This window comes from Lysobacter sp., from assembly GCF_035655815.1.
GTDB lineage: Bacteria > Pseudomonadota > Gammaproteobacteria > Xanthomonadales > Xanthomonadaceae > Lysobacter_J.
Map to the genome: position 1 here is coordinate 1 of NZ_DASRTS010000056.1, position 43,109 is coordinate 43,109.

A 43,109-nucleotide genomic window follows, 5' to 3' on the forward strand; every position below is an offset into this window, starting at 1 on the left:
CCACCGGTCGCGCCGCCGCCTGCGCCCACCGCGGCAACGCCTTCCGAAGCGCCGGCGCCGGCGATGGCGGAAGCGCCGCAACGGCGCCGCGCGATCGCGCTGTCGGCGCGTCAGGACTGGCTCGACAGCGGTTACGACGACTGGAGCAACCTGCGCCTGGACCTGTCCAGCACGCAGCGTGGCGCGTTCGGCGCATATGGTGCGCTCACCGCGGACAGGCGCTTCGAGCTCGACGACTTCGGCCTGGAAGCGGGCCTGCTGGTGCCGCTGGGCGCGAACTGGCTGCTGCAGCCGGAAGTCGGCGTGGTGCCGGACGCGGACTTCCTGCCGCGCTATTACGCCGACCTGCGCGTGCAGCGCGCGTTCGCGCACGGCTGGATCGGCGGCGCCAGCCTGCGGACCAGCGACTATCCCGACACGCGCGTGGACCGGCTCGCGGTGGGCGTGGAGCGTTACTGGAGCGCGTGGCGCGCGGCGTACACGTTCAACCTCACGCGCCTGCGCGACACGCACTCGCCGGGGCACGACGTGCGCATCGCGCGTGCGTATGGCCAGGGCAGCGAAGTCGGTATCCAGTTCGCCTTCGGCCGCGAGGCCGCCCTGGTCGGCACCGGTGTGGTCGCCAGCGACGTCACCGCGGCGATCCTGTTCGGCCGGCACGTGTTCACGCCGCAGTGGTCGTGGCTGTGGAACGTGGGCGTGATCGACCAGGGCGACCTGTACACGCGGCGCGGCATCGGCGTCGGCCTGGAGCGGCGCTTCTGATGGAGTGGTTCGCCTGGCTGCCGACCGATCCGGCGCTGCGGCTTGCCAGTCTCACCGCTTCCGCGCTCGCGGTGGTCACCGTGATCGTGCTGGTGTACGTGCTGGTGGTGTCGGCGCTGGCCTCGCGCAAGCATCGCCTGCGCGAGGACTTCAACCGTCGCTGGCGGCCCGCACTGGCCCGCGCCAGCCTGGAAGGTGCGACGACCACGGACCTGCCGCCGCCGCGCGGCGAACACCGCCTGTGGTGGCTGATGTTGTGGAACCGCATGCAGCGCCAGTTGCGCGGCGAATCCACCGCACGGCTCAACGCGTTCCTGCAGGCCAGCGGACTGGACCGGCATGCGTTGCGACTGCTGCGCCGGCCTGGCGTGCGCAACCGGCTGGTCGCGCTGGAAACGTTGCGGCACCTGGGCGACGCGACGTACTGGGACGCGGTGGAGCCGCTCTCGCGCGGGCGCAACCCGTTCGTCGCCTTCGCCGCGGCGCAGGCGCTCATCGCGATGGATGCGCAACGGGCCACGCATGCGTTGCTGCCGATCACGCTGGAGCGGGAAAGCTGGGGCGGGCAACGCATGTCCGCGCTATGCCGGCAGGCCGGGCGCGAAGCGGTGACGCCGGCCCTGCTCGATGCCCTGCGGCACGCCGACGCGCGCACGCAGTCGCGGCTGGCGCCATTGCTCGCCTTCGCCGATCCCATGCGCACCGCGCCATGGGCACGCGAGCGCGTGCTGGCCGATGCCGATCCGCAGAACCGCCAGGCCGCGCTCAAGGCGCTGGGTGAGCTGGGCGATCCGCGCGACAAGGCGCTGATCGTGCAATCGCTGCGCGACGACGATCCTGCGGTGCGGCTGGCGGCCGCGCAGGCGCTGCGTGGCTGTGCCGACATCGGCGACGTGGACACGCTGCTGTCCGCGCTGGCCGACCGCAGTTGGTGGGTGCGGCGCCAGGTGGCCGACACGTTGGCCGCATTGCCGCGCATGGGCGAGGACGCGCTGCAGGCGATGCTGCCACGCGTGCAGGACCGCTACGGCCGCGAGGCGCTGGAGCGCGCGCTGGCCGAACGCCATTCGCGGAGCGGCACGCCGTGACCGTCGAGCAGGTGCTGACCGCGGCGCAGGTGTTCTTCATCGCGTACTTCGTGCTGCTCAACGGCGGCTACCTGATGCTCAACCTGCTGTCGATGTTCAGCCTGCGCAGCTACATGCGCCAGCGCGCCGAGTACGGCACCGACGCGCCGTACCTGGGCATGGAACCGCCGATCTCGCTGCTGGTGCCCGGCTACAACGAGGAAGCCACCATCCGCACCTCGGTGCGCTCGATGCTGCAGCTGCAGTACCCGGATTTCGAAGTGGTGGTCATCAACGACGGTTCGAAGGACCGCACGCTGGAAGTGCTGATCGAGGAATTCGAGCTGGTGCCGCACCCGGAGGTCGTGCGCCGCGCGGTGCCGCACAAGCCGATCCGAGGCGTGTACCGCTCGCTGCGCTACGGCAACCTGCGCGTGGTCGACAAGGAAAACGGCGGCAAGGCCGATGCGCTGAACGTCGGCATCAACTTGGCGCGCAACGGCCTGTTCTGCGCGGTGGATGCCGATTCGATCCTGCAGCGCGACAGCCTGCTGCGCGTGGTGCAGCCCTTCATCGAGGATGAGCGCACGGTCGCCGCAGGCGGCACGGTGCGCATCGCCAACGGATCGGAAGTGCGCGGCGGCTTCCTGGTGAAATCCGGGCTGCCCGGCAATCTGATCGCGCGCATGCAGATCATCGAATACCTGCGCGCGTTCCTGTTCGGCCGGCTGGGCTGGTCGCCGGTAAACGGCGTGCTGATCATCTCCGGCGCGTTCGGCCTGTTCGACCGCGCACGCGTGGAGGCGGTCGGCGGTTACCGCACCGACACCGTCGGCGAGGACATGGAACTGGTGGTGCGGTTGCACCGATGGCATCGCCGCCAGCGAATTCCGTACCGCATCCGCTATCTGCCCGATCCGATCTGCTGGACCGAGGCGCCCGAGGACCTGGGCACGCTGGGCCGGCAGCGCTCGCGTTGGCAACGCGGCCTGGCCGAAAGCCTGATGTTCCATCCGCCGTGGCGATACGGCTGGCGTGCCGGCGCGGCGGGTTATCTGGCGTGGCCGTTCATGGCGCTGTTCGAATGGTTCGGCCCGCTGATCGAACTGGGTGGCTACGTCTTCATGGCGGTCGGCTTCGCGCTGGGCTGGGTGTCGCCGGTGGCGTTCACGGTGTTCATCGCCGTCGCCATCGGCATGGGCATCCTGCTGTCGGTCAACGGCCTGCTGCTGGAGACGCTGTCGTTCCGCATCTACGGGCGCAAGCGCGACATGCTGTCGCTGTTCGCGATGGCGGTGATCGAGAACTTCGGCTACCGCCAGCTCAACACCCTGTGGCGCTGCCGCGGCATGTGGCAATGGCTGTCGCGGCGCAAGCACCAGTGGGGCGTGATGAAGCGCAGCGGCCAGTGGGGGCGGATGTAGCGGCACGCGGTTTACGCCGAATTTACGCCGCAGCGCCGCCAGCGAATGGAGGCTTTATGCCCGCGCTGCCGAGAATTTCGCCGTGGCCGGATGGCCTCGTCGAAACCGAGCAGGTTCATGAAACACACGATCTTCCGCGCACGCGAGTTGCGTGCGTATCTGCCCGCCGCGGTGCTGGGCATCGTCGGGCTGATGTCGCTGGGCGCCAACGCCCGCGCCGCGGCGCTGACGGGCAACGCTGCGCTGACCAGCGATTACGTCTGGCGCGGTAGCTCGCAGACGCAGGGCGACGCGGCCGTGCAGGCGGGCTTCCGGCTGGCCGGCGACTCTGGCTTCTACGGTTCGGTCTGGGGATCGAACGTGGAGTTCGCGCCGGACACGCACGCCAGCAGCGAGTTCGATTTCGCGGTCGGCTGGGCGGGCAACGTGGGCGAGGACTGGACGCTGGACGTCAACGTGCTGCGCTACCAGTACCCGTCGACCACCGTGGATCTCGACTGGACTGAACTCAACGCCACCGCGACCTATGCCGGAAACTACTGGCTGGCGCTGGCGTGGTCGCCCGAAGCGCTGGGCAGCGACGAGGCCGGCGCGTACGGCCAGCTGGGCGCGCGGTTCCCGATCAACGATGCGCTGCGCATCGAGGCGGCGGCGGGCTACTACTGGCTCGACGACGTGTACGGCGACAACTACGCGCACGCCCAGCTCAGCGCCATCTGGGCAGTCAAGGTGCCGCTCGAACTGCGGCTGACCGCGCACGCCACCGATTCCAGCGCCGAGCGGATCTTCGGCGACGACCTGGCCGGCGACCGCATCGAAGCGGCCGTGCAGGCCTCCTTCTGAGGAGCGCGACATGCCCGGCTGGCTTGCCCTGGTGTGCGGCGTCGCGGTGATCGTGGCCGCGGCCTACCTGCTGTACGTGGTGCTGCGTCCTGAGGATTTCTGATGCCTGGTGATGCGTCGACGCGCCGCACGTGCTCCTTCTTCTCCCTCCCCTGCGTGCAGGGGGGGCCAAACAGCGGCGCGCTTCTTCTCCCTACTGCAGGCAGAGAACTGCTCCCTCCCCTGCGTGCAGGGGAGGGTTGGGGAGGGGTACGAGCCGCACCGCGGCGAGGTCGCCACTGCAGCGCCTCACACACACCAAAACACATGAGCACCAAACGGACGCCTGAGAAAACATCATGACCCCTGTCCTCATCCTTTTCCTGGCAGTCGTCCTCGGATGGCCGCTCGGACACTATCTGGCGCGTGTGATGCGCGGCGACCGCATGTGCCTGGACCGCGTGTTCGGCCCGGTCGAACGCGTGATCTATCGCGCCATCGGCACCGCCCCGCAGCGCGGCATGACCTGGCGCGGCTATGCGAAGGCGTTCGCACTGAGCAACCTCGTGGTGGGCCTGGTGGTGTGGGTGCAGTTCATGACCCAGGCCTGGCTGCCGCTCAACCCGGACGGCATACCGAACCTGCGCTGGGACACCGCGCTGCACACGGTGGTGTCGTTCCTCACCAACACCAACCAGCAGCATTACTCCGGGCAGGCGCAGCTGAGTTACCTGTCGCAGATGGTCGGCATCGTCGGCCTGCAGATCGTGACGCCGATGATGGGACTGGCCGTCGTCGTCGCCACACTGCGCGGGCTGACCGCCGCGCGACTGGACGATGCGCCAGCATCGGCTGCGGCGGGATCTCATGCCGAAGAACGGCGCGACGCATTCGTGCGCGATCGCGACCTCGGCAACTACTGGGTCGACGTCACCCGCGCGACGCTGCGCTTCATGCTGCCGCTGTGCCTGGTGTTGTCGGTGCTGCTGACCTGGCAGGGCGTGCCGTCCACGTTGCAGGCCGGCCCCACCGTCGCGCCGGTCGATGCTTCGGTGGAGATGAAGGAGCAGAAGATCCCGCTGGGCCCGGTCGCGCCGATGGTGGCGGCCAAGCAGCTGGGCTCCAACGGCGGCGGCTGGTACGGACCCAACAGCGCCGTCGCGCTGGAGAACCCGACGCCGCTGTCGAACCTGCTGGAGATGCTCGCCATCGTGCTGATTCCGGTGGCCATCACCTTCATGGTCGGGCCGTTCGTGCGTCGTCCGAAACTGTCGGCCATGGTGTTCGGCACGATGCTGCTGATGTCGGTGGCAACCACCGGCCTGTCGATGTGGTCGGAAGTGCATTCGGCCACCGCCGCCGATCCCGCATTGATGGAGGGCAAGGAAGTACGCCTGGGCGCATCCGCGTCCGCGCTGTGGTCCAACCTGACCACGCAGGTCAACAACGGCTCGGTCAACGCGATGCATGACTCCATGGCGCCGCTGACCGGCGGCATGGCCATGGTCAACATGCTGATCAACTCCATCTGGGGCGGCATCGGCTGCGGCCTGCAGCAGTTCCTGGTGTATCTGCTGCTCAGCGTGTTCCTGGCCGGGCTGATGACCGGCCGCACGCCGGAACTGTTCGGTCGCAAGATCGAAGCGCCGGAAGTGCGGCTGCTCGCGCTGTTGATCCTGCTGCAACCGCTGGTCGTGCTGGGTTTCAGTGCGGTGACGCTGGCGATCCCGTCGATCACCGGCAACTCCAATCCCGGCTTCCACGGCATCAGCCAGGTGTTCTACGAGTACACCTCGGCGTTCGCCAACAACGGCTCGGGCTTCGAAGGGCTGGGCGACGCGACGTACTGGTGGAATCTGAGCTGCGCGCTGGTGCTCGCACTGGGCCGCTTCCCCGCGCTGATCGTTCCGCTCGCCGTGGCCGGACTGCTCGCCCGCAAACGCGTGGCGCCGGAGAGCAGCGGCACGCTGCACGTGGAGACACCGACGTTCGCGCTGACGCTGGTTGCGGTGATCGTGATCCTCACGGTGCTGCAATTCATGCCGGCGCTGGTGATGGGACCGATCGCCGACCACCTCGCCCTTGTCCAACCCTGACTCTTGCCCGTCATCTCCGCGAACGCGGGGATCCAGCGACTTTCGCGGGAAAGCCAAAGCCACTGGATTCCGGCTTTCTCTGGAATGACAAAGAAAGCATCGGACACCGAAATGAATGAAATGACCCATACCCACCTCGGCGCCGCACGCCGGCAGGCGGCGATGTTCGACGGCGCCTCGTTGCGCGGCGCCGCGCTCGACGCCTTCCGCAAGCTCGCACCGCGCCAGGCGTTGAAGAGCCCGGTCATCGCGATCGTGCTGCTCGGCACGCTGCTGTCGCTGCTGATCACGCTTGCCGTGCCGGGCGACCGCGCCTTCGGCATCGTGGTGACGCTGATCCTGTTCGTGACCGTTCTGTTCGCCAACTTCGCCGAGGCCGTCGCGGAAGCGCGTGGCCGCGGGCAGGCCGCTTCGCTGCGCGCGGCGCGCCGCGACCTGGTCGCTCGCCGGCTGGGAGGACGCACGCGTGTGTCCGGAGAGACGCGCGTGGCCGCCTCCACGCTGCGGCCAGGCGACTACGTCATCGTGTCCGAAGGCGAGTTCGTGCCCGCCGACGGCGAGATCATCGAAGGCGTGGCGACGATCAACGAGGCGGCCGTCACGGGCGAATCCGCGCCGGTGCTGCGCGAGGCGGGCACCGATCGCTCCGGCGTGATCGGCGGTACCAAGGTGCTGTCCGACGAGATCATCGTGCAGGTCAGCGCAGAGCCGGGACAGAGCTTCCTCGACCGCATGATCGCGCTGGTCGAAGGCGCCAACCGGCAGAAGACGCCCAATGAGATCGCGCTGACCATGTTGCTGGCCGCGATGACGCTGACCTTCCTCATCGTGGTGGCGACGGTGCCGGCGTTCGCGGCCTTCGTCGGTGCGAGGCTCGATCCGCTGCTGCTGATCGCGCTGCTGGTGTGCCTGATCCCCACCACCATCGGCGGGCTGCTGCCGGCCATCGGCATCGCTGGCATGAACCGCGCGCTGGCCGCCAACGTGCTGGCCAAGTCGGGCAAGGCGGTGGAGATAGCGGGCGACGTGGACGTGCTGCTGCTCGACAAGACCGGCACCATCACCCACGGCGACCGCCAGGCCACCGCGTTCCATCCACTGGCGGGCATCGACCTGCCGCGGCTGCGCGAGGCCGCGCTGCTGTCGTCGCTGGCCGATCCGACGCCGGAGGGCAAGTCGATCGTGAAGCTCGCGCGCGAGCAGGGCACGGCTCTGCAGGATCCGGCCGATGCGCACTACGTGCAGTTCAGCGCGCAGACGCGCATGTCGGGCGTGGATCTGCGCGATGCCGGCGTCGACGGCGGCATGCGCGTGATCCGCAAGGGCGCGGGCGATGCGATCGAACGCCACGTGCTCGCCGCGGGCGGACTGGTGCCGGCTGAGCTGAAGGCCCGCATCGGGCAGGTCGCGCGCGGCGGCGCCACGCCGCTGGTGGTGAGCGAAGGCCGGCACGTGCTTGGCGTGATCGAACTGAGCGACGTGGTGAAGCACGGCGTCAAGGAGCGCTTCGCGCGGTTGCGCGCGATGGGCATCCGCACCGTGATGATCACCGGCGACAACCCGCTCACCGCCGCCGCAATCGCCGCGGAAGCGGGCGTGGACGACTACATCGCCGAGGCGAAGCCCGAGGACAAGCTGGCGCGCATCCGCGCCGAACAGGCCGGCGGGCGGCTGATCGCGATGGTCGGCGACGGCACCAACGACGCGCCTGCGCTGGCGCAGGCCGACGTCGGGCTGGCGATGAACTCCGGCACGCAGGCCGCCAAGGAGGCCGGCAACATGGTCGACCTGGACAGCGATCCGGCCAAGCTGCTGGCGGTAGTCGAGGTGGGCAAGCAGCAGCTGATCACGCGCGGCGCGCTGACCACGTTCTCGCTGGCCAACGACGTGTCCAAGTACTTCGCGATCCTGCCGGCGCTGTTCGCCGCGGCCATTCCGCAGATGGCCGCGCTCAACGTCATGCAGCTGTCGAGCCCGGCCAATGCGGTGCTGGCAGCGCTGGTGTTCAACGCGCTGATCATCCCGGCGCTGATTCCGCTGGCGCTGAAGGGCGTGCGCTTCAAACCCGCCAGTGCAGTCGCCCTGCTGCGGCGGAACATGCTCGTGTACGGCCTGGGCGGCGTGCTGCTGCCGTTCGCGGGCATCAAGCTGATCGATCTTGTCCTCGTCGCAATGCGGTTCTGACATGACGTCCCTGACTTCACTTCACGACACTCCCGCAGCCGCGCATGCGGCCGTGCCGGAGGACCGCACCTCGCTGCGCGGCGCGCTGGTGTTCACCGTGCTCGTGCTGCTGGGCTTTGGCCTGCTGTACTCGCTGGTCGGCGCGTTGCTCGGCCGAGCGCTGTTTCCGTACCAGGCGACGGGCAGCCTCGTCACCGTCGATGGACGGGTGCGCGGGTCGGAGCTGGTCGCGCAGCCGTTCGCGGATGCACGCTATTTCCAGCCGCGTCCCTCCGCTGCCGGCTACGACCCGATGGCCGCGGCGGGCAGCAATCTTGCGCGCAGCAATCCGGAGCTGCGCAAGCGCATCGACGGACTCATCCACGAGGTGGCACGGCGCGAAGGCATCGCACCGGGGCAGGTGCCCGCCGAGCTGGTCACGCAATCGGGCAGTGGATTGGACCCGCATCTGTCGCCCGCCGCCGTGCAGGTGCAGGTCGCGCGCGTCGCGAAGGCGCGCGGACTCGATCCGTCCGAGGTCGAAGTGCTTGTGCGCGAACACACGCAAGGCGCGACGTTCGGCGTGCCCGGTGCGCCGCGCGTGAACGTGCTGCAGCTGAACCTGGCGCTGGATCGCCTGCACGCGCGCTGACGGTCGCCGTTCAGGAGTGCAGCCTCGTGCATCACCGCGCTTGTCCTCTACTGGGCCCTGAGTCCATGGGAACGCGAAGCGATGGATACCGCCGCATGCCCGCGCGCCGGCAACGCACCGGCCGCAACGGCCGCACCGCTGCCCGGCGTGGTACTGGCCGCGCTGGGCATGGTATTCGGCGACCTGGCCACCAGCCCGCTGTACTCGCTGCAGGAGGCGTTCGGCGTGCACGGCGTGCGGCCTACGCCGGGCAACGTGATCGGCGTGATCTCGCTGGCGTTCTGGGCGCTGGTGGGCGTGGTGTCGCTGAAGTACGTGCTGCTGATCATGCGCGCCGACAACAACGGCGAGGGCGGGATCATGGCGCTGCTCGCGCTGGCGCGTGCGAGCCTGCTGGACCGGCCGCGCCTGCGCTGGTGGGTGGTGATGGCCGGGCTGACCGGTGCCGCGCTGTTCTTCGGCGACAGCGTGATCACGCCCGCGGTTTCGGTGCTGTCGGCGGTGGAAGGACTGGAACTGGCCGCGCCCGCGATGACGCCGTGGGTGCTGCCGATCAGCGTGGCGATCCTGGTGGCGCTGTTCGCGCTGCAGCGTTACGGCTCCGCGCGCATCGGCACGCTGTTCGGGCCGGTGATGCTGGCTTGGCTGCTGGCCGCCGGCGTGCTGGGCTTCAACGCGATGCTGAGGCAGCCGCAGGTGCTGGCCGCGGTGAACCCGCTGCGTGCGCTGGAGTTCTTCCAGCGCAACGGCTTTGCCGGCTTCACGACGCTGGGTGCGACGGTGCTGGTGCTGACCGGCGCGGAAGCGCTGTACGCCGACATGGGCCACTTCGGTGCGCGGCCGATCCGCGTGGCGTGGCTGGTGGTGGCGCTGCCCTGCCTGCTGCTGAGCTATTTCGGACAGGGTGCGGTGTTGCTGTTGCAGCCCGACGCGGCCGTGCGGCCGTTCTATCGCATGGTGCCGGGCTGGGCGCTGTATCCGATGATCGCGCTGGCGACCGCCGCGACGGTGATCGCCTCGCAGGCAGTGATCTCCGGCGCGTACTCGATGGTGCGCTCGGCGATCCAGCTGGGCTATCTGCCGCGCATGCGCGTGGCGCAGACGTCCTCGCGCGTGCGTGGACAGATCTACCTGCCCGTGGTCAGTGGGCTGCTCCTGCTGCTGGTGCTGGCGGCGGTGCTGGGCTTCCGCTCCTCCGGTGCGCTGGCGGCCGCGTTCGGCATCGCGGTCAGCGGCACCATGCTGGTGACGACGGTGCTGGTGGTGGCGGTGATGCGCGGCGTGTGGCGCTGGTCGTGGTGGGTAGTGGTGCCGCTGGGCGCCGCCATGTTGCTCGTGGACCTGGCCTTCTTCGCCGCGAACCTGATGAAGCTGGGCAGCGGTGGCTGGTTTCCGCTGGTGCTGGGCATCGCGATGCTGGTGGTCATGGCGACGTGGCGGCGCGGCCGCGAACTGCTGTTCACGCGTATCCGCGGCGAAGGCGTGCCGCTGGAGCCGTGCATGGTGTCGCTGTCGGACCATCCGCCCACACGCGTGCCCGGCACCGCGCTGTTCCTCACCACCGAGCCGGCGCTGGTGCCGCAGGCACTGCTGCACAACCTCAAGCACAACAAGGTGCTGCACGAGCGCAACGTGTTGCTGACGGTCGACATACTGGACGCGCCGCGCGCGCGTGCCGGCGAGCGCGTCAGCATCGAATCGCTGGGGCAGGGCTTCCATCGCATCCGCGCGCGGTTCGGCTTCGCCGAGGAGCCGGACGTGTTGCAGGCGCTGGACGCCTGCGCAGCGCACGGCCTGGGATTCGACCTGATGGAGACGACGTTCTTCACCAGCCGCGAGGACGTGATCGCCGGCGAACGCACGGGCATGGCGAGATGGCGCGACCGGCTGTTCGCCTTCCTCACGCGCAATGCGCTGCCGGCCACGTCGTTTTTCCGCATTCCGGACAACCGGCTGATCGAGATTGGCCGGCGCGTGGCGATCTGACTGACGGCCGATCCGGTATCCTCGCGCCACTTTCCGGGTCCCGCTTGCCGGTGGACGCATCGCCATGATCGAGCGCAGCGCACAGGCCGATGCCCTGATCGGCGAACTGCAGCGCCAGAATGCCGGCCGCCTGACCATCTTCCTTGGCGCGGCGCCCGGCGTCGGCAAGACCTACACCATGCTCGGGCGCGCGCGCGAACTGCAGCGGCGCGGCATGGACGTGGTGGTCGGCATCGTCGAGACCCACGGCCGCAGCGAAACCGCTGCGCTGCTGGACGGGCTGGAAGTGCTGCCGCGCCGGCGCCTGGACTACCAGGGACGCAGCTTCGAGGAACTCGACCTGGACGCGCTGCTGGCGCGCAAGCCGAGGCTGGCGCTGGTCGACGAACTGGCGCACCGCAACGTGCCCGGCAGCCGCCACGAGCGGCGCTGGCAGGATGTGATCGAGCTGCTCGACGCCGGCATCGACGTCTACACCACGGTCAACATCCAGCACCTGGAGAGCCTCAACGACGTGGTGCACCGGATCACCGGCGTGCGCGTCGGCGAAACGGTGCCGGACGCGGTGTTCGACCGGCTGCGCGACATCGTGCTGGTGGACCTGCCGCCGCGCGAGCTGATCGAGCGCCTGCAGCAGGGCAAGGTGTACGTGCCGGAGCAGGCCGCCCACGCGCTGCAGGCGTTCTTCTCGCCCAGCAACCTGACCGCGCTGCGCGAACTGGCGATGCAGACGGCGGCCGACCGTGTCGACAGCGACCTGCGCGAGGCGCAGGCGGCGCGCGGCCTGCCTGGTGTGCCGCTGCGTCGCGGCGTGATGGTGGCGGTCGACGGGCTGGGCCAGTCGGAATACCTGGTGCGCGTGGCGCGACGCATCGCCGAGCGGCGCGACGCGCCCTGGACCGTGGTGACGGTGCAGGCCGGTGGCACCGCCGACGGATCGCAGCAACGCGAGCTCGATCGCGCCTTCGCCCTGGCGCGCCGGCTGGGCGGCGACGCGGTGGTACTGCACGGCAACAGCATCGTCGATGCGTTGCTCGACCACGCTGCCCGCATGGGTGCCAGCACCATCGTGCTCGGACGCACGCGCGAGCGTCCGGTGGCGCGCATGTTCAACCGCACGCTCACGCAACAGCTGATCCAGCGTGGCGCGCATTACGAACTGACCATCGTCAGCACGCCGGAAGCACGTGCACGCGCGCGCCGCTCGTGGCGCGAGTTCAAGGGACAGCTCACGCGCAGCGATGCGGCGCTGGCGGTGCTGGCCGCCGCGGCAGCCACCGGGCTGGCCTGGATCGCCGAACGCTGGGTCGCGCTGGACGACCTGTCGCTGGTGTTCATCGTTGCGGTGGTGCTGGTGGCGTCGCGTACGCGCATGGCGGCGGCGGTGATCGCGGCGGTGCTGTGTTTCCTCGCGTACAACTTCTTCTTCATCGAGCCGCGCTACACGCTGATGATCGGCGCCCGCCAGGGCGTGACCACGGTGATGCTGTTCCTGATCGCGGCGCTGGTGGCCGGACGGCTGGCGTCCAAGCTGCGCATGCAGGTGCTGGCGCTGCGCGCGGCCAATGCGCAGGCCACCGCGCTGCAGACGCTGGGCCGGCAACTGGCCACCTCGGCCGACCTGGGCCAGGTGCTTGCGGCCGCGCGCGACGCACTGCGCCGCGCACTGGATGCCGACGTGATGCTGCAGGTCGGCACGCAGACGCTGCATGCGGAAGGCTTGACCGACATGGACCGCGCAGCCGCCGACTGGGCGATGCGCCATCGCCAGCCCGCGGGACGCCACACCGACACGCTGTCGGGGTCGCCGTGGTGGTTCCTGCCGCTGGCGCTGGGCGAGTCTGAAACCGGCGTGGTCGGGCTGCACCTGGCCGATGGCCTGCCGCGCATCGGCGCCGAGCAGCGACGCCTGGCCGAAGCCATGGTCGAGGACATCGCCCAGGCCATCGTGCGCACGCGGCTGGTGTCCGCGCTGGAGGATGCGCGCGTGAGCAACGAGACCGAGCGCCTGCGTTCGGCGCTGCTGTCGTCGGTGTCGCACGACCTGCGTTCGCCGCTGGCGTCGATCATCGGTTCGGCCAGCAGCCTGGAGCACTACTTCGACGCGATGGACGCGCAGGACCGCCGCAGCCTGCTCGAAACCATCCGCATCGAGGGCGAACGGCTGGACCGCTACATCCAGAACCTGCTGGACATGACGCGGCTGGGCCATGGCGGCCTCACGCTCAACCGCGACTGGATCGGCGTGGACGAGCTGATCGGCTCGGCGGTGTCGCGCCTGCGCCGCTACGAACCGGACACGCGTTTCGAGGTGGTCGTCGAGCCTGGGCTTGCACCGATCTGGGTGCACCCGGCGCTGGTCGAGCAGGCATTGTTCAACGTGCTGGAGAACGCCGCGCGGTTCTCGCCGCCGGACGAGGCGGTGACGGTGGACGCGCGCCAGGTCGACGGCCAGCTGCGCATCGACGTGCGCGACCGCGGCCCCGGCATTCCGGAGGACGAGCGCCGGCGCATCTTCGACATGTTCTACAGCGTGGAGCGCGGCGATCGCGGACGCCAGGGCACCGGCCTTGGGCTGGCGATCACGCAGGGGATGATCGGCGCGCACGGCGGCAGCGTGGAGGCGCTGCCCGGTGCGGATGGCCGCGGCACCACCATCCGGATTACGCTGCCGCGGATGGAGCCGTAACCCGCGTTTTTACCCTCTCCTCCGCAAGGCGGGGGAGAGGGTTAGGGTGAGGGGCAAGCGCCGAAGGCGCGCATGCTTTTGCTTCTACGGGTGAAGGCCGAAGCAAAAAAACCCTCACCCTGGCCCTCCCGGCTATGCCGGGGGAGACGAAACCAGAAGCCAGCCATGAGCGAACCGACCCCTACCACACCACCGCCGCGCATCCTGGTCATCGACGACGAGCCGCAGATCCGCCGTTTCCTCGACATCAGCCTGCGTGCGCAGGGCTATGCCGTGCAGTCGGCCGAGACCGGGCAGCAAGGGCTCGAAACGCTGGCGACGCACGGGGCGGACCTGGTGATCCTGGACCTGGGCCTGCCGGATCGCGACGGGCAGGACGTGCTGCGCGAACTGCGGCAGTGGTCGTCGGTACCGGTGATCCTGCTGACGGTGCGTTCGCACGAGGCGGAGAAGGTCGCCGGCCTGGACGGCGGCGCCAACGACTACGTGACCAAGCCGTTCGGCGCGCAGGAACTGATGGCGCGCGTGCGTGCGCTGCTCCGTTCGCACGTGGCGAACACCGATGCGCCGCCGCCGGTGTTCGACGACGGGCATCTGCACGTCGATCTGGCGCGGCGCGAGGTGCGCATCGATGGCGAGCCGGTGGTGCTGGCGCGCAAGGAGTACGCGCTGCTGGCGCTGCTGGTGCAGCACGCGGGCCGCGTGGTGACCCAGCCGCAGATCCTGCGCGAACTGTGGGGTCCCGGCCATCAGGAGGACACGCATTACCTGCGCGTGCTGGTCGGCAAGCTGCGCCACAAACTGCGCGACGACGCGGCCCGGCCGCGCTACATCGCGACCGAGCCGGGCGTGGGGCTGCGCTTCATCGGTGCAGGTTGATCGTCAACTTGATCGTCAGGAGATCGCAGGCGTCGGCGGTGCCTCGACCTGCATCGACGTGCCGTCCGGCGATGGATCCTGCAACGGTGCCGCCGCGCGACTGTTGAGGTACAGGTACGCGCCGATGGCGACGACGAGGATCGCCAGCATCAGCATCAGGATGTGCCGCGGCCTCATCGTGCGGCTCAGTGGCGCTTGCGATCGCCGCGATCGCCCTGTCCCGGTTTCGCATCCGTCTTCGCGGTGCGGCGACGGTCCTGCGACAGCGAACGGCTCACGTCGTCGGATTCCTTGAACCGGCCCTGTTCGTCGCGACGCACGTAGCGCTTGTCGCCGTTGGGGGAAATCAGTTCGCGCTTGCTCGAAGCCATCTGCGGTGCCTCGCTTGGTGAACTGCGTCCATCCTCGCCGCCGGCCGGTTAAGGTCAGGCGAATCCACGTGGGTGCGAATGCCACGGCAGGCGCACGGCGCGCTCACGGCATCTTCACCATTGCAGGCGCACGGCGCGGATTCGCGTTGCGTTGACGATGGTGGCGCGATGGTCGACGCATGAATCTTCCGAAAACGATGCACGCATGAGCACCGCACGCACCCTGCCGTTCTGGCAGCCACTGACTCCGTTCAACGCCGCCCATTTCAGCCGCGCGATCCCACCAGGCGACGCGGACATCGTGGTGGTCGGCGCAGGCATCGCCGGCCTGACCACCGCCCTGTGCTGCGCGCAGGAGGGCCGGCGCGTGTGGGTGATCGACCGCCAGGGCGCCGGCGAAGGCGAAACGCTGCGCACCACGGCGCACCTCGCCTCGGCCATCGACGACCGCTTCAAGAAGCTCGCGCAGTGGCACGGCAAGGACGGCGCGCGCGCCGCGGTGGAAAGCCATGCGGAGGCGATCGACTGGATCGAGGACATCTGCGCGTCGACGCCGGACCGTTGCGGTTTCCGCCGCGTGCCGGCGTACCTGTTCTCCTACGACGGCAAGCTCGACCGCCTCAAGGACGAACTCGAAGCCGCTGCCGAGGCGGGCCTGGACGTGAGCTGGCAGCAAGAGGGTATCCCCGGGTTGCCGCACCTCGGGCCCGCGTTGCGCTACGAACACCAGGCGCGCGTGGACATGGGCCGCTACCTGCGCACGCTCGCCGAAGCCTGCCGCGCCAACGGCGTGCGCTTCGTGCTGGGCGAGGTGACGGCGGTGAAGGGTGGCGAACGGCCGGAACTCACCGTCGACGGCAATACGTTGCACGCCAACGCGGTGGTGCTGGCGACCAACGTGCCGTTCCACGAGCGTGTCGCCGTGCACACCAAGCAGGCGCCGTACCGCACCTACGTGGTGGCCGGACCGGTCGATGACGGCACGCTGCCCGATGCATTGATCTGGGACGACGGCGATCCGTACCACTACGTGCGCCTGGCCGAAGGCGAGGACGGCGGCCGCGTGGCCATCGTCGGCGGCGAGGACCACAAGACCGGACAGGACCACGACCCGCGTGCGTACGTGCGCCTGCAGGACTGGGCGCGCGAGAAGCTGCCGGGCACGTCCACGTTCACCTACGACTGGTCGGGACAGATCCTCGAACCCGCCGACGGCCTGGCCTTCATCGGCGCCGATCCGGGCGACGAGAAGAACGTCTACGTGGTCACCGGCGATTCCGGCAACGGCATCACGCACGGCACGCTGGGCGGATTGATCATCACCGACCTCATCGTCGGCCGGCCCAACCGCTGGGCCGCGCTGTACGACCCGCAGCGCAAGCAGCTGCGTTCGCCGGGCGGATGGCTGCACGAGAACGCCAACGTCGCGCTGCAGTATCGCGACTGGCTGAGCGGCGGCGACGTCAAGGACGCGGACCTGCTGGCACCGGGCGAGGGCGCGGTGGTGCGCCACGGCATCCATCGCGTGGCGGTGTACCGCAGCGCGGAAGGCGAACTGCACGCGCACTCCGCGCGCTGCCCGCACCTGGGCTGTTCGGTGCGCTGGAGTCCGCAGGAGAAAAGCTGGGATTGCCCGTGCCACGGCTCGCGCTTCGAGGCGGTCACCGGTCGCGTGCTCAACGGACCGGCCAGCGAGCCTTTGGCGCCGTGGCCGCGTCCCGCCTCACGCGATGCCTGAGCACGCCACGCTGTGGCTCGCCTACGCCGGCTATCTGGCGTGGCTGGGCGCGGGCACGCTCGACTTCCTCTGCCACCGCCGCACCGATCTGCCACACACGTCGGGCCTGCGCGAATCCTCACTGCACCTGCTGCAACTGACGCTGTGCGGCGGCGCCATCGTGCTGGGCATGCTGCTGCGCGTGGACGTTGCATTGATCGCGCTGCTCGCGTCGCTGGTCGCGCTGCATGCCGTCGTCGGTTACCTGGACACGCGGCAGGCCTATCCGCTGCGCCCGATCCGTCCGTTCGAGCAGCACGTGCACAGCGTGCTCGACATGGCACCGCCGGTCGCGCTCGGCATCTTCATCGCATGGCACTGGCCGCCACCGATGCAGTGGACGCTGCAACTGCGCGACCCGCCGTTGCCATGGTGGCTCTGGGCGATGGTGCTGCTGCCTGCGGCGCTGCTATGCGGGCTGCCGTGGCTGTGGGAGTTTCGCGATGCGTGGCGGGTGCGGCGTAAGCGGGGGGCGTGGCGCGGTTGAAGCGGTGGCGGCTGAGCCGAGTCCGAACGCCGAAGTGATCTGCGGACGTCTTCGCTCTTGAGCCGTCATTCCCGCGCAGGCGGGAATCCATAGGTCCGCGGCGTTACGCTTGCCGTATGCGAGAAGCGCATCCGCCCTGAGCCGTCATTCCCGCGAAAGCGGGAACCCACGGGAAACGATGTCATGTGCGCGGAAGAGCGAACACGCTGCGCCTTTTCCGGTGAGCATGATGCGCCGGCCACGTGGATTCCCGCCTGCGCGGGAATGACAGCAAAAAAGACACGGAATCGGTCTCTGGATTCCCGCCTGCGCGGGAATGACGGCATGGAAAACGGCGCGGAATCGTTCGGCGTATCCCGCGGCACGCAGCCCGCGCCAGCGGCCTACGGCTTCACAGCCAGCCGCTTGCGGTACACCACGATGATCACCAGATCTTCCTTGCCGACCTGCTTGAGGCCGTGCGTGCTGCCGTTGCGCGTGAGGATGGCGTCGCCCGGGCCGACTTCGCGGTGCTTGCCGTCCAGCATCAGTTCGCCGCGGCCGGACAGCACGTAGTAGATCTCGTCCTTGTCGTTGCGGTGCTCGCCGATGGTCGCGCCCGGATGCAGGGCGCGCTGGCGGAACACGATGTCAAAACCTTCCGCGTCGTCGAAGAACGGATAGGCCGTGGTCGTGCCCTGGCCTTCATGCGGCCCGGGCTGCTGCACGGCGATGTCGCGCGCCTGCTCGACGTAGGAATCGCTGCGCGGCGTCTGCGCGTGGCCGACCGTCGCCGCGCACAACGCCAGCAGGCCGATTACATGTTTGCCCATGACCATGGCCTTCTCCGTCCGGGGATTCGCGTGGTTTCGACGCGGATGGCGCAGATCACGCTGACAGACGCAGATAAGGCGGTGCGGTGGAACAGACCGCACGGCGGTCAGTTCTGTCGTGCAGCTATCGCTTTATCTGTGTCTTCCGCGTTCATCTGTGTCAAAAACCTCAACGCGCCAGCCAGCCGCCATCGACCGGGATGATCGCGCCGTTGACGTAATCCGATGCGCGCGAGGCCAGGAACACCGCCGCGCCGCCCAGATCCGCCGGCGTACCCCAGCGTCCTGCGGGGATGCGGTCGAGGATCTGCGCGCTGCGTGCTTCGTCGGCGCGCAGCTGCGCGGTGTTGTCCGTGGCCATGTAGCCCGGGGCGATCGCGTTGACGTTGATGCCCTTGTTCGCCCATTCGTTGGCGAGCAGGCGCGTGATGCCGGCGATGCCGCTCTTGCTGGCGGTGTAGGACGGCACGCGGATGCCGCCCTGGAACGACAGCATGGACGCGATGTTGATGATCTTGCCGCCGCCCTGCGCGATGAAATGACGGCCGGCGGCCTGCGACAGGAAGAACGCGGACTTGATGTTCACGTTCATCACCTCGTCCCAGTCCTTCTCGCTGAAATCCACCGCGTCTGCACGGCGGATCAGGCCCGCGTTGTTGACCAGGATGTCGAAGCGGCCCAGGCCGTCGAGCGTCTCGCGCAGCACGCGGTCGATCGGTTCGAGCGAGGACAGGTTGGCCTCGATGGAAACGAAACGGCGGCCGAGCGCACGCACCTTCTGCTCGGTCTCGACGGGCGCCTGGATGCCGGCGGCCGCGATGTCCGCGCCGGCTTCGGCCAGCGCCACCGCGATGCCCTGACCCAGGCCGGTGTTGGCGCCGGTCACCAGTGCGACCTTGCCCTCGAGACTGAACGGATTGGCCATGAACACTCCCCTCTGGATGCTCGTTTCTTGTGATGGCCCGGGACCGCGTGGCCCGGGCGTGCGATGCGAAGCGGAACAGCCGCGCAACGCGCGGCGTTCGTCATTTCAGCTGGCAGATGTCCAGCTGGTTCATGTCGGTGTAGTCGAGGTTCTCGCCACCCATGGCCCAGATGAAGCAGTAGTTCTTCGTGCCCGAGCCCATATGGATGGACCACGGCGGCGACACCACGGCCTCGTCGTTGGCGATGACCAGGTGGCGCATGTCGGCCGGCTCGCCCATGAAGTGCATGACGCGCTGGTCGCCCAGGTCGAAGTAGAAGTAGACCTCGGAGCGGCGGTCGTGCAGATGCGGCGGCATGGTGTTCCACACGCTGCCCGGCTTGAGGATGGTGAGACCCAGCAGCAGCTGGCACGACTTCACCGTGGCCGGGACGATGTACTGGTAGATGGTGCGTTCGTTCGACGTCTCCAGTGCGCCGCGCTCCAGCGGCACGGCCTGCGCGATGGAGATGTGTTTGGCCTCGTAGCGCGCGTGCGCGGGGGTGGAGGCGAGATAGAACTTGGCCGGGTTGTTCGCGTCGTTCGAGGCGAACTCCACCTGCGCGCTGCCCATCGGCACGTACAGGCCGTCCTTGGGGTCCAGCGTGAAGGCGGTGCCGTCCACGGTGACCGTACCGGTGCCCGCGCCGACGTTGACGATGCCCAGCTCGCGACGCTCGAGGAACGGCTTGCCCGCGGCCGAGGCCGGCTCGGTCTGCTGCGGCAGCGCGACCTTCGCGGTCGTCGGAGCCGCGCCGCCGATGACGAAGCGCTCGTTGTGCGAGTAGTTCAGGACCACCTGGCCCGGGACGAACAGGCCGTCGATGAGGTAGCGCTCGCGCAGCTGGTCGTTGCTGGCGCCGGCCATCATGTCCGGGTGGGTGGCGTGGTAGGTCTTGCGGAACATCGGGCCTCCAGAGCGTTCGGGCCGCGCCGGACAGGGCGCGGCGGGCGATGAGGGCGATGATAGCCGGGTTTTGGTAACCGGTGTCAAAGCCGTCCGCGTGAGGTCTCCGACGAGTCGGAAACGGTGGGCAAGGCGCACGGCGACCCTCCCCCTGGCCGTGTTCGATGGCTTGTCCCTCTGCCACTGGGGAGAGGGATAGCAGTTGGTATTCGTCGCATGGCTGCAGCTCCACCTCTTCCCGCCGGACAGGTCGACGCAGCGGGGGGCATGAAGGGATGCGCCCAAGACGCGGTGCGGCTATGACGATAGCTCCCCACTTCCCTCGGGGGAGGTCCGCGCAGCGCGGCGGGAGAGGCGCGCGCCGAAGGCGCGCACGGCTGGGCAGGGGTACGAGTCGCATCGCGGGAGCTCGGCGCAGTCGCGCCTCACGACCCCTCCCAACCTCCCCTGCAAGCAGGGGAGGAGGCAAAACTTCCGCGCCTGTGCTTCTGCTGTTCCCCTGCTTTCAGGGGAGGGCTGGAGACGGGTGCAGTGCACAGCGTGGGTGCGCAGGATGAGCATCAGTGCATCGCTCGTCCGACTCTCACCCCAACCCTTCTCCCGGCAGGAGAGCACTCAAGGCTGGCGAGTCCCGCCTCAGCCCTTCGGCCGCTGGCTCGAATCGCGTACCACCAGGCGGGGCGTCACGGTGCGGTGCGGTGCGGCGACGTCGGACGCGGGTTCGTCGCTCAGCAGCATCTGCGCCGCCATGCGGCCCAGGTCGCGGATCGGCGAGTGGATCGTCGTCATCGCCGGCCACAGCTGCGAGGCCAGCGGGCTGTCGTCGTAGCCGACCACCGACAGGTCGCCGGGGATCGACAGGCCGCGCCGCATCGCCGCCTTGTATACGCCTGCGGCCATCTCGTCGTTGCACGCGAAGATCGCGGTGGGGCGCGGCGACTTGGCCAGCAGGTACTCCGCACCGGCCACGCCCGAATCGAAGGTGTAGCCGCCTTCGTAGATGTAGTCCGGCGACAGTTCGATGCCACGCGCATCCAGGCCGGCGAGGAAGCCGCCGCCACGTTCGATGGTCGAACGGTAACGGCGCGGGCCGGTGATCAGGCCGACCGTGCGGTGGCCCAGCGATTCGAGGTAATTGGCGGCCTCCATGCCGGCCTGGCGATCGTGCGTGACCACCATGTGCCGCGCCTCGTCCAGCGGGATCGATGCGATGCGCACGTAGCGCACGCCGATCTCGCGCAACGCCGCAGCGAGCTGTTCGTCTTCCGACACGCGCGGGATCAGGATCACGCCGTGCAGCTTCTGCTGCTGCGCGAAGCGGCGCACGCCGTCGATGTAATCCTCCTTCGAGCTGTCGCACGGATGCACGACCAGTTCGTAGCCCGAATCGCGCAACGCATCCAGCGCGCCGTACTGCATGTTCACGATGAACTGCGCGGTCGGGTTGTCGTACACCAGGCCGATCAGGAACGAACGCCGGAACGCCAGGCCGCGCGCCTGCGGATCGGGCGTGTAGCCCAGCTGCTTCATCAGCGCCAGCACCTTCTCGCGCGTTTCCGGATGCACCAGCGGCGAGTGGTTGATGACGCGCGAGACGGTCTTCTTCGACACGCCGCTGAGCCGCGCGATGTCGTTGATGGTGGCCTTGCCGGGCAGGACCGCCTCTTCCGGCGCGGTGGCCGGCGAAGAGGCGGTGCGGGTGCGTCGGGAGCGCGGAGGAATTGCGGTCATGGGCGGCCTGCGGATTTGCGACATTCTAGCCGGGCCGCACCGCCGGCCTCACGGCAGGGCGCGGTAGCGGAAGTCCAGCAGCCTCACCTGTCCCTCGCCGCTGGCATATACGCCGGGACGCAGCGACAGGAATTTGCCGGCCACGTTGTGGTGGTACCCGGAGACTTCCATCTGCACGTCGTACTTGTGCCAGGTGCGACCGTCGCGGCTGTGGTGGAAGGTGACGATGTGGCGGTCGTTGGTCACGCGTAGCCACAGCCTGCCGCCCGGGCCTGGTGGCAGGCCCTGCGCGGGGCGCTCCTCGCCGTAGCGGTGCATCACGAACGACTTGCCGTTGGAGCCCAGCCCCACGTACAGCCGGTCGCTGTAGAACAGCACCAGGCCGCCGGTGGCGCCCGGGCCGATGTCCATCTGCACTTCCGCCTGGTACGCGGTGTCGCCCGGGATCACCGTCAGCGGCGAACTGTCGGCGGGACGCCGGCCCTTGCCGCGCAGCACCATCGCCTGGCCGTCGAAGGACAGGCGCTCCATCTCGTCCGGGGCGGGATCAAAGAACGCCCACTGTGGACCCAGCGTCCTGCCGTCGAAGCTGTCCGACAGCGCCATGCCATGCGGCACCGCGGTGCCGGCGGGCTTGCGCATCGGCTGGCCCAGGTCGCCGCCCTCGGCGACGAACCAGCCGTCGTCCGTCCAGCGCACGCGGTCGAGCAGCGTCTGCCGGCCCAGCGTCCAGAAGTCCTTCTCGTAGCCGTGGTAGAGCATCCACCACTGCCCCGCGGTGTCCTCCACCAGCGTGGCATGGCCGCGCGACCACCAGTGTTCGTCGGGGCTCTTCGTGCGCACGACCGGGTTGAGCGGCGAGTTCTCCCACGGACCATGGATCGAGCGCGAACGCGCCACGATCACCATGTGCCCGGTCGGCGGGCCCGCGGTGCCGCCGACCGCGGTGATCATGTAGTACCAGCCGTTGCGGAAGGTGATCTTGGGGCCTTCCTGCGAGTAGCTCTCGACGTTCCAGCTTTCCGGATAACGCCAGCCGTCGTAGACGTGCTTCACCTCGCCGACGGTACGCAGGCCGTCGTCCGACAACTGCACGTAGTCGCCGGCGCTGAGGAACAGGTAGCGCTTGCCGTCCTCGCCGACCGCGTGCCCGGGATCGATGTGGTCGGGCAGGTGCAGGTCGACCGGCTCGCTCCACGGGCCGCGGATGTCGTCCGCCCACACCACGTAGTTGCTGCGGCCCTGCGCGGTGCGCGCCGGAAAGTAGATGTAGTAGCGGCCGTCGTGCTTGACCAGGTCTGGCGCCCAGATCGCGCCGACGTTCTTCGTGATGCCGTGGCCGATGGGCTGCCAGTTGACCAGGTCGCGCGAGTGCCACAGCGACAGGCCCGGATACGCGTCGAACGAGGACAGCGTGAGGTAGTAATCCTGGCCGTCGCGCAGCACCGACGGATCGGGCCGGTCGCCGGCGAGCACCGGATTGAGGAACGTGCCGTCGCCCAGATCGCCCTTGCGCTGGTTCTCGACGCCACGCTGCCATTGCGGCGCGGCCTGAGCGGTCGCGGCGAACGCCAGTGCGCACAGGAGCACGGTCAATACGCGTTTCGTCTTCATGCGATTCGACATGGATGGACGCGGACGAACACAGACAACGCTCCATGCGCGCACGCGGACATGGCCAGTCGTGCCCTCCGCAAGACTTTCGCCCTCAATGCGATTCGACGCGGATGACGCAGATGCGCACAGATAAAGCTTTTGTCCGTGTTCATCTGCATTCATCCGCGTCAAAAAAGCTCCGACGATCTCAAGCCTTCAACGCCGCCGGCAGCCATAGCGACAGCTGCGGGAAGAACGCGACCAGCAGCAGCACCGCAATCGCCGCGAGCCAGAACGGCCAGATGGTGCGCATGCTCTGGCCGATGCTGATCTTGCCGATCGCCGTGCCGATGAAGAGCACCGAACCCACGGGCGGCGTCACCAGGCCGATGCCGCCGGTCAGCACCAGCACCAGCGCGAAGTGGATCGGATCGATACCGTACGCCTTCGCCACCGGAAGGAAGATCGGCGTGGTGATCAGGATCATCGGCGCCAGGTCCATGAACGTGCCCAGCACCAGCAGCACCAGGATGATCAGCAGCAGCACGGTGATCTTGTCGTGCGCGATGGCCTGCAGCGCATCCACGGCTGCCGCCGGTACCTGCAGGTAGGCCAGCAGCCAGCCGAACACCGCCGCGGTGGCGATGACGAACAGGATGGCCCCCGTCGTGCGAGTGGCATGCGTGACCGCGCCGATGAACTCGCGCCACTTCAGCTGGCGATAGAGCAGCGCGGTCACGGCAAGCGCGTACAGCACCGCCATCGCGGCGCTCTCCACCGCGGTGAACACGCCCGCGCGGATGCCGACGAAGATCAGCGTGACCAGGCCCAGGCCCGGCAATGCCGCGACCAGGCGCAGCAGCAACGCGCGCATGCCGGGGAAGGGTTCGGTGCCGTAGCCGCGCGAACGCGCCACCGCCCAGCCAGTCACCATCATCGCCAGCGTCATCAGCAGCGCTGGCACGATGCCGGCCGCGAACAGGTCGGCGATGGACATGCCGCCGCCGGCCGCCGCGGTGAACAGGATCAGGTTGTGCGATGGCGGCACTAGCAGCGCGACCAGCGCGGCGGTGATGCTGACGTTGACGGCGAAGTCGCGGTCGTAACCGCGCTGCACCATCTGCGGAATCATCGTGCCGCCCACCGCGGACACGTCGGCGATGGCCGAGCCGGACACGCCGCCGAAGAACAGCGACGACAGCACGCTGACCTGGCCCAGGCCGCCGCGCAGACGGCCCACCATGGCCGCCGCCAGCGAGATCAGACGTTCGGAGATGCCGCCGCGCAGCATCAGTTCGCCGGCGAAGATGAACAACGGAATCGCGATCAGCGATACCGAGCCCGCACCGGCCGAGGTCTGCTGCACCAGCACCACCAGCGGCAGGTCCAGCACCAGCAGCGTCGCGAGTGCGGCTGCGGCCAGGGCGTAGGCCACCGGCACGCCGATCAGCAGCAGCGCCGCGAAGACGATGAACAGAAGCGAGATCGCCATGACTCAGGACCTCGCTTCGTCGTTGTAGGAGCCAGCTTGCTGGCGACCAGAGGTTGACGTAAGCCCGTCGCCAGCAAGCTGGTTCCTACGGAGGAACGCCACGGCGCGCAGCTGGTCCAGCGCGAACAGCGTCATCAGCGCGCCGCCCAGCATCAGCGGCAGATAATTGATGCTCTGCGGCAGCGGTGCACCGGCCAGGTGCACGTTCCAGCCGTCGGTCAGCAGCACCGCGCTCCAGCCGGCCAGCACGGCACCTATCGACGCCACCACCAGCGCGCTGAACGCATCGAGCAACGCATGCGCCTTCGGGCCCAGCGCATCGGCCAGCAGCGAGAACGCGAAATGCCGCCGCTCGCGCACGCCGGCCGCGGCGCCGAGGCTCATCGCGGTGGCAAGCAGGAGCAGCGTGAGTGGTTCGGTCCAGCTGGGCGAGTCGTTGAGCACGTAGCGCGCGAAGACCTGCCAGCCCTGCACGACCACCAGTCCGAGCAGCGCGCAGGCGGCCACGGCGATGGCCAGGCCCGCCAGCCGGTCGAGAAGGCCGGCCAGCGGCGCGGCGGGTGCAGCATGTGTTGCGGTGTCCTGCATTGCGAATTTCCCCTCCGAAATCGCGTCCTGCGGCGCGCCTGTGACACAGCGTGCGGGTTCAGTGGTAAGGCACCTCGTTCGCGCGGCGGCCCAGGCTCACGCCAGCGCGCGGATCTGCCGGTGCAGCGCACCGACCTGTGGATGGCGCAGGTATTCGTCGAGCAGCGGCTGCGCGGCGCGCCGGAACGCCGGCATGTCCACGTCGTTGAACTGCACGCCGGCCTGCAGCACGGCGTCGCGCGCGGAACTCTCCGACTGGTCCCAGAGCCGGCGCATCACCGACACCGACTGCCGCGACAGCTCGCGCAGCAGGTCGCGGTCGCGCGGCTGCAGCGATTCGAACGTCGCGCGCGAAACCAGCAGCACGTCGGGCGCATAGGAGTGCTCGCTCTTGGACCAGTAGCGCGCCACCTCGAACTGGCGGCTGGCATGAAAGCTGCGCAGGTTGTTTTCCGCGCCGTCGATCAGGTGCGTCTCCAGCGACGAGAACACCTCGCCGTACGACAGCGGCGTCGGGTTCGCGCCGAACAGCCGCATCAGCTTGAGGAAGATGTCCGACGACGGCACGCGGAACTTCAGGCCTTCCAGGTCGGCCGGCGCCACCAGCGGGCGACGCGTGTTGTAGAAACAGCGCGCACCGCTGTCGTAGATGGCCAGGCCGACCAGGTCGCGCGTTTCGAAGCCGCGCAATACCTGCGCGCCGATGTTCCCATCGATGGCGCGGCGCTGGTGTTCCACCGAGTCGAAGACGTACGGCAGACACAGCGCCTGGGTCAGCGGGAAGGCGTTGTTGAGCGCGCCGGTGAAGACGCGCGTGATGTCGATGGCGCCGAAACGCGCCATGTCGATGGCCTCGGATTCGCGCCCGAGCTGGCCGGCGTGGTACAGCCGGATCGACACGCGGCCGCCGGTTTCGCGCTCGAGCTGCTCGCCGATCCAGCGCACGGCCTCGACGGTCGGGTAGTCCTTTACGTGTACGTCGGTGGCGGTGAGCACGCGCGTGCCGTCCTGCGCGGTCGCCGACGGCAGCAATCCAGCCGCGCAGGCGCCGGCGAGGCCGGCGAGGAAACCACGGCGATCGGTCATGCGTCGGAACCCTCCGGCATGGCGGCAACGGCATTGCAAAGCACTTCACCCCAGCGGCCGAAGCTCACGCGCGAGCGCTGGCCGGCGAGGATGTCATGGATGCCGGTCGCCGCGCCGGTGGTCACCAGCGTGCCCTTCTTCAGCGGGTAGCCGCGCTGCGCACAGCGCGACAGCGCGAATGCCAGCGCGGCGAGCAGCCCGCCGCTGATCGAGGCCGCCCCGCCTTCGCCCACCAGGTGGCCGTCGATGAAGGTCTCGCAGGTCAGCTCGTCGGCGGCGAGCGAACGCCAGCCGGGCACTTCCGGGCCCAGGATCAGGCCGCTGTTGTTGCCGAAGTCCGAGACCACGATCGGCGGGCCCAGCACGTTGATCAGCGGCAGCGGGCTGCCGGCCAGTTCCACGCCCACCAGCAACGTCTCGACGAGGTCCGCGGCTTCCTGCGCGGTGTAGTCGGTCTTGTCCGCCGGGGCATCGGCGCCGATGCGGAACACGAATTCCGCCTCCACCGCCGCGAAGCCGCCGGGGATCACCGCGAACCGTCCGGCCTCGCGCGGCGCGGGCGCCTGCACCGCGCCCTCGAAGATCGGGCCGACCAGGCGTTCCTCGCCGAGCAGCGACTCCCAGTCGGCCGGGATCTTGCCCACCTTCCAGCCCACCACCGGCCGTCCCCACAGTGCGATGGCCTCGTCCTGGCAGGCGTAGCCCTGGTCCAGCGTGCGGGGGAGCTCGCCCGGGTAGTCCGGCAGGGCCTGGGCCTGCCGCCGGGCGGTCACCAGCCGGCGGGCAATTGCGGCGGGGTCGCTGCCTTGGTCGGGCGCGTGTCTGTCCATGCGATGCCGGTTCCCCTGCGTAAGAGCGCGTCCGCAGTGTTGTATAGGAAACCGGTGTCATTGACAATCGGGCCTACACTCGGTGGACGGCTCGGGGAGGGGACGGATGACGATGCGGTTGGGAAGGAGCGTGTTTTCGCGGTTCGCGCGCGCTGCGGGCGGGATATTGGTGGCTGGAATGGTGGCCGCCACCGGCTCGATGGGGGTGCAGGCGGCCCAGGGTTCCATGTCCCGGGAGACAGCCCAGCTGGCATTTCCGGGCGCGCAGGGTTGGGCGGCCCATACGCCCGGCGGGCGTGGCGGCCGCATCCTGCGGGTGACGACGCTCGCGGCCGAGGGGCCGGGTTCGTTCGCCGAGGCGGTCAATGCCAAGGGGCCGCGCATCGTCGTGTTCGAGGTCGGCGGCGTGATCGATCTGGGCATGAAGGAGCTGCGCATCACCGAGCCCTTCCTCACCATCGCCGGCCAGACCGCGCCGCAGCCGGGCATCACCCTCATCAAGGGCGGTCTGACCATCGGCGCACACGACGTGGTGATCCGCCACATCCGCGTGCGGCCCGGTGACGGACATCGCCCGAAGTTCTCCGGCGACATCGACGCCATCACCACCGTGCGCGGCGCGCGCGACGTGATCGTCGACCACTGCTCGCTGACGTGGGCCACCGACGAGAACCTGTCGGCGTCCAGCACGCGCTTCTTCGGCGAGAGCGAGAAGCAGTGGATGGAAGCGGCGTCGCGCCGCATCACCTACAGCAACAACATCATCGCCGAAGGCCTGGCCAACGCCACGCATCCCAAGGGCGAGCACAGCAAGGGCACGCTGATCCACGACCACGTCAATGACGTGCTGATCGTCGGCAACCTGTACGCGCACAACTACGAGCGAAACCCGCTGTTCAAGGGCGGCGCGCGCGGACAGGTCATCAACAACCTGATCTATGACCCCGGCCAGCGCGCGGTGCACTACAACCTCATCGCCGAGGAATGGCTGGGCCATCCGTACTCGCGCGGCCAGGTGATCGCGCGCGGCAACGTGATGCGCGCGGGCATCTCGACCGAGGACGTGGCTTTCTTCACCGTCGGCGGTTCGGGCGACGTGGACGTGTACCTGGATGACAACCTCGCCGTCGATCGCCTGGGCAATCCGCTGCCACAGCAGGGCCGCTACACCACCACGCCCATCGGCGTGGATGCGATGAAGCGCGCGCCGGAGCTTCCGTTCGGCGTGACGCTGCTGCCGTCGGAGCAGGTGCAGGACGCGGCGATCGCCAACGCCGGCGCGCGTCCGTGGGACCGCGACGACGTCGATCGCCGCATCCTGGCCGACACCATCGAAGGACGCGGCCGCATCATCGACAGCCAGGAGCAGGTGGGCGGCTATCCGCAGCAGAAGGAAACGCGGCAGACCTTCGTGCCGGCGGACTGGAACCTGGACACGATGGAGCCGTTGAAGCCGCTGCCGCGCCGCGATCCGCTGAAGTAGGGCGACCGGTGCGCCGCCTCGCGCTGCTGCTCTGCGCATTGCTTGCGATGCCGGCCGCCGCGCAGAAGCCATCGGCCGACACCGCGCAGGAGGCCGCGTCGCGGATCTTCCTGTGGCCCGACCGCACTGCGCCGGGTTCGCAGCACGTGCGGCTGGAGCAGCGCTTCGTCGAACGCAGCGACGATGCCGCACGTCCCAACCGAATCGTCACCGGCATCACGCAGCCGTACATGGTGGTGTACCGCCCGGCAAAACCGAACGGTGCGGCGCTGCTGGTGATGCCCGGCGGCGCCTACCGGCGGATCGTGCTCGACAAGGAAGGCACCGCACTGGTGCCGGAATTCGTCGACCGGCTGGGCTACACGCTGTTCGTGCTGCGCTACCGCCTGCCCGGCGAAGGGCATGACGACGCCAGAGATGCGCCGCTCGCCGATGCGCAGCGCGCGCTGCGGCTGATCCGCGCCCGCGCATCCGAATGGAACATAGACCCGCACCGCATCGGTGCGATCGGCTTCTCCGCCGGCGGCCACGTCGCCGCCAGCCTGGGCACGCGCTACGGGGAAGCCACGTATGCCGCCATCGACGTCGCGGACCGCATCGATGCACGCCCGGACTTCCTGCTGCTGATGTACCCGGTCATCGACATGGGCCGCCATGCCCACGCGGTATCGCGCGAGCACCTGCTCGGCGCCGCACCATCGGCATCGGATATCGCGGCCTATTCGCTGCAGAACCGCGTGAAAGCGGGCATGCCGCCGGTGTTCCTGCTGCACGCCAACGACGACGCGAGCGTGCGCGTGGAGAACACGCTGCTGTTCTTCGACGCGCTGCGTGCCGCGCAGGTGCCCGTGGAGCTGCATCTGTACCCGCGCGGCGGTCACGGCTTCGGCGTGCGCGACATCGACGATTCCACGCTGCGGCAATGGCCACGCCTCGCCGACGCCTGGATTCGCGACACGCTGCAACTCACGACCCGATCCGACGAGCCGTAAGACGCTGGAGATGCCGATGACTGCCGACGAGCTTCCCGATGTACGGCGCCGCCGACTGCTGCAAGCGGGAACGGCTCTGGCGGTGACGGCAGCATTGACCCGTCCGGCATTCGCAGCGAATGGCGACCATCCGACCGCGACCACGCGCAGCGGCCGCGTCCGCGGCTACCGCGATCGTGACGTTCATGTGTTCAAGGGCATTCCCTATGGTGCCGACACCGCGCCGCGCCGTTTCCGTCCCGCGCTGCAGGAGTCGCGATGGAAGGGCATTCGCGACGCACTGACGCACGGTGCCGCGGCACCGCAGGGCAAGGCCGTCGAGCCCACCAGCGAGGACTGCCTGTTCCTCAACGTGTGGACGCCGGGACTGCGCGATGGCGCACGCCGGCCGGTGCTGTTCTACATCCACGGCGGCGGATTCAACAACGGATCCGGCAGCGATGCGCTGTACGACGGCGTGAACCTGTGCCGGCGCGGCGATGTGGTGCTGGTCACCGTCAACCATCGCCTCAACGCGTTCGGGTATCTGTATCTGGAGAACATCGCGGGCTCCGCGTTCGCGGACTCCGGCAATGTCGGCCAGCTGGACCTGGTCGCCGCGTTGCAGTGGGTACAACAGCACGCGCGCGAGTTCGGTGGCGATCCCGGCAACGTGACGGTGTTCGGCCAGTCGGGCGGCGGCGCGAAGATCGCCACGCTGATGGCGATGCCCGCGGGGCAGGGATTGTTCCATCGCGCCTGGACCATGAGCGGCCAGCAGGTGACGGCTGCCGGACCGCGTGCTGCCACACAACGCGCGCAACTGCTGCTGGACGCGCTTTCACTGCGCGCGGACCAGACGGCGGCGCTGCTCGCGCTGCCGGCCGGGCGGATCCTGGAAGCCGCGCAGACGCGCGATCCGTCGCGGATCGAGAACACTTCGCTGTACTTCGGTCCCGTGCTCGACGGCGGCGCGCTGCCGCGCCATCCGTTCTGGCCCGATGCACCGCCGCAGTCCTCGCGCATTCCCATGGTCATCGGCAACACGCGCGATGAGACGCGCGCCTTCCTCGGCAACGACCCGAAGAACTTCACGCTGACCTGGGACGAATTGCCCGCTCGACTGGAGCGCGAGCAGTACGTCGACCTGCCTGTCGACGTGGTGGTGACCGAATACCGGCGCATGTATCCGCACTACACCCCGTCGCAGGTGTTCTTTGCCGCCACCACCGCGGGCCGCTCCTGGCGCGGCGCGGTGGAGGAGTGCGAGGCGCGTGCCCGGCAAGGTGCGGATGCCGCGCCGACGTGGGCGTACCAGCTCGACTGGGGCTCGCCGCTGGATGACGGCAAGCTCGGCGCGTTCCACACGCTCGACATCCCGCTGGTGTTCGACAACATCCGCCAGCCCGGCTCGCGCACCGGCGACGGCGCGCAGGCGCAGGGCGTGGCCGACGCGATGAGCGATGCGCTGATCGCCTTCGCGCGTAACGGCGATCCGAACCACCGAAATTTGCCCACATGGGCGCCGTACTCGCTGGATCGTCGCGAGACGCTGCTGTTCGACGAGCCGTCATCGTTGGCGCTGGATCCACGTGGTGGCGAGCGCAAGCTGTACCAGCGCGCACCGTTCATGCAGCGCGGCACGATGTAGGAGTGCGGAGATGATCCGATACGGCGTGCACGACTGCCTGGGCGTCCTCGCGCCCGCCGGCGCATCGTCGCAGACCGCTGCATCGGCGACGGTACAGGCCAACGCGGCGGCAGAACCGATGGGCCAGGCGAAGCGAGGAGTAACCCGAGCACTGCGAGCCTTCACGGTCTTGTTCCAGGAGTTCGGATGACCTAGCGTCCATTGATCAAGATTGCTGTGGATCTCTGCTTTGCGCCGAACGCGTCGCACCTTAGTACTGGCTCGTACCCTCGAACCTGGAAACCATTTGTCGAATCCCCTCGGCGACCATGCCCGCCCCAACGAGGAAGAAGAGACCGTGAGCCATGAGCGCCATCTCTCCCTCCAATCGTCGTGACGACCTACCCCACGCGATCTGTCCCGTTACAAAGTAGTTCTGAATCGCGTCGCCGCTACCGTAGAGAACAGCGACTCCTATGCACACGAGGCTGGCGCCCCACACCTGCCGTTTCAGCATGCCCATCGTTCCCCCTAAGACGTCTCTCATGTGTGCGAGCCGCCAGAAAGCGACCAGAGTGCCAGAGCCATCATTGCAAAGAGCGGCGCGACCGACAGTGCCGCGGCGCAGCGCCAGCCTCGGCTGGTATGGAAGCCATCCGACATCAAGCCTTTGCTACGCATGCCCAACTCCCCGGCTTCCCATGCCCATCGGATCGTCTCCTTTGGGTCGGAAGCGGACAGTGAAACCAACGAGTGCGCCCTCCGCGCCGAATGTCCGATAACGGGCAGAGGAGGACGTTTGCCAACGCCTCAGTCAAGGCGCGCCGAGGAGCGGTGTCGGCTTGAATGAATTGTCGGACGTCACGCCCCTCGGTAATCCGGTGCGGACGGCCGGAGAATTCGGCGAGATGCGAGATACGCGACAGCGTAGAGCACTGCGACGCACAAGCCGGTGTCGCTGGCCACCGTCTCCCAAAGCTCCGAATGCGAACCCGGGGCAGTGAGCAGCAATGATGGAATCATGAGCTGGAAGAAGAAATTGTGGGAAGCGTGGGCGATGACAGCAACCCAGACTGAGTCGGAGCGCATCCTGAGTTCGCTGAAGAACAGGCTAATGGCAATGATGCCGAGCCCATAGATCAGCGCCATGAGCAATGTGTTGTCCGTCCGGTAGAAATCCCCGAAGGCAATGAGCGGAAGATGCCAAGATGCCCATACAAGTCCGCAGGCGAAGTAAGGACTCTTGAAGCCACCGCTCATCATCTTCGGCAGCAGGAATCCGCGCCACCCGAGTTCTTCCCCGAAAGCGCCAATGAGGCCAAGCCCGAGCAGGGATAGGAGAACAGGCGTGACTTGGATGAGTCGTTCTGCGGAAATCGGCGAAAACTTTCGGATATCGAAGAATGCGGATACGAGCCCCATGAGCAATGCCAGCAACAGGGGGACTGCAATGGCGTAAATGTAGTAGCGCCCCTTTCCCGCTCGGAGGCCGATATCTCCGAATCCAGAATTCAGGATGAGCCATCAGCGCGATGGAAAGGACGCCTGGAATGCACATCAGGGCGATCATCCAGAGCGGGCCGAAGTTCCTGACGCCGCCATTGACGATGATGAAAGCTTCAAAGCTCCAACTTATGACAAGCACGGAAGCAATGAAGATCAATGCTTGATTTCGGTCGCTCATCACGTCCCGTGGGTTTGACGTGCAACTGCCCAATGGGCGGCCCGTGGGTCGGCCGAATTCGACTTGAGCTTATGCAGGCCGGGTCCGGCTAACAAGCCCGCGTATGACCGAGCCCAGCGGGTCGGGTCGGACGCTTGGCCAAGGCCGCTGGGTCGGAAGCGGACATTACCACCGCGGAAGCGGGCTAGCGCCCGTACTTCCGCTATCGGCCAGGAGCAGACATGATCAGCGCACGCTGAAGGGACGTTGCAGCTCCGAGTTCACTTCCTTACTGAGATCCGGCTGCCGCGCGATACATTGGCGAACCGCCCCAGCCATGACTTGGTCCGGATCGAGCCACGACAATCCGACAAGTTTCACGAGAGTTTCTGTGGGCGGGTTCTGCGTGAGCCACCACTGAAAAACGCCGTGGCGATCATGCTCTGCCGCCTCTTCATGCCCAAGCTCGTACAGCGCCGACTGCTCACTTACGAAAGCGCGTGGAAGCATGTCCCAGGCTTCCCACTCCGCCGGAAAATTCATCAACGTCAGGTAGCGGCTTAGTTCCATCTTTGTTCTCGAGTCGCAAATACGTCCGCTTCGGGTCGAAAGCGGACATTAGCGCCTCCGACTCGGAATTGCCCGGAATCTCCGCCGCGCAGTCGGCCGGCCTCAGTGCCTGTCCCGACTGATGGCCGTCACGGGTTCGAACCTGGATCGATTGATCGCGAATTGCCGGCGCTGCCGGCGCCGTTCGCCGTTCGACACCGTTCGCCCGGCACAGGCGGTCGAGTGCGTAGACCCGACCGCCCGTACCCGTCAATCAGCGTTACCTGACCGCGCCGGCGCCCAGCCACACCATCACCGGCACCAGGCCGGTTGGGGCAATCGGTCCGTGCAGCGTCGGCGTCCAGTTCACCGTTGGCGTCAGAGTGTCCCCGTTGACGGCGTTGAACTCGGCCACCGGATCCACGGCGCTGCGGCGTGTCACGCCGTTGAGCAGCGTGCCTTCGGCATGGATCGACGTGCCGTTGAAGCGTTCGATGAACAGATCGGGCGTGACCGCTTCCCCGACGCGGAAGTGGTTGTTCTGCGCGTATATCTGCGACTCGATGCCCACGCCCCAGCTGTAGCCGTATCGTGTGGCGGCCGCCTCGTCGCTGATGCGGTAGTGGTTGTTGTACAGGTGCACCTGGCCGAAGCGGACGCGTGGTGCGCGCTGGCCCACGTCGTTGAACAGGTTGTGGTGCAGCGTCAGCCGCAGCTTGCCGCGGTCGGCGACGGCGCTGTCGGAAGAACCCACCAGCATCGTCTTGTCGTGGTTCTCGAAGCGGTTCCACGAGATCGTGACCAGGTCCGATTCGTTGGTCACGTCGAGCAGCCCGTCGTGCATCTGGTACAGGCGCCCGAAATAGGTGGGCAGGGTTTCGTCGGCGGTGGTGCGGTCGCGGAACGTGTTGTGGTCCACCCACACGTGGGTGGCGTTGCGTACCGACAGGTTGTCGTAGGCCGCGTTCCAGTTGCCGAGCGAACCATCGGTGGGCGACCACTGCGGGAAGCAGTCCACCGTGTCCTCCAGCACCAGGTTGCGCACGATGACGTTCATCGGTGTGTTGCCCGATGTCGAACCGGGCCGGACGTCCAGCCACGCGCCGCGCAGGCCCGCGCCGCGTCTCACGCCGACGATGGTCGTGTTGGCCGGAATACGGATGCGCACGCGCGCTGCCTGCGCTGCCGCCGAGGCGACGCGTGCGCGTTCCAGCGGGCCGCTCGGATTGGTGCGTCCCCACGTCGCCGGGTCGTAGGCGGCGAGGAATGCATCGAGCGAATAGGGCGTACCTGTCTGCGGATCCGGCCGTGCGTAGTCTTCGCAGGCCAGGGGCTTGCCGTCGGCATCGACGTTGGCATCGATCACGCCGGCGATGCGGATGATCTTGGGCGTCGCGTCGGGAAAGTTGAGGGCGGCGACCAGCGCGTTGCGGTCGCTTACGGTGAACGCGTGCGCGGCGTCGGCGTCGCTGCCGCCGGTGGTGCCGTTCGGCAGCGCCGGTGTCGGCAGCGAGGCCCAGCCGTCTCCGTCGGGCAGGGTGCCGCGCTCCAGGAAAGGTATTCCGCCGGCGACCGCCTGGCCGCACAGCGGTGCTGCAATCAACAGGGACCAACAGGCGATACGGACGGCACTCATCAGGTCACTCCTTCTCGTCGAGAGGAACGAAAAGGCGGGACCGCTGGACGGTCCCGCCGCTGAAAGCCTTCGTAATGCGTTTGCCGGGTGGTGCTTTCGGATGTTCCGGGAAAAAGCGGCTGCGGGGGACGAGAGCGTGGGAGAGACGTCCCGCGCGCAGCCGGGGTTCAGAACTTGTAGCGCGCTCCGAGGAAGTACTGGCGGCCGGTATGGTGGTAGACCGATGCGCGGTCGCCGACCGAGTCCACCCACTGGTCCTGGAACTCGTCCGTGAGGTTCAGGCCTTCCAGCGTGATCTCGAAATGCTCGTTGATCTTGTAGGAAGCCGACATGTCGAGAGTCAGCGTCTCCGAAGTTCCCTCGACATCGTTGTTGTTGCGTCCCGGCACCGTGGTGAGGTAGTCATCGCGGTACGCGGCGGAGATGCGCGCGCCGAACTTCTCGCCCTCGTAGTAGAGCGTGGCGTTGTAGGCGTTCTTCGACAGGCCGGTGAGGTCGGTACGCAGCGAAGTCGCGCCTGCGGCGGTCATGTACTGGATCTTCGAATCGACGTACGTGTAGTTCAGCTGCACGCCGAAGTCGCTCCAGAAGCCGGGCAGGAACACGAACGGCTGCTGGTAGGTGAACTCCAGGCCCTTGAGCGGACCGCCCGGGGTGTTGAGCGGAATGTTGAACTGGAAGTCGTCGTTGACCGTGGCGGTGGTGCCGGCCAGCAGTTCGGCCGGAAGCCCGGAGGTGTAATAGGGCCGCGTCTCGCGCGAGGTCTGCACGAAGCTGTCGATGTCCTTGTAGAACAGGCCCAGCGCCAACAGCGATTCCTCGGCGAAGTACCACTCGAAACTCAGATCGGCTGTCTTGGCGCGGAACGGATCCAGCAGCGGATTGCCACCATTGACCACGCGATTGCCGCCGGACACGTTGACCGTCACGCCCGGCGTCAGGAAGCCCAGGCCCGGACGCGCCATCACCTTGGCGGCGGCGAAGCGGATCAGGAAGTCGGGCGTGACATCGGCCACCAGCGTGAAGGAGGGCAGCGTGTCGTCGTACGTGCGTCGAACCGTGGTCAGCACCGGCGTGCCGCCGACGATGGCATAGCCGGTGGAGATCTGCGAGGTATCCACCTGGCGCACGCCGATGTTGCCGCTCAGCGGCATGCTGCCGATCTGAGTGGTGAAATCGCCCTGCAGCCAGAAGCCCTGGTCGCGTTCCTCGACGCTGCGGTTGTTGCCCAGCACGCTCGCGACCTGGTTGCTGACGGCGAAGGTGCCGGTGTTGCTGTAGATGTTGAACAGGCGATTGAATGCATCGATGTCCGGGATCAGCCAGCGGCCGTCGCCGACGCCGCCGATGTCCTCCAGGCCCATCTGCCGGGTGAGATCGGCCATGTTCGTACCGGCAGGCAGCGCCGGAACGGTCGTTTCGGAAGCGCGACGGTATTCGCTGGTCCGGAAGGTGTATTCCTTGAACTGGCCGCCGCCCTTGAGGCGGAAGGCGTCCGTCAGTTGCCAGGCGAAGCCGATCTGCCCGTTGTCGATGGTGTTGTCCGCGTACTGCGGGCGCAGGCGGATTTCCGACACGCCATTGATGAAGGCCCATTGCGCCGGATCGTTCACGTCGAAGCCGTTGGTGATCACCGGCAGGCGATCATCGTTGCGGTAGTCGTAGACGTAGCCCTGCGCGTTGGTGCGATCCAGTGTGATGGTGGTCTGGATCGGGTTCTCGAATTCCGACTTCGCGCGGCCCGCCTGGAAATTCAGCGTGAACTCGTCGGTCAGCTGGTGGTCGGCGTAGAAGTTGAACTGCGTGAACTTGGTTTCCAGTTCGTCGTACCGCGCTTCCGAACGCACGTCCACGTTGTTGAAGCGGCCGTAGACCAGGTTGCCGCGTCCGTCGACTTCGCTCTCCACCACCACCGTTTCCGGCTTGCCGCTGGCGCCCGCGGCGCGGCAGGCGGCACCCGGGGCGCCGGCAGCGCAGGCGCCGCGGCTGAACGACAGGCCGTTGAGGAAGTTCTCGGTGCGCGTGGCGTCCAGGTCGGCATACATCACGTCCAGGCCCATCGACGTGCGGTCGGTGGGGTCGAACTGCAGCGACGCGGTGACGCCCAGGCGTTCCTGCTCGTGCTCGAGCACGCCATAGCGCGGGATGCGCGGATGGAAGGTGGCTGCGTTCTCCACCGACGGCGTGCCGGCAAAGCCGCCGCTGCTGGTGCCGTTGTCCCAGCGCACGGTGCTGTGGCCTTCCTCGAGCAGGCGGCGCTTGGTGTAGGCGACCGACAGCAGCGCGCCGAACCGGTTGTCGGCCCAGGTATTGCTGACCAGCATGGTCGCGCGCGGATCCAGGTCGCCGGCCAGGTCGTTGTAGCCCAGCTGCGCGCCGGTGACGAAGGTGAAGCCGTCGTAATCGAACGGACGCGCCGTCTGCAGGTCGACCGTGGCGCCCAGCGAGCCTTCCTCTACCTCGGCCGACGTCGTCTTGCGCACCGTGATGCTGTTGAACAGTTCCGAGGCGAAGACGTTGAAGTCGAAACCGCGGCCGCGGTTGGCGCCGCCGGAACTGTCGGTACCGCCGGTGGTGGTCAGCGCCTCCATGCCGTTGATGCGCACGCGGGTGAACTGGGCGTCCAGGCCACGCACGGAAATGTTGCGGCCTTCGCCCGCATCACGCGCGATGGAAACGCCGGGAATGCGCTGCAGCGATTCGGCCAGGTTCAGATCCGGAAAGTCGGCGATGTCCTCGGCGACGATGGCATCGACCACGCCGACCTCGCTGCGCTTCTTGTCCAGCGCCCGTTCCAGGCTCCCCCGGAAGCCCGTCACCACGACGGTGTCCAGTTCGGTCGGCTGCTCGTTGCTGGTGGCCGTGCCCTGCGTGGCCTGCGCGGACGTCGCCGTCGTGGCGGGCGTGCTGGCGGCGGGTGCGGGCGTCTCCTGCGCAGAGGCGGCCAGTGCGCTCAGTTGCAGTGCCAGCCCGATCGATGCGGCTAGCAAGGTAACCGGTGTCTTTTTTGCGACATGCTGAAATTGCATAGGTTCCCCTCCCATGTGGCATGTACAGCTTGTAAGGTGCTTGTTGACTGGGTTGCGGCGCTTGCTATCGTGATCCGGCGGCGTCAATGACACCGATGGTCAAAACCCTAGCAAAGGCCGTGGCCGATGGCATGCTGCGGTGCGCCATCGGGATCGGGCACCATAAGAAAGGGGTCACCACAGTGCGGGGAGCGGGTGTGAGTCAACGGATAGTGAGTTTTGGTGAGCTGCTGTTGCGCCTGTCGGCGCCCTGCCGCGAGCGCATGCTGCAGAGCCCGCGCCTGGACGTCCATGTCGGCGGGGCGGAAGCCAACGTGGCGGTGATGCTGGCCCGCTTGGGCCACGACGCGGCCATGGTGTCCACCGTCGCCGACAATGCGCTGGGCGAGACCGCCGTGGGCGAGCTGCGCCGGCATGGCGTGGACACGCGCCACGTGCGCCGCGCCGACGGCCGCATGGGCCTGTACTTCCTGGTGCACGGCGCCATGCAGCGGCCCAGCGAAGTGTTGTACGACCGCGCCGACTCGGCCTTCGTGCGCAACGTGGACTACGACTGGGACGCCTTGCTCGATGGCGCCCAATGGCTACACCTGTCCGGTGTCAGTCCGGCGCTGGGCGCCGCCACCGCGCAGGCGACCATCGATGCCGCGCGCGCCGCGCGCCGCCTGGGCGTGAAGGTGTCCTTCGACGGCAACTTCCGCGGCAAGCTCTGGCAGGCCTGGGATGGCGATGCCGCGGGCATCCTGCGCCAGATCTTCGCCGAGGCCGACCTGGTGTTTGCCGACCATCGCGACATCGCCGTCGTGCTAGGCGAGCGCGTGTCGTCCGAGGGCGAACAAGCCGTGGCCGAGGCCGCCACGCGCGCCTTCGCCGCCTTCCCCAACCTGCGCTGGATGGCCTGCACGCTGCGCACGCAGCACAGTGTCGACCGGCATACGCTGTCGGCGGTGATGGTGGAGCGCGACGGCACGCGTCGCCGCGCGCCGGACTACGCGCTGGAAGGCATCGTCGACCGCATCGGCACGGGCGATGCGTTCGCCGCGGGCGTGCTGCACGGGCTGATCACCGAGATGTCCGTGAACGAGCGCCTGCACTTCGGCCTGGGCGCGGCCTGCCTCAAGCATTCGATCCCGGGCGATTTCTGCATCGCCTCGGCCGCGGAGATTTCCGACCTGATCTCGCAGGCGGGTTTCCATGTCCGCCGTTGACGCGCAGGCACTGCTGGCCGGCCATCGCATCATCCCGGTGTACACGCCGGGCGCCGTGGACGAGGCGGTGTCGGTGGCGCGCGCGCTGCTTGCCGGCGGCATCGGCGCCATCGAGATCACGCTGCGCACCGACGTGGCCATGGACGCCGTCGCCGCGGTTGCGAGCCAAGTGCCGCAGATGCAGGTCGGCGCGGGCACCGTGCTGGACGTGGAACAGATGCGCCGCGTGCAGCAGGCCGGCGCTGCGTTCGCCGTATCGCCGGGCTGTTCGCGCGAACTGCTCGAAGCGGCCGTGGCATTGCGCATGGCCTACCTGCCCGGCGTGGCGACCGGCAGCGAAGTCATGGCCGCGCTCGCCACGGGGCATCGGCTGCTCAAGCTGTTTCCAGCGCAGGCGATCAACGCGCTGGAACTGCTGGCGGCCTGGCGCGGCCCGTTCGCGCAGGCGCGCTTCTGCCCCACCGGCGGCATCGATGCGACGCTGGCGCGCGAGTACCTTCGCCAGCCCAACGTCGCCTGCCTGGGCGGCTCCTGGCTGACGCCCGCCGATGCGGTGCAGGCCGGCGACTGGATGCGCATCGAGCGCCTCGCACGCGAAGCATCGGCGCTGCCGGATCGCTGACCGCACGTCGGCCGGCGGCGCCTTCAACCCCGCGACAGACCCGAACACGGCAAATTTCGCGGCTTTTTAGGCCGATACCACTTGGCGCGGCGATTTGCTTGCCCTACATTCCGCCTGCCTACCTGCGGTTTCCAGGCACCCATCAACCATCGAGTACTACGAGACACATATGGCGAAGACGAAGAAAGTGGCAAAGAAAGCCGCGCCGAAGAAGGCCGCTGCCAAGCCGGCCGCTCCGAAGCCGATCAAGGAAGCGCTGTCGAAGTCGGGCCTGGTGGCGCACATCGCCGAATCCACCGGCGTCGTCGCCCGCGACGTGCGTTCCGTCCTGGCTGCTCTGGAAGGCGCCGTCCACGCGTCGATCAGCAAGAAGGGCGCTGGTGCCTTCACCCTGCCGGGCCTGCTGAAGATCACCGCCGTCAACGTTCCGGCCAAGCCGAAGCGCAAGGGCATCAACCCGTTCACCAAGGAAGAGCAGTGGTTCGCTGCCAAGCCGGCCTCGGTGAAGGTCAAGGTCCGTCCGCTGAAGAAGCTGAAGGACGCTGCGGCCTGATGACCGCCCGGGATGCGGCGTGCGCAATGCCGCCGCATCCTTTCCGCGGCGCCGCGCACGCCGCATCGCAACACCTGCTGTTTAGCGCCGTTTCCTGACGTTCCTGGTTTCCGACTGCCGATCCGCTGCGCGCCGACTGCGCGTTCATCCCGCCGGATCGAGCCACCCGTTTTGCACCGCCTGCGCGACGTCCTGCGTCGTGTCGATGTCCAGCGCCAGTTCCGGCGCATGCAGGCGCCACACGCTCCGTAACGCGGTCAGTCGCCCGCCAAGTCCGCGGTCGCCGCCCAGGTTGCGTGCGCTTGCCAGCAACGACCGCGTGACCACGACCGGAATGCCCAAGCGTTCGCCATGGACCGTGGCCACGCACGCATCCGGCGAACGCGCGGCGCCCTGCAGCAATGCCTGAAGGTGGTGCGCCTCCAGCGCGGGCTGGTCGCAGGCGAGGATCAGCACGTGCCCGTTCGCCTCCGCAGAGCGCGCCTCCGCCAGCACCTGTGCGGCGCGCCGCAGGCTGCTGGCCATGCCTTCGTTCCATTGCGGATTGCGCACGCATTCCACGCCGGCCAGACCGGCGATGGCGCCTTCGACACTCATCGCATGCGCGCCGGTCACCACGACCAATCGCGACGGTGCGGTCTCCAGCGCGAGGCGCACCATGCGATGCACCAGGGTTTCGCCGCCACGCGTCAGCAGCTGTTTGGGCCGGCCCAGCCGGCGGCTGCCACCGGCGGCGAGCACGATCGCCGCGTGGCCGGTCACGCCGACACGCCGTGCAGATGGCGCTGCAGCTGCGCGGCGATGCTCAGCGCAATCGCCTCCGGTCCGGTGCCGCCCAGGTGCAGGCCGATGGGCGAATGCAGGCGTGGAAGCAGGACCTCGCGCGCGGCTGCGGTCAGCACGCGGAACAGGTCGTCGCGACGGCGCACGGGGCCGAGCAGGCCGACGAACCCGATAGGCGCCTGTGCAAGCGCGGCCAGGGCCTCGCGGTCGAGTTCGAAATGGTGGTGCATCACCAGCGCGGCATCGTGACGGCGCGTGCTGGCGGCCAGTGCCTGCGTCGGTGTCTCGTCCAGTGACGCGTCGGCGAACGCCGCGTGCATGCGCCAGCGCGGACGTCGCTCCACCAGCGTCACGTGCGCGCCCAGCGCGCGCAGCATCGGCAGCAGCACCGGCGTTTCCGGTCCCGCGCCGAGCACCAGGATCGATGGCATCGGCGCGATCGACAGCGGCCAGCGCGACGAGGCATCCGTCCATGGCGGCGTGGCGGCATCGAGCTGCCACGTCCCCTCGATGGAACCGATGCGCGCCTCGATGCGGCCATCGGCGTGCACGTGCATGACGAGCGTGCCAGCGCCGTCGCGCCAGGCCGCGACCATCGCCGGCCACGACGGCAGCGCGGGCAGCGGAACCAGCGCCAGGCGCAGGCGTCCGCGGCAGCCCACGGCCGAACCGGACAGCAGGTCCTCGTCCGAACGCGTGTCGATCTCCATCCACTCCGTGCGCCGCGCCTGCATCGCCTGCTGCGCGCGCTGCGCGATTTCCGGTTCGAGGCAGCCGCCGCTGAGCCAGCCGGTCTGTCCGCCGTGTTCGTCGAACAGTGCGAGCGCGCCGGCCCGGACGTAGGTCGAGCCGGACGTTTCCAGCACCACCGCCAGCGCTGCGTCGCCGGTTTCTGCTGCGGTCGACGCTTCCAGCACGGCGCGTGTCCCGCCGATGGGCAGGACGGTGTGGGAGGTCAAGCTGGCCGGCGGTCGGGTCATGACGGTGACGGGTCGATCGCGAGGAAGTGTCCTGCGATTGTGCAGGCACGATTATGTGGGCAGGGCCGCCGCGTTCCGTGATCGTCCGTGCGCGACGGAGGATCGGGCAAGGATCGCCGAGGAACGGGCTAGCGGTGCCGACACGTGCGCACCTATCGTCGATTGGCGGAGTCGCTTCGGCCCGCACCCCGACTTTCGTCACGTGGCGACAGCCGCGAGACCGGGAGTAGGCTCACCCGACCCAGCCGCCGCGAGGGATCCCATGAAGTTGCTTGTGAACGGCACCAAGCACGAAGTGGACGCGCCGCCCGACATGCCCCTGTTGTGGGTGCTGCGCGACCTGATGCACCTGACCGGCACCAAGTTCGGCTGCGGCATCGCGCAGTGCGGCGCGTGCACGGTGCACGTGGACGGCGCACCGCGACGCAGCTGCGTCACGCCGGTGTCGACCGTCGAAGGCAAATCCGTCACCACCATCGAAGGCCTGTCGAAGGACGGCACGCATCCGGTGCAGCGCGCCTGGGCGGAACTCGACGTGGTGCAGTGCGGCTACTGCCAGTCCGGCCAGATCATGGCCGCGGTCGCCCTGCTCCGGGCGAAGCCGAATCCGAGCGACGCCGACATCGACGCGGCGATGACCGGCAATCTCTGCCGGTGTGGAACGTACCAGCGCATCCGCAACGCCGTGCATCGCGCGGCCGAGCTGACGGAGGGTTGACCATGGAGCCCCGACAAGAGATCTCCCGGCGGTCTTTCCTCAAGAGCTCGGCGGTCGTGGGCGGCGGCCTCGTAGTGAGCTTCTTCATCCCCTCGGCGTT

General features: G+C 68.2%; 40 protein-coding genes. 23 read left to right on the forward strand and 17 right to left on the reverse strand.

Annotated elements, in window-relative coordinates:
* The 11 genes from VFE83_RS15345 to VFE83_RS15395 all read left to right on the forward strand — a co-directional run.
* On the forward strand, nt 1-765 hold a 765-nt coding region (locus tag VFE83_RS15345; RefSeq protein WP_324907712.1), incomplete at its 5' end, for a YaiO family outer membrane beta-barrel protein.
* Nucleotides 765-1,853, forward strand: coding sequence for a HEAT repeat domain-containing protein (locus tag VFE83_RS15350; protein ID WP_324907714.1), 1,089 nt, complete (start codon nt 765-767; stop codon nt 1,851-1,853). The genes VFE83_RS15345 and VFE83_RS15350, both read left to right, overlap by 1 nt.
* The gene (locus VFE83_RS15355) at nt 1,850-3,256 is read left to right on the forward strand and encodes a glycosyltransferase (protein WP_324907716.1); all 1,407 of its coding nucleotides are present in this window, start codon (nt 1,850-1,852) and stop codon (nt 3,254-3,256) included. Before VFE83_RS15350 ends, VFE83_RS15355 begins: the two co-directional genes overlap by 4 nt.
* A 117-nt stretch (nt 3,257-3,373) precedes the next feature.
* On the forward strand, nt 3,374-4,099 hold the full coding sequence (locus VFE83_RS15360) for a TorF family putative porin (protein WP_324907718.1): 726 nt from the start codon (nt 3,374-3,376) through the stop codon (nt 4,097-4,099).
* A 10-nt stretch (nt 4,100-4,109) separates the two neighbouring features.
* The gene (locus tag VFE83_RS15365; protein WP_324907720.1) at nt 4,110-4,202 is read left to right on the forward strand and encodes a potassium-transporting ATPase subunit F; all 93 of its coding nucleotides are present in this window, start codon (nt 4,110-4,112) and stop codon (nt 4,200-4,202) included.
* A 235-nt stretch (nt 4,203-4,437) separates the two neighbouring features.
* Nucleotides 4,438-6,174 carry a potassium-transporting ATPase subunit KdpA gene (gene kdpA / locus VFE83_RS15370; protein ID WP_324907723.1) on the forward strand — a complete coding sequence of 579 codons (1,737 nt, stop codon included), beginning with the start codon at nt 4,438-4,440 and terminating at the stop codon, nt 6,172-6,174.
* Between the two features lie 120 nt (nt 6,175-6,294).
* Nucleotides 6,295-8,358 carry a potassium-transporting ATPase subunit KdpB gene (gene kdpB / locus VFE83_RS15375; protein ID WP_324907725.1) on the forward strand — a complete coding sequence of 688 codons (2,064 nt, stop codon included), beginning with the start codon at nt 6,295-6,297 and terminating at the stop codon, nt 8,356-8,358.
* 1 nt (nt 8,359) lies between these two features.
* Entirely contained in the window at nt 8,360-8,989 is a 630-nt protein-coding gene (kdpC, locus tag VFE83_RS15380; protein ID WP_324907727.1) for a potassium-transporting ATPase subunit KdpC, read from the forward strand.
* Between the two features lie 81 nt (nt 8,990-9,070).
* Nucleotides 9,071-10,975 (forward strand): potassium transporter Kup, encoded by a 1,905-nt coding sequence (locus VFE83_RS15385; RefSeq protein WP_324907729.1) that lies wholly within the window; start codon nt 9,071-9,073, stop codon nt 10,973-10,975.
* A gap of 64 nt (nt 10,976-11,039) precedes the next feature.
* Nucleotides 11,040-13,664 (forward strand): sensor histidine kinase KdpD, encoded by a 2,625-nt coding sequence (locus tag VFE83_RS15390; RefSeq protein WP_324907731.1) that lies wholly within the window; start codon nt 11,040-11,042, stop codon nt 13,662-13,664.
* 165 nt (nt 13,665-13,829) lie between these two features.
* Nucleotides 13,830-14,543 (forward strand): response regulator, encoded by a 714-nt coding sequence (locus VFE83_RS15395; RefSeq protein ID WP_324907733.1) that lies wholly within the window; start codon nt 13,830-13,832, stop codon nt 14,541-14,543.
* 15 nt (nt 14,544-14,558) lie between these two features.
* On the opposite strand, the gene VFE83_RS15400 is transcribed toward VFE83_RS15395, so the two are convergent.
* Nucleotides 14,559-14,720 carry a hypothetical protein gene (locus VFE83_RS15400; protein ID WP_324907735.1) on the reverse strand — a complete coding sequence of 54 codons (162 nt, stop codon included), beginning with the start codon at nt 14,718-14,720 and terminating at the stop codon, nt 14,559-14,561.
* A gap of 8 nt (nt 14,721-14,728) precedes the next feature.
* Entirely contained in the window at nt 14,729-14,914 is a 186-nt protein-coding gene (locus VFE83_RS15405; RefSeq protein ID WP_324907737.1) for a hypothetical protein, read from the reverse strand.
* Nucleotides 14,915-15,119: 205 nt separating this feature from the next.
* Between VFE83_RS15405 and VFE83_RS15410 the strand changes: the two genes are divergently transcribed.
* Together VFE83_RS15410 and VFE83_RS15415 are read left to right on the forward strand one after the other, a co-directional pair.
* Nucleotides 15,120-16,652, forward strand: a complete 1,533-nt coding sequence (locus VFE83_RS15410) for an FAD-dependent oxidoreductase (RefSeq protein ID WP_324907739.1) — start codon at nt 15,120-15,122, stop codon at nt 16,650-16,652.
* Nucleotides 16,645-17,178, forward strand: coding sequence for a hypothetical protein (locus VFE83_RS15415; RefSeq protein ID WP_324907741.1), 534 nt, complete (start codon nt 16,645-16,647; stop codon nt 17,176-17,178). The genes VFE83_RS15410 and VFE83_RS15415 overlap by 8 nt, the downstream gene beginning before the upstream one ends.
* A gap of 383 nt (nt 17,179-17,561) precedes the next feature.
* Here the strand turns inward: VFE83_RS15415 and VFE83_RS15420 are convergent, their stop codons facing one another.
* From VFE83_RS15420 to VFE83_RS15460, 9 genes are all read right to left on the reverse strand, one after another.
* Nucleotides 17,562-17,990, reverse strand: coding sequence for a cupin domain-containing protein (locus VFE83_RS15420; protein WP_414674765.1), 429 nt, complete (start codon nt 17,988-17,990; stop codon nt 17,562-17,564).
* Between the two features lie 169 nt (nt 17,991-18,159).
* Nucleotides 18,160-18,915, reverse strand: a complete 756-nt coding sequence (kduD, locus tag VFE83_RS15425) for a 2-dehydro-3-deoxy-D-gluconate 5-dehydrogenase KduD (protein ID WP_324907743.1) — start codon at nt 18,913-18,915, stop codon at nt 18,160-18,162.
* Nucleotides 18,916-19,015: 100 nt separating this feature from the next.
* Nucleotides 19,016-19,861: a 5-dehydro-4-deoxy-D-glucuronate isomerase gene (kduI, locus tag VFE83_RS15430; RefSeq protein WP_324907745.1), complete on the reverse strand. Its 846-nt coding sequence runs from the start codon at nt 19,859-19,861 to the stop codon at nt 19,016-19,018.
* A 636-nt stretch (nt 19,862-20,497) separates the two neighbouring features.
* A complete protein-coding gene (locus VFE83_RS15435; protein WP_324907747.1) occupies nt 20,498-21,592 on the reverse strand; it encodes a LacI family DNA-binding transcriptional regulator in 1,095 nt (364 codons plus the stop codon).
* Between the two features lie 48 nt (nt 21,593-21,640).
* Nucleotides 21,641-23,206 carry a family 43 glycosylhydrolase gene (locus tag VFE83_RS15440; RefSeq protein ID WP_324907749.1) on the reverse strand — a complete coding sequence of 522 codons (1,566 nt, stop codon included), beginning with the start codon at nt 23,204-23,206 and terminating at the stop codon, nt 21,641-21,643.
* A 190-nt stretch (nt 23,207-23,396) separates the two neighbouring features.
* Complete coding sequence (locus tag VFE83_RS15445; protein ID WP_324907751.1) at nt 23,397-24,680, reverse strand: TRAP transporter large permease; 1,284 nt, start codon at nt 24,678-24,680, stop codon at nt 23,397-23,399.
* A gap of 3 nt (nt 24,681-24,683) precedes the next feature.
* Entirely contained in the window at nt 24,684-25,268 is a 585-nt protein-coding gene (locus VFE83_RS15450; RefSeq protein WP_324907753.1) for a TRAP transporter small permease, read from the reverse strand.
* A 96-nt stretch (nt 25,269-25,364) separates the two neighbouring features.
* Nucleotides 25,365-26,354, reverse strand: a complete 990-nt coding sequence (locus tag VFE83_RS15455; RefSeq protein WP_324907755.1) for a TRAP transporter substrate-binding protein — start codon at nt 26,352-26,354, stop codon at nt 25,365-25,367.
* Nucleotides 26,351-27,184 carry a 2-keto-4-pentenoate hydratase gene (locus VFE83_RS15460; protein WP_324907757.1) on the reverse strand — a complete coding sequence of 278 codons (834 nt, stop codon included), beginning with the start codon at nt 27,182-27,184 and terminating at the stop codon, nt 26,351-26,353. The genes VFE83_RS15455 and VFE83_RS15460 overlap by 4 nt, the downstream gene beginning before the upstream one ends.
* A 226-nt stretch (nt 27,185-27,410) precedes the next feature.
* Here VFE83_RS15460 and VFE83_RS15465 point away from each other — a divergent pair, with 226 nt between their 5' ends.
* Genes VFE83_RS15465 through VFE83_RS15480 form a run of 4 tightly spaced genes read left to right on the forward strand, consistent with a single transcriptional unit; the run spans nt 27,411 to nt 31,479 of the window.
* Entirely contained in the window at nt 27,411-28,667 is a 1,257-nt protein-coding gene (locus tag VFE83_RS15465) for a hypothetical protein (RefSeq protein WP_324907759.1), read from the forward strand.
* 47 nt (nt 28,668-28,714) lie between these two features.
* Nucleotides 28,715-29,659 (forward strand): alpha/beta hydrolase, encoded by a 945-nt coding sequence (locus VFE83_RS15470; protein ID WP_324907786.1) that lies wholly within the window; start codon nt 28,715-28,717, stop codon nt 29,657-29,659.
* Nucleotides 29,660-29,675: 16 nt separating this feature from the next.
* Nucleotides 29,676-31,289 (forward strand): carboxylesterase/lipase family protein, encoded by a 1,614-nt coding sequence (locus VFE83_RS15475; RefSeq protein ID WP_324907761.1) that lies wholly within the window; start codon nt 29,676-29,678, stop codon nt 31,287-31,289.
* Between the two features lie 10 nt (nt 31,290-31,299).
* A complete protein-coding gene (locus tag VFE83_RS15480) occupies nt 31,300-31,479 on the forward strand; it encodes a hypothetical protein (protein ID WP_324907763.1) in 180 nt (59 codons plus the stop codon).
* Between the two features lie 650 nt (nt 31,480-32,129).
* Here the strand turns inward: VFE83_RS15480 and VFE83_RS15485 are convergent.
* Complete coding sequence (locus VFE83_RS15485) at nt 32,130-32,705, reverse strand: CPBP family intramembrane glutamic endopeptidase (RefSeq protein WP_324907765.1); 576 nt, start codon at nt 32,703-32,705, stop codon at nt 32,130-32,132.
* Between the two features lie 79 nt (nt 32,706-32,784).
* Between VFE83_RS15485 and VFE83_RS15490 the strand changes: the two genes are divergently transcribed.
* Nucleotides 32,785-32,970 carry a hypothetical protein gene (locus VFE83_RS15490; RefSeq protein ID WP_324907767.1) on the forward strand — a complete coding sequence of 62 codons (186 nt, stop codon included), beginning with the start codon at nt 32,785-32,787 and terminating at the stop codon, nt 32,968-32,970.
* A gap of 207 nt (nt 32,971-33,177) precedes the next feature.
* Here VFE83_RS15490 and VFE83_RS15495 read toward each other — a convergent pair whose 3' ends face one another.
* The 3 genes from VFE83_RS15495 to VFE83_RS15505 all read right to left on the reverse strand — a co-directional run bounded on the left by VFE83_RS15495 (nt 33,178) and on the right by VFE83_RS15505 (nt 38,145).
* The gene (locus VFE83_RS15495) at nt 33,178-33,501 is read right to left on the reverse strand and encodes a hypothetical protein (protein ID WP_324907769.1); all 324 of its coding nucleotides are present in this window, start codon (nt 33,499-33,501) and stop codon (nt 33,178-33,180) included.
* Between the two features lie 259 nt (nt 33,502-33,760).
* The gene (locus VFE83_RS15500; protein ID WP_324907770.1) at nt 33,761-35,116 is read right to left on the reverse strand and encodes a hypothetical protein; all 1,356 of its coding nucleotides are present in this window, start codon (nt 35,114-35,116) and stop codon (nt 33,761-33,763) included.
* A gap of 167 nt (nt 35,117-35,283) precedes the next feature.
* The gene (locus VFE83_RS15505) at nt 35,284-38,145 is read right to left on the reverse strand and encodes a TonB-dependent receptor (protein ID WP_324907772.1); all 2,862 of its coding nucleotides are present in this window, start codon (nt 38,143-38,145) and stop codon (nt 35,284-35,286) included.
* 197 nt (nt 38,146-38,342) lie between these two features.
* Between VFE83_RS15505 and VFE83_RS15510 the strand changes: the two genes are divergently transcribed.
* From VFE83_RS15510 to VFE83_RS15520, 3 genes are all read left to right on the forward strand, one after another.
* Nucleotides 38,343-39,353 carry a sugar kinase gene (locus VFE83_RS15510; RefSeq protein ID WP_324907774.1) on the forward strand — a complete coding sequence of 337 codons (1,011 nt, stop codon included), beginning with the start codon at nt 38,343-38,345 and terminating at the stop codon, nt 39,351-39,353.
* Nucleotides 39,340-39,975 carry a bifunctional 4-hydroxy-2-oxoglutarate aldolase/2-dehydro-3-deoxy-phosphogluconate aldolase gene (eda, locus tag VFE83_RS15515; RefSeq protein WP_324907776.1) on the forward strand — a complete coding sequence of 212 codons (636 nt, stop codon included), beginning with the start codon at nt 39,340-39,342 and terminating at the stop codon, nt 39,973-39,975. The genes VFE83_RS15510 and eda overlap by 14 nt, the downstream gene beginning before the upstream one ends.
* Nucleotides 39,976-40,144: 169 nt before the next feature.
* Nucleotides 40,145-40,528, forward strand: coding sequence for an HU family DNA-binding protein (locus VFE83_RS15520; RefSeq protein WP_324907778.1), 384 nt, complete (start codon nt 40,145-40,147; stop codon nt 40,526-40,528).
* A gap of 144 nt (nt 40,529-40,672) precedes the next feature.
* Here the strand turns inward: VFE83_RS15520 and VFE83_RS15525 are convergent, their stop codons facing one another.
* Together VFE83_RS15525 and VFE83_RS15530 are read right to left on the reverse strand one after the other, a co-directional pair.
* Nucleotides 40,673-41,290, reverse strand: a complete 618-nt coding sequence (locus VFE83_RS15525) for a nucleotidyltransferase family protein (RefSeq protein ID WP_324907780.1) — start codon at nt 41,288-41,290, stop codon at nt 40,673-40,675.
* Nucleotides 41,287-42,291 carry an XdhC family protein gene (locus VFE83_RS15530; protein WP_324907782.1) on the reverse strand — a complete coding sequence of 335 codons (1,005 nt, stop codon included), beginning with the start codon at nt 42,289-42,291 and terminating at the stop codon, nt 41,287-41,289. The genes VFE83_RS15525 and VFE83_RS15530 overlap by 4 nt, the downstream gene beginning before the upstream one ends.
* 262 nt (nt 42,292-42,553) lie before the next feature.
* On the opposite strand from VFE83_RS15530, the gene VFE83_RS15535 reads away from it, so the two are divergent.
* Together VFE83_RS15535 and VFE83_RS19530 are read left to right on the forward strand one after the other, a co-directional pair.
* Nucleotides 42,554-43,009 carry a (2Fe-2S)-binding protein gene (locus tag VFE83_RS15535; RefSeq protein WP_324907784.1) on the forward strand — a complete coding sequence of 152 codons (456 nt, stop codon included), beginning with the start codon at nt 42,554-42,556 and terminating at the stop codon, nt 43,007-43,009.
* A gap of 2 nt (nt 43,010-43,011) precedes the next feature.
* Nucleotides 43,012-43,109 (forward strand): twin-arginine translocation signal domain-containing protein (locus tag VFE83_RS19530; RefSeq protein ID WP_414674766.1); only part of this gene is annotated, 98 nt, incomplete at its 3' end.

Bases quoted from the DNA above. Each gene is read 5' to 3' on its own strand.
- VFE83_RS15350 (WP_324907714.1), top strand. From the start codon at position 765: ATGGAGTGGTTCGCCTGGCTGCCGACCGATCCGGCGCTGCGGCTTGCC.
- VFE83_RS15360 (WP_324907718.1), top strand. From the start codon at position 3,374: ATGAAACACACGATCTTCCGCGCACGCGAGTTGCGTGCGTATCTGCCC.
- VFE83_RS15365 (WP_324907720.1), top strand. From the start codon at position 4,110: ATGCCCGGCTGGCTTGCCCTGGTGTGCGGCGTCGCGGTGATCGTGGCC.
- kdpA (WP_324907723.1), top strand. From the start codon at position 4,438: ATGACCCCTGTCCTCATCCTTTTCCTGGCAGTCGTCCTCGGATGGCCG.
- kdpB (WP_324907725.1), top strand. From the start codon at position 6,295: ATGACCCATACCCACCTCGGCGCCGCACGCCGGCAGGCGGCGATGTTC.
- kdpC (WP_324907727.1), top strand. From the start codon at position 8,360: ATGACGTCCCTGACTTCACTTCACGACACTCCCGCAGCCGCGCATGCG.
- VFE83_RS15385 (WP_324907729.1), top strand. From the start codon at position 9,071: ATGGATACCGCCGCATGCCCGCGCGCCGGCAACGCACCGGCCGCAACG.
- VFE83_RS15390 (WP_324907731.1), top strand. From the start codon at position 11,040: ATGATCGAGCGCAGCGCACAGGCCGATGCCCTGATCGGCGAACTGCAG.
- VFE83_RS15395 (WP_324907733.1), top strand. From the start codon at position 13,830: ATGAGCGAACCGACCCCTACCACACCACCGCCGCGCATCCTGGTCATC.
- VFE83_RS15400 (WP_324907735.1), bottom strand. From the start codon at position 14,720: ATGAGGCCGCGGCACATCCTGATGCTGATGCTGGCGATCCTCGTCGTC.
- VFE83_RS15405 (WP_324907737.1), bottom strand. From the start codon at position 14,914: ATGGCTTCGAGCAAGCGCGAACTGATTTCCCCCAACGGCGACAAGCGC.
- VFE83_RS15410 (WP_324907739.1), top strand. From the start codon at position 15,120: ATGAGCACCGCACGCACCCTGCCGTTCTGGCAGCCACTGACTCCGTTC.
- VFE83_RS15415 (WP_324907741.1), top strand. From the start codon at position 16,645: ATGCCTGAGCACGCCACGCTGTGGCTCGCCTACGCCGGCTATCTGGCG.
- VFE83_RS15420 (WP_414674765.1), bottom strand. From the start codon at position 17,990: ATGGGCAAACATGTAATCGGCCTGCTGGCGTTGTGCGCGGCGACGGTC.
- kduD (WP_324907743.1), bottom strand. From the start codon at position 18,915: ATGGCCAATCCGTTCAGTCTCGAGGGCAAGGTCGCACTGGTGACCGGC.
- kduI (WP_324907745.1), bottom strand. From the start codon at position 19,861: ATGTTCCGCAAGACCTACCACGCCACCCACCCGGACATGATGGCCGGC.
- VFE83_RS15435 (WP_324907747.1), bottom strand. From the start codon at position 21,592: ATGACCGCAATTCCTCCGCGCTCCCGACGCACCCGCACCGCCTCTTCG.
- VFE83_RS15440 (WP_324907749.1), bottom strand. From the start codon at position 23,206: ATGAAGACGAAACGCGTATTGACCGTGCTCCTGTGCGCACTGGCGTTC.
- VFE83_RS15445 (WP_324907751.1), bottom strand. From the start codon at position 24,680: ATGGCGATCTCGCTTCTGTTCATCGTCTTCGCGGCGCTGCTGCTGATC.
- VFE83_RS15450 (WP_324907753.1), bottom strand. From the start codon at position 25,268: ATGCAGGACACCGCAACACATGCTGCACCCGCCGCGCCGCTGGCCGGC.
- VFE83_RS15455 (WP_324907755.1), bottom strand. From the start codon at position 26,354: ATGACCGATCGCCGTGGTTTCCTCGCCGGCCTCGCCGGCGCCTGCGCG.
- VFE83_RS15460 (WP_324907757.1), bottom strand. From the start codon at position 27,184: ATGGACAGACACGCGCCCGACCAAGGCAGCGACCCCGCCGCAATTGCC.
- VFE83_RS15465 (WP_324907759.1), top strand. From the start codon at position 27,411: ATGTCCCGGGAGACAGCCCAGCTGGCATTTCCGGGCGCGCAGGGTTGG.
- VFE83_RS15470 (WP_324907786.1), top strand. From the start codon at position 28,715: ATGCCGGCCGCCGCGCAGAAGCCATCGGCCGACACCGCGCAGGAGGCC.
- VFE83_RS15475 (WP_324907761.1), top strand. From the start codon at position 29,676: ATGACTGCCGACGAGCTTCCCGATGTACGGCGCCGCCGACTGCTGCAA.
- VFE83_RS15480 (WP_324907763.1), top strand. From the start codon at position 31,300: ATGATCCGATACGGCGTGCACGACTGCCTGGGCGTCCTCGCGCCCGCC.
- VFE83_RS15490 (WP_324907767.1), top strand. From the start codon at position 32,785: ATGAGCCATCAGCGCGATGGAAAGGACGCCTGGAATGCACATCAGGGC.
- VFE83_RS15495 (WP_324907769.1), bottom strand. From the start codon at position 33,501: ATGGAACTAAGCCGCTACCTGACGTTGATGAATTTTCCGGCGGAGTGG.
- VFE83_RS15500 (WP_324907770.1), bottom strand. From the start codon at position 35,116: ATGAGTGCCGTCCGTATCGCCTGTTGGTCCCTGTTGATTGCAGCACCG.
- VFE83_RS15505 (WP_324907772.1), bottom strand. From the start codon at position 38,145: ATGCAATTTCAGCATGTCGCAAAAAAGACACCGGTTACCTTGCTAGCC.
- eda (WP_324907776.1), top strand. From the start codon at position 39,340: ATGTCCGCCGTTGACGCGCAGGCACTGCTGGCCGGCCATCGCATCATC.
- VFE83_RS15520 (WP_324907778.1), top strand. From the start codon at position 40,145: ATGGCGAAGACGAAGAAAGTGGCAAAGAAAGCCGCGCCGAAGAAGGCC.
- VFE83_RS15530 (WP_324907782.1), bottom strand. From the start codon at position 42,291: ATGACCCGACCGCCGGCCAGCTTGACCTCCCACACCGTCCTGCCCATC.
- VFE83_RS15535 (WP_324907784.1), top strand. From the start codon at position 42,554: ATGAAGTTGCTTGTGAACGGCACCAAGCACGAAGTGGACGCGCCGCCC.